The organism is Leptospirales bacterium (assembly GCA_019694655.1).
Taxonomy (GTDB): Bacteria; Spirochaetota; Leptospiria; order Leptospirales; family Leptonemataceae; genus SSF53.
Genome location: JAIBBN010000004.1, coordinates 287638 through 343534 on the forward strand (window position 1 = coordinate 287638; position 55897 = coordinate 343534).

63 protein-coding genes and 5 tRNA genes (2 of these 68 running past the window's edge) are annotated in these 55897 nt (G+C 58.6%); 52 read left to right on the plus strand and 16 right to left on the minus strand.

Features of this window, described 5'->3' with window-relative positions:
• The 8 genes from K1X75_09055 to K1X75_09090 all read left to right on the plus strand — a co-directional run.
• On the plus strand, positions 1-94 hold the 3' portion of the coding sequence (locus K1X75_09055; GenBank protein ID MBX7058203.1) for a hypothetical protein. Its footprint begins 767 nt before the window's first position; only the last 94 of its 861 coding nucleotides appear in the window; the start codon falls outside the window, past its left edge; it ends in the stop codon at positions 92-94.
• A gap of 4 nt (positions 95-98) precedes the next feature.
• Complete coding sequence (locus K1X75_09060; protein ID MBX7058204.1) at positions 99-899, plus strand: DUF1732 domain-containing protein; 801 nt, start codon at positions 99-101, stop codon at positions 897-899.
• A 65-nt stretch (positions 900-964) separates the two neighbouring features.
• Positions 965-1546: a guanylate kinase gene (gene gmk / locus K1X75_09065; GenBank protein MBX7058205.1), complete on the plus strand. Its 582-nt coding sequence runs from the start codon at positions 965-967 to the stop codon at positions 1544-1546.
• Positions 1543-2466, plus strand: coding sequence for a tRNA (adenosine(37)-N6)-dimethylallyltransferase MiaA (miaA, locus tag K1X75_09070; protein ID MBX7058206.1), 924 nt, complete (start codon positions 1543-1545; stop codon positions 2464-2466). Before gmk ends, miaA begins: the two co-directional genes overlap by 4 nt.
• A 125-nt stretch (positions 2467-2591) precedes the next feature.
• Positions 2592-2840 carry an RNA chaperone Hfq gene (gene hfq, locus K1X75_09075; protein MBX7058207.1) on the plus strand — a complete coding sequence of 83 codons (249 nt, stop codon included), beginning with the start codon at positions 2592-2594 and terminating at the stop codon, positions 2838-2840.
• Positions 2837-3826: a hypothetical protein gene (locus tag K1X75_09080; protein ID MBX7058208.1), complete on the plus strand. Its 990-nt coding sequence runs from the start codon at positions 2837-2839 to the stop codon at positions 3824-3826. The genes hfq and K1X75_09080 overlap by 4 nt, the downstream gene beginning before the upstream one ends.
• 40 nt (positions 3827-3866) lie before the next feature.
• Positions 3867-4952, plus strand: coding sequence for a mannose-1-phosphate guanylyltransferase (locus K1X75_09085; GenBank protein MBX7058209.1), 1086 nt, complete (start codon positions 3867-3869; stop codon positions 4950-4952).
• A 195-nt stretch (positions 4953-5147) separates the two neighbouring features.
• A complete protein-coding gene (locus K1X75_09090) occupies positions 5148-5948 on the plus strand; it encodes a GerMN domain-containing protein (protein ID MBX7058210.1) in 801 nt (266 codons plus the stop codon).
• 24 nt (positions 5949-5972) lie between these two features.
• Here K1X75_09090 and K1X75_09095 read toward each other — a convergent pair whose 3' ends face one another.
• From K1X75_09095 to K1X75_09105, 3 genes are read right to left on the minus strand one after another with little or no spacing between them, the layout of a single operon-like run.
• Entirely contained in the window at positions 5973-6884 is a 912-nt protein-coding gene (locus K1X75_09095) for a class I SAM-dependent methyltransferase (GenBank protein ID MBX7058211.1), read from the minus strand.
• On the minus strand, positions 6881-7531 hold the full coding sequence (locus tag K1X75_09100) for a methyltransferase domain-containing protein (protein MBX7058212.1): 651 nt from the start codon (positions 7529-7531) through the stop codon (positions 6881-6883). Before K1X75_09100 ends, K1X75_09095 begins: the two co-directional genes overlap by 4 nt.
• A complete protein-coding gene (locus K1X75_09105) occupies positions 7524-8765 on the minus strand; it encodes a hypothetical protein (GenBank protein MBX7058213.1) in 1242 nt (413 codons plus the stop codon). Before K1X75_09105 ends, K1X75_09100 begins: the two co-directional genes overlap by 8 nt.
• A gap of 91 nt (positions 8766-8856) precedes the next feature.
• Between K1X75_09105 and K1X75_09110 the strand changes: the two genes are divergently transcribed.
• Positions 8857-9726 (plus strand): flagellar hook-basal body protein, encoded by an 870-nt coding sequence (locus K1X75_09110; GenBank protein ID MBX7058214.1) that lies wholly within the window; start codon positions 8857-8859, stop codon positions 9724-9726.
• A gap of 30 nt (positions 9727-9756) precedes the next feature.
• Here the strand turns inward: K1X75_09110 and K1X75_09115 are convergent, their stop codons facing one another.
• Positions 9757-10902 (minus strand): lactonase family protein, encoded by a 1146-nt coding sequence (locus K1X75_09115; GenBank protein MBX7058215.1) that lies wholly within the window; start codon positions 10900-10902, stop codon positions 9757-9759.
• Between the two features lie 208 nt (positions 10903-11110).
• A complete protein-coding gene (gene pyk, locus K1X75_09120; protein MBX7058216.1) occupies positions 11111-12538 on the minus strand; it encodes a pyruvate kinase in 1428 nt (475 codons plus the stop codon).
• A gap of 154 nt (positions 12539-12692) precedes the next feature.
• Here pyk and K1X75_09125 point away from each other — a divergent pair, with 154 nt between their 5' ends.
• The 12 genes from K1X75_09125 (at position 12693) to K1X75_09180 (ending at position 20904) form a co-directional block, all read left to right on the plus strand.
• The gene (locus K1X75_09125; protein MBX7058217.1) at positions 12693-13307 is read left to right on the plus strand and encodes an endonuclease; all 615 of its coding nucleotides are present in this window, start codon (positions 12693-12695) and stop codon (positions 13305-13307) included.
• A 57-nt stretch (positions 13308-13364) separates the two neighbouring features.
• Complete coding sequence (locus tag K1X75_09130; protein MBX7058218.1) at positions 13365-13646, plus strand: hypothetical protein; 282 nt, start codon at positions 13365-13367, stop codon at positions 13644-13646.
• Entirely contained in the window at positions 13633-14250 is a 618-nt protein-coding gene (locus K1X75_09135) for a hypothetical protein (GenBank protein ID MBX7058219.1), read from the plus strand. The genes K1X75_09130 and K1X75_09135 overlap by 14 nt, the downstream gene beginning before the upstream one ends.
• A gap of 84 nt (positions 14251-14334) precedes the next feature.
• Positions 14335-15024 (plus strand): hypothetical protein, encoded by a 690-nt coding sequence (locus K1X75_09140; protein MBX7058220.1) that lies wholly within the window; start codon positions 14335-14337, stop codon positions 15022-15024.
• A 128-nt stretch (positions 15025-15152) separates the two neighbouring features.
• The gene (locus K1X75_09145) at positions 15153-15890 is read left to right on the plus strand and encodes a histidine kinase (protein MBX7058221.1); all 738 of its coding nucleotides are present in this window, start codon (positions 15153-15155) and stop codon (positions 15888-15890) included.
• A gap of 85 nt (positions 15891-15975) precedes the next feature.
• Positions 15976-17058, plus strand: a complete 1083-nt coding sequence (locus tag K1X75_09150) for a membrane dipeptidase (GenBank protein ID MBX7058222.1) — start codon at positions 15976-15978, stop codon at positions 17056-17058.
• Between the two features lie 279 nt (positions 17059-17337).
• Positions 17338-17517 (plus strand): hypothetical protein, encoded by a 180-nt coding sequence (locus K1X75_09155; protein ID MBX7058223.1) that lies wholly within the window; start codon positions 17338-17340, stop codon positions 17515-17517.
• Between the two features lie 250 nt (positions 17518-17767).
• Positions 17768-18607, plus strand: coding sequence for a hypothetical protein (locus K1X75_09160; protein MBX7058224.1), 840 nt, complete (start codon positions 17768-17770; stop codon positions 18605-18607).
• Complete coding sequence (locus tag K1X75_09165; GenBank protein MBX7058225.1) at positions 18604-19236, plus strand: alpha/beta fold hydrolase; 633 nt, start codon at positions 18604-18606, stop codon at positions 19234-19236. The genes K1X75_09160 and K1X75_09165 overlap by 4 nt, the downstream gene beginning before the upstream one ends.
• Before the next feature lie 3 nt (positions 19237-19239).
• Positions 19240-19581, plus strand: a complete 342-nt coding sequence (locus tag K1X75_09170) for a hypothetical protein (protein MBX7058226.1) — start codon at positions 19240-19242, stop codon at positions 19579-19581.
• A 103-nt stretch (positions 19582-19684) separates the two neighbouring features.
• Positions 19685-19876: a hypothetical protein gene (locus tag K1X75_09175; protein ID MBX7058227.1), complete on the plus strand. Its 192-nt coding sequence runs from the start codon at positions 19685-19687 to the stop codon at positions 19874-19876.
• A complete protein-coding gene (locus tag K1X75_09180; GenBank protein ID MBX7058228.1) occupies positions 19873-20904 on the plus strand; it encodes a DUF2804 family protein in 1032 nt (343 codons plus the stop codon). Before K1X75_09175 ends, K1X75_09180 begins: the two co-directional genes overlap by 4 nt.
• 2 nt (positions 20905-20906) lie before the next feature.
• On the opposite strand, the gene K1X75_09185 is transcribed toward K1X75_09180, so the two are convergent.
• Positions 20907-21755: a DUF2797 domain-containing protein gene (locus K1X75_09185; GenBank protein ID MBX7058229.1), complete on the minus strand. Its 849-nt coding sequence runs from the start codon at positions 21753-21755 to the stop codon at positions 20907-20909.
• A gap of 97 nt (positions 21756-21852) precedes the next feature.
• Here K1X75_09185 and K1X75_09190 point away from each other — a divergent pair, with 97 nt between their 5' ends.
• The 3 genes from K1X75_09190 (at position 21853) to K1X75_09200 (ending at position 24008) form a co-directional block, all read left to right on the plus strand.
• Positions 21853-22194 carry an STAS domain-containing protein gene (locus K1X75_09190; protein MBX7058230.1) on the plus strand — a complete coding sequence of 114 codons (342 nt, stop codon included), beginning with the start codon at positions 21853-21855 and terminating at the stop codon, positions 22192-22194.
• A gap of 58 nt (positions 22195-22252) precedes the next feature.
• Positions 22253-23137 carry a hypothetical protein gene (locus tag K1X75_09195; GenBank protein MBX7058231.1) on the plus strand — a complete coding sequence of 295 codons (885 nt, stop codon included), beginning with the start codon at positions 22253-22255 and terminating at the stop codon, positions 23135-23137.
• 64 nt (positions 23138-23201) lie between these two features.
• A complete protein-coding gene (locus K1X75_09200; protein MBX7058232.1) occupies positions 23202-24008 on the plus strand; it encodes a hypothetical protein in 807 nt (268 codons plus the stop codon).
• 23 nt (positions 24009-24031) lie between these two features.
• Here K1X75_09200 and K1X75_09205 read toward each other — a convergent pair whose 3' ends face one another.
• Genes K1X75_09205 through aroE form a run of 4 tightly spaced genes read right to left on the minus strand, consistent with a single transcriptional unit; the run spans position 24032 to position 28517 of the window.
• On the minus strand, positions 24032-25066 hold the full coding sequence (locus K1X75_09205; protein MBX7058233.1) for a prolipoprotein diacylglyceryl transferase: 1035 nt from the start codon (positions 25064-25066) through the stop codon (positions 24032-24034).
• Between the two features lie 60 nt (positions 25067-25126).
• Positions 25127-26443 carry an aminopeptidase P N-terminal domain-containing protein gene (locus tag K1X75_09210; GenBank protein MBX7058234.1) on the minus strand — a complete coding sequence of 439 codons (1317 nt, stop codon included), beginning with the start codon at positions 26441-26443 and terminating at the stop codon, positions 25127-25129.
• On the minus strand, positions 26440-27663 hold the full coding sequence (locus K1X75_09215; GenBank protein ID MBX7058235.1) for a hypothetical protein: 1224 nt from the start codon (positions 27661-27663) through the stop codon (positions 26440-26442). The genes K1X75_09210 and K1X75_09215 overlap by 4 nt, the downstream gene beginning before the upstream one ends.
• Entirely contained in the window at positions 27660-28517 is an 858-nt protein-coding gene (gene aroE, locus K1X75_09220; GenBank protein ID MBX7058236.1) for a shikimate dehydrogenase, read from the minus strand. The genes K1X75_09215 and aroE overlap by 4 nt, the downstream gene beginning before the upstream one ends.
• A gap of 115 nt (positions 28518-28632) precedes the next feature.
• On the opposite strand from aroE, the gene K1X75_09225 reads away from it, so the two are divergent.
• A complete protein-coding gene (locus K1X75_09225; GenBank protein ID MBX7058237.1) occupies positions 28633-28962 on the plus strand; it encodes a hypothetical protein in 330 nt (109 codons plus the stop codon).
• An 11-nt stretch (positions 28963-28973) separates the two neighbouring features.
• On the opposite strand, the gene K1X75_09230 is transcribed toward K1X75_09225, so the two are convergent.
• Positions 28974-29333: a DUF1820 family protein gene (locus K1X75_09230; protein ID MBX7058238.1), complete on the minus strand. Its 360-nt coding sequence runs from the start codon at positions 29331-29333 to the stop codon at positions 28974-28976.
• Positions 29334-29477: 144 nt separating this feature from the next.
• Here K1X75_09230 and fliD point away from each other — a divergent pair, with 144 nt between their 5' ends.
• The 19 genes from fliD (at position 29478) to K1X75_09325 (ending at position 48556) form a co-directional block, all read left to right on the plus strand.
• Entirely contained in the window at positions 29478-31628 is a 2151-nt protein-coding gene (fliD, locus tag K1X75_09235; GenBank protein MBX7058239.1) for a flagellar filament capping protein FliD, read from the plus strand.
• Positions 31629-31656: 28 nt separating this feature from the next.
• Complete coding sequence (locus K1X75_09240) at positions 31657-32679, plus strand: hypothetical protein (protein ID MBX7058240.1); 1023 nt, start codon at positions 31657-31659, stop codon at positions 32677-32679.
• Positions 32680-32697: 18 nt separating this feature from the next.
• Positions 32698-33906 (plus strand): hypothetical protein, encoded by a 1209-nt coding sequence (locus tag K1X75_09245; GenBank protein MBX7058241.1) that lies wholly within the window; start codon positions 32698-32700, stop codon positions 33904-33906.
• Positions 33907-33948: 42 nt separating this feature from the next.
• Positions 33949-35169 (plus strand): hypothetical protein, encoded by a 1221-nt coding sequence (locus tag K1X75_09250; protein MBX7058242.1) that lies wholly within the window; start codon positions 33949-33951, stop codon positions 35167-35169.
• Positions 35170-35300: 131 nt separating this feature from the next.
• Positions 35301-36149, plus strand: a complete 849-nt coding sequence (locus tag K1X75_09255) for a hypothetical protein (protein ID MBX7058243.1) — start codon at positions 35301-35303, stop codon at positions 36147-36149.
• Positions 36150-36223: 74 nt separating this feature from the next.
• On the plus strand, positions 36224-37108 hold the full coding sequence (locus tag K1X75_09260; GenBank protein MBX7058244.1) for a hypothetical protein: 885 nt from the start codon (positions 36224-36226) through the stop codon (positions 37106-37108).
• On the plus strand, positions 37105-37563 hold the full coding sequence (locus K1X75_09265) for a Rieske (2Fe-2S) protein (GenBank protein ID MBX7058245.1): 459 nt from the start codon (positions 37105-37107) through the stop codon (positions 37561-37563). The genes K1X75_09260 and K1X75_09265 overlap by 4 nt, the downstream gene beginning before the upstream one ends.
• A gap of 64 nt (positions 37564-37627) precedes the next feature.
• The gene (locus tag K1X75_09270; protein MBX7058246.1) at positions 37628-40378 is read left to right on the plus strand and encodes a 2-oxoglutarate dehydrogenase E1 component; all 2751 of its coding nucleotides are present in this window, start codon (positions 37628-37630) and stop codon (positions 40376-40378) included.
• A 462-nt stretch (positions 40379-40840) separates the two neighbouring features.
• Positions 40841-41302: a HEAT repeat domain-containing protein gene (locus tag K1X75_09275; GenBank protein MBX7058247.1), complete on the plus strand. Its 462-nt coding sequence runs from the start codon at positions 40841-40843 to the stop codon at positions 41300-41302.
• A 129-nt stretch (positions 41303-41431) separates the two neighbouring features.
• Positions 41432-41638 carry a hypothetical protein gene (locus K1X75_09280; GenBank protein ID MBX7058248.1) on the plus strand — a complete coding sequence of 69 codons (207 nt, stop codon included), beginning with the start codon at positions 41432-41434 and terminating at the stop codon, positions 41636-41638.
• Complete coding sequence (locus tag K1X75_09285) at positions 41639-41875, plus strand: LapA family protein (GenBank protein MBX7058249.1); 237 nt, start codon at positions 41639-41641, stop codon at positions 41873-41875.
• 5 nt (positions 41876-41880) lie between these two features.
• Positions 41881-42567 (plus strand): RsmD family RNA methyltransferase, encoded by a 687-nt coding sequence (locus K1X75_09290; protein MBX7058250.1) that lies wholly within the window; start codon positions 41881-41883, stop codon positions 42565-42567.
• Positions 42568-42663: 96 nt separating this feature from the next.
• Entirely contained in the window at positions 42664-44211 is a 1548-nt protein-coding gene (locus K1X75_09295; protein MBX7058251.1) for a glycosyltransferase family 2 protein, read from the plus strand.
• A 13-nt stretch (positions 44212-44224) separates the two neighbouring features.
• Entirely contained in the window at positions 44225-45175 is a 951-nt protein-coding gene (locus tag K1X75_09300; protein MBX7058252.1) for a hypothetical protein, read from the plus strand.
• A gap of 32 nt (positions 45176-45207) precedes the next feature.
• Entirely contained in the window at positions 45208-45588 is a 381-nt protein-coding gene (locus K1X75_09305) for a PilZ domain-containing protein (GenBank protein MBX7058253.1), read from the plus strand.
• A gap of 95 nt (positions 45589-45683) precedes the next feature.
• Complete coding sequence (locus tag K1X75_09310; GenBank protein MBX7058254.1) at positions 45684-45980, plus strand: hypothetical protein; 297 nt, start codon at positions 45684-45686, stop codon at positions 45978-45980.
• A gap of 1 nt (position 45981) precedes the next feature.
• Positions 45982-47148: a hypothetical protein gene (locus K1X75_09315; protein ID MBX7058255.1), complete on the plus strand. Its 1167-nt coding sequence runs from the start codon at positions 45982-45984 to the stop codon at positions 47146-47148.
• 5 nt (positions 47149-47153) lie between these two features.
• Complete coding sequence (locus K1X75_09320; protein ID MBX7058256.1) at positions 47154-47999, plus strand: hypothetical protein; 846 nt, start codon at positions 47154-47156, stop codon at positions 47997-47999.
• 80 nt (positions 48000-48079) lie between these two features.
• Positions 48080-48556 carry a PTS sugar transporter subunit IIA gene (locus K1X75_09325; GenBank protein MBX7058257.1) on the plus strand — a complete coding sequence of 159 codons (477 nt, stop codon included), beginning with the start codon at positions 48080-48082 and terminating at the stop codon, positions 48554-48556.
• 15 nt (positions 48557-48571) lie between these two features.
• On the opposite strand, the gene K1X75_09330 is transcribed toward K1X75_09325, so the two are convergent.
• The 3 genes from K1X75_09330 to eno all read right to left on the minus strand — a co-directional run bounded on the left by K1X75_09330 (position 48572) and on the right by eno (position 50920).
• Positions 48572-49150, minus strand: a complete 579-nt coding sequence (locus tag K1X75_09330) for an ATP-dependent Clp protease proteolytic subunit (protein MBX7058258.1) — start codon at positions 49148-49150, stop codon at positions 48572-48574.
• A gap of 61 nt (positions 49151-49211) precedes the next feature.
• Positions 49212-49625, minus strand: coding sequence for a hypothetical protein (locus K1X75_09335; GenBank protein ID MBX7058259.1), 414 nt, complete (start codon positions 49623-49625; stop codon positions 49212-49214).
• Positions 49622-50920: a phosphopyruvate hydratase gene (gene eno, locus K1X75_09340; GenBank protein ID MBX7058260.1), complete on the minus strand. Its 1299-nt coding sequence runs from the start codon at positions 50918-50920 to the stop codon at positions 49622-49624. Before eno ends, K1X75_09335 begins: the two co-directional genes overlap by 4 nt.
• A gap of 149 nt (positions 50921-51069) precedes the next feature.
• Here eno and K1X75_09345 point away from each other — a divergent pair, with 149 nt between their 5' ends.
• Positions 51070-51570, plus strand: a complete 501-nt coding sequence (locus tag K1X75_09345) for a hypothetical protein (protein ID MBX7058261.1) — start codon at positions 51070-51072, stop codon at positions 51568-51570.
• A 23-nt stretch (positions 51571-51593) separates the two neighbouring features.
• Here the strand turns inward: K1X75_09345 and K1X75_09350 are convergent, their stop codons facing one another.
• On the minus strand, positions 51594-52640 hold the full coding sequence (locus tag K1X75_09350) for an AI-2E family transporter (GenBank protein MBX7058262.1): 1047 nt from the start codon (positions 52638-52640) through the stop codon (positions 51594-51596).
• A 4-nt stretch (positions 52641-52644) separates the two neighbouring features.
• On the minus strand, positions 52645-53211 hold the full coding sequence (locus K1X75_09355; protein MBX7058263.1) for a cyclic nucleotide-binding domain-containing protein: 567 nt from the start codon (positions 53209-53211) through the stop codon (positions 52645-52647).
• 166 nt (positions 53212-53377) lie between these two features.
• Between K1X75_09355 and K1X75_09360 the strand changes: the two genes are divergently transcribed.
• From K1X75_09360 to clpP, 7 genes are all read left to right on the plus strand, one after another.
• Positions 53378-53449: transfer RNA gene (locus K1X75_09360), tRNA-Pro, on the plus strand.
• A gap of 5 nt (positions 53450-53454) precedes the next feature.
• Positions 53455-53528 (plus strand) — tRNA-Arg (locus tag K1X75_09365).
• An 11-nt stretch (positions 53529-53539) separates the two neighbouring features.
• Positions 53540-53611 (plus strand) — tRNA-His (locus tag K1X75_09370).
• A gap of 147 nt (positions 53612-53758) precedes the next feature.
• A tRNA-Leu gene (locus K1X75_09375) sits at positions 53759-53840 on the plus strand.
• Between the two features lie 10 nt (positions 53841-53850).
• Positions 53851-53922, plus strand: a tRNA-Gly gene (locus K1X75_09380).
• A gap of 47 nt (positions 53923-53969) precedes the next feature.
• The gene (tig, locus tag K1X75_09385; GenBank protein MBX7058264.1) at positions 53970-55319 is read left to right on the plus strand and encodes a trigger factor; all 1350 of its coding nucleotides are present in this window, start codon (positions 53970-53972) and stop codon (positions 55317-55319) included.
• Between the two features lie 142 nt (positions 55320-55461).
• Positions 55462-55897, plus strand: the 5' portion of a protein-coding gene (gene clpP, locus K1X75_09390) for an ATP-dependent Clp endopeptidase proteolytic subunit ClpP (protein ID MBX7058265.1). Its footprint extends 155 nt past the window's final position; only the first 436 of its 591 coding nucleotides appear in the window; it begins with the start codon at positions 55462-55464; its stop codon lies off the right edge, out of view.

Sequence of the window (55897 nt, forward strand, 5' to 3'; positions counted from 1 at the left end):
CCTGTTCAGCATGCGCACTGGTTTTGAGCTTCGCAATCTGGAGCATGGCGTAGCCTATCAGCGTCCAGAAGCCGGAGGCGCCTCTGAGCGCTGAGAGTATGACCGGACAGGGCGGATCCAGCCTGCGCCGCAAGGGCTTGCGGCTCGACATCTGGATTCGATCGCTGAATCATCGCTTCTTCGAATGTTCGATTCGATGTCCGCCGGCGCTGGCCGCGCTCGAGCCCGCCATCCAGGAGCGCTTGCGTGAACTGATACGACGCGGGCGAATTGAAGTCGAAATACAGACCGACGCACCTGGCGCATTTCAGGCAATTCATGTTGATCGACCTCTGGCCCTGCGCTACCAGCAGCTGGCGGAGGAGCTGGGCGCCGGGGGTCCCTTGAGCGCATATGAAATACTGCGACTGCCTGGCGTGGTTAGCATCACGCCGCAACTGCCCGCCCACTTCCCGGAACGCCTGCTGTTTGAGGCGCTGGACCGGGCTGGCCGGGCGCTATTGCGCAACCGGCGCAAGGAAGGGGCCGGTTTAGTACGTGCGTTGCGTGTCCATCTTCAACTGATCGTTTCACAACTGCGTGAAATTGCCGCCCGTCGTCGCAATCTGCAGCGTCGCGACCGCAGGGCATCGATGGCCGCCGGCGAGGAGGGGGCGGAGCCGGAGCGCAGCGAGATTCAAGAGGAAATCGAACGGCTGCAGCTTCATCTGTCAGCATTTCACGAGGTATTGCGCGGCGGACCTGATGCGGGCAAGCGCGCAGATTTTGTCGCCCAGGAGATGCTGCGCGAGGCCAATACCATTGCCGCCAAATCGCGCGATTTCTCGATTCGCAATGCGGTCGTAGAAATCAAGACTGCTCTGGAGAATATCCGCGAACAGGCTCGAAATCTTTGCTGATGGAGCGCTCGCTTGCGCCTGCAAGTGGGTTGCCAAAGGGAGGCGCTCCTTGATTCTGGAGCGCTATGGTTGCGCCGAATCCGCGGGTCCTTGTGATCTCCTCCGTCTCTGGAGGCGGAAAGACAACGCTGGTGCGTGAATTGCTCCGGCTGCATCCGGATTTGCACGTGGCCATTACAGCCACCAGTCGTCCGCCGCGCGGCGATGAGCTCGATGGCAGGGACTACTTCTTTCTTTCCAACGAAGAGTTTCGCCGTCGCGTGGAGTCGGGGGATTTTCTGGAGCACGCCCACGTCCACGGCAATCTCTATGGCATTCCGGCGGGTCCGGTGCAGGCGATGCTCGATCAGGGGCGTTCTGTTGTGCTCAACATTGATTTCCAGGGCATGCGCACCGTTCGGCGGGCGCTTGGCAATCAGGTGAGCACTTTCTTTCTGTTGCCGCCGGATACCGCGACCTGGGAGGAGCGCCTGCGCAATCGTAAGACGGACAGCGAGGAGTCGATTCGCGGTCGGTTGGAGCAGGGTCGCGCCGAATTGAAAACGGCAGCCGAATTCGACTATAAGATCGTAAATGACGACCTTGACAGGGCGACGGCGGAATTCAGCGCTATTCTACACCAGCTTGGCGCCGTTGCGGGAAAATGAATCGCAAGCCAATCTATGCCTTGCTGGGTCCGACCGGCGGCGGCAAGACCGAGCTGGCGCTTCTGCTCGACCCCGATCACAATGAAGTCGTCTCATGCGACTCGCGGCAGGTATACCGCGGCCTGAGGCTCTTGTCCGCCATGCCGTCGGCAGAGGAGCAGCGTCAACTGCGCCACCACCTGATTGATTTTCTGGCGCCGGACCAGAGCCTGGATGCCGCGCGCTATGTTGAACTGGCTGACGCGGCCATTGCCGACATTCAGTCGCGTGGCAAGCGCGCCTGGCTGGTGGGCGGCGCCGGCTTCTATTTTCGCGCCTTGATTGGCGGTCTATTTCAAGCAGAAACGACGGAAGAAGCCCGCCGCAAGACATCTGCCTTGAACCCCGAAGAGCAATTGCAATGGCTCCTGAGGCTGGATCCGCGGGCGCTGGCTGACGAAAACCAATCCGCCGCCGGCGGAAAAATCCATCGCAATGATCAGTATCGAATTGGTCGCGCCTTGAGCCTGGCGTTTTCTGGCGGCGCGCTTTGGTCGGAACTCTGGGAAGAGAAGCGACTGCAGCCACAATCACGTTACGATGTCATCGGCTACTATGTGGACTGGCAGCTTGGGCAGTTAACGCCGCGATTGAGGGAGCGCGCCGCAAGGATGGTTGCCGGGGGTGCGGCTATGGAAGCGCAGCAGGTATTCGAACTGTATGGAGACTGCGCCGCGCTACAGATGATTGGCTGCCCTGAGGCCCTGGCTGCGGCGCGCGGAGAAGTCAATGCAGCACAGCTTGGCCAGGCCCTGGCTCAAGCGCACCGCAAGTACGCAAAGGCGCAGATTACCTGGTTTCGGCGCGAGTCGCGGCTGCGGTCGGCGACCAGAGATCAGCTGGCGGAGCTGCTGCAGATAAGAGGCGGCGATCTTGGTTGATGCGCCTTGCTGCGGCAAGGCATGCAGCCCTACTTGAAAAACTTTCATTGACCGCCGAATCTGATCGTGGCGCCCTGCTTTCGCGTATCAACGGGTCCCCGACCGGCTTGATCGCGGAGTAGCGAATGGCAGCCAGCAAGAACAACATACAGGATCTGGTGCTGAATGGAGCTCGCAAAGAGAAGATGGAGATCACTCTCTATCTAACCAACGGCGTGCCATTGAAAGGCCGCGTGGCCAGCTTTGACAATTTTACTGTAGTCATTGAGAACGACGGGAAGCAGAGTCTGGTTTACAAGCACGCCATCTCAACGATCGTGCTCTCGCGCACCTTGAATCTCGACGAGCTGGCTGCCGAAGATTCGCAGGGATGATTGCCCGCTTCCTGCGCAACTTCTTCTGGAGTTTGCTGGTTGGCGTCCTGCTCACCTGGCTCTACCTTTCCTACGTTCGAGCCGGCGCCCACGAGGCGATCTTAATCGAGGATCGATATACCGGACTGGACCCGAGGGTCTTATTGCCAGGCCAGACCAGAATGGTCTGGCAGATGGCCAATCCCGGTCGCGTTCATCTGCATCGCGTCGATATTGGACCGCGCGTTCTTTCGCTCAACTACCGTCGTCCGCTGGCGCAGAGCGAACTTTTGGGTCTCGATGAAGCCTTCTATGTTCAGGCCGACCTGCGCATTGATTTCAGCCTGGATCCGCAGCGCAGCGACGCTCTTTTCCGTCGACTGGGTCGGCCGGATTGGAGCGAACTGGATGCCTATCTCCGCCTGAGGCTCTCCCTGCTGCTGGACCGCGAGATGGAGCGGATCAACCCCAATGATGCTGCTTTGAACGGCCTGGAGCGACAATTATATGCATATTTCAATGAATCAGCCCTGCTGCAGATGAATGAGGAGCTGGCCGCCGAAGGAGTGCACGTCGATAAACTTTGGCCGGTGCGCCTCTATACTCCGGACCCGGCTCGCTACCAGGCAATGCTGCAAAATGCGCCGCAGATTCTGGCCCAGAAACTGGAACGTATTCGCGTCGTCGATGATGCCCGGGCGAGGCAGGACGCGTCGCGGATCACAGATGAGGCCTACGTGTCGCGGATGCAAAGGATGGGCGAGTTGATGGAGCGCTTCCCGCAATTGCGCAGCTACCTGGCCATTGATCGCCTGGGCAACCAGGTGCAGGTGTATGTAGTGCCATACGAGGGATGGAATGGCGGAGCGCCGCTGACGCCTGGCGATCTGGTTCCGCCTCAAGGCAGACGAAATCAAAGCGCAGCGCCAGGGGCGGGGCCTGCTGCAGCGCCAGCTCCGCCGGCTGGCGCTGGCGGCGGACGCTTTCAGGACTTGACGCCGCCGTAACTTCTGCAGGTGTGGTTGTTTCTTCCGCCGCCTGCTGCCTATGGCAACGCTACAGAAAAAACCACTTGTTCTGATTATGGCCGGCGGCAAGGGCGAGCGTTTCTGGCCACGGTCGCGCAGCGGCCATCCCAAGCAATTGCAGCGGGTTTATTCGGATCGGACCCTGTTGCAGGAAACGATTGCGCGTGCGCGTCTGATTACGGACGCCAATCGCATTTTTGTTGGCTGCAACGAGGAACTCAAGCGCGCCACGCTAAAGACTCATCGCGAATTGAAGCCCGCGCAATTCATAGTCGAGCCGCAAGGACGCAACACTGCGCCAATCATTGCCCTGGCTGCGCTGCACTTTGAAAAAAAGTTCCCCGGCGCCACGCATGTGGTGCTGAGTGCCGACCACTATATTGCTCCGCCGGAGGGTTTTCGGCGGACGATGGAGCAAGCGCTCCAAACCGCTGAGGCCGGCTGGTTGGTAACCCTTGGCGTGCGACCCTCTCGGCCCGAAACCGGCTACGGTTATATTCACAGCGGACCCTCGCTGGAAGATTTGCCGGCGCATCGAATTGAGTCCTTTGTAGAAAAACCAGATATCGATCGCGCCCGTCAGTATCTCAACGGCGGCAAGCATTTCTGGAATTCAGGCATCTTCATCTGGAAGGGCTCTGCTATCCTTGAGCAGTTTGCCCAGTATGCTCCAGAAATTCTAGAACCAATTCAGAACAGCTTTCAAAGCGCGACGCGACTCACGGCAGCCTTTGCACATCTGCCGAGCCAGCCCGTGGACATCGCCATACTGGAAAAATCGAAGCGCATAGCCATGACGCCGGCTGAGTTTATCTGGGACGACGTGGGCGCCTGGACCAGTCTGGAAAGAATTCGCGATCCCGACGAGTCCGGCAATGTCCTGGTATCCAGCGGGCGCAAGCCCTCCGCGGTGGTAGCTCACCACAGCAAGCGCAACATACTGGCCACGGACCGGCCTCTGGTTGCTCTGCTCGGCGTGGAGGATCTGGTGGTTGTAGAGGAGCCGGATGTTTTGTTCATAGCCAGCCGCAAAGAATTGGACCGAATCAAGGAATTGCTGGCCAAAATGCGCGAGAAAGCGCCTTTACAGAAGTACTTAAAATAAGATTCTCGCAAGAGCATCAGAGGACGAAGGGGCATGCCTTCCGGAAAAAAGAGAAAACGCATCAAAATTCGCACGCACAAGCGCAAAAAGAAGCGAAAGTCCAATCGCCATAAGAAGAAACTGCGCTGATCCAGCGCCGCCGCGCCGCAGTTTCTCGCTCCGCCCGCTCTGCAATCCGGCCGAAAATAAGGCCAGATGGCGGCGGCGGGGCCAAAGGAGCAAGGCGGGTCGGCGCCGCTTGATACTCTACATACCAATCGACTGCTGTTGATACTCATTGGCGGGCTGGCGCTGCTATCTTTCATGGACGTCCAGGCCAGACGCCATTCCCAGATTCATGCTTTGCCCCCGGCCAGCGAACGCCTGGATACCGTCCGCCAGAATCTAGAACAGCCATTGCGTCGCAGCGCCAGCGCCATCCTGCAGGGCGTCGATGAAATCGAAGGCGGCGCTCACAACGCCCCTCCTGCGCTGAGCGCCGAAGAACTCAATAGCCCCGAAGCCCCCCAGGAAGCGGATCCTTCCAGCTTTGACAGCATGCGGCTGCGACCGCTGGACGCAGTGCAGAGCAGCCGCAGCGAAATCGAGCTCTACTTTCTCCGTTTTCAGAATGCTCACAGCGAGTTGGTGCGTGTTCGCCGGCCGGCGGCGCCAGGCAGCGTTAGTCTACTGCGCGTCCTGCAAGAGCTGCAGCGCGGCCCGACGAACAGAGAGCGCGGCCTGTTGAATATGTTTGATTCCCAGATTGAAATTCGCGGCCTGCGCCTTGAGGGCGGCGTCGCCATCATCGATCTGAGCGATCGCGTCGGGCGAATGGGCAATCACGTCATAGCCGATCGCCTGGACCAGCTGTGCTATACCTTGACGCAATTCTCTTCGGTTCGCGGGGTGCGCTTGCTTGTCAATGGCGAGGCTGTACGCCAGCTGGGGGCCTCAGCGCTGGAAGTTCCTGAGACTCTTCATCGCGGCGAGCGCAGCATTACAGACTACCGCTAGCCGCCACGGCGCGGCTGCGCTTGTTCAAAGCTTTTGAGCGTATAGAACCATGGACGAAGTCAGCGAAAAATCTCCCCAGGCGAGCTTGCTCTTTAGATGATACCAGCTGATGTGCAGCCAGCGGAAATAGTCCAACGGGCTCTGAAAAGCGCCGCGCGACTTACGCAGTTTTGGAATCAGGCCAAAGTCAACGGGACGATAGACAGCCACAATCTGTAAGCCATGCTGCTCAAGAAGCATTCGCAGATTTTGTAGCGAATAGTATACCACATGGCCAGGAAGGTAGTAGTGATAGTCGATGCCGCCGCGCCTGGCCTGCCAGCCATCAAAGTTTGCAGTTTGAATCAACAACAAACCGCCGCGGCGCAGGGCCGCCGACAGGGAAGCCATCGTCTGTTGCGGATCGGATAGATGCTCGATTACTTCGACAAGCGTAATCACGTCAGCGCTATTGGCTGGCAGCGTCCCGGAACGAAGATCGCCTTGGCGCAGATCGGCGCCGAGCAGTCGTCCCTGTTTTACTGCATACTCTGAAATATCCAGACCGCGAGCGCGGTAGCCTGCCTCACTTGCGGCGCGCACAAAGCTGCCAAATGCGGCGCCGACGTCCAGGAAGTCGGCGGGCGGCGGAACGAATCGGGCTATATTTTTCAGACGCGCGCGTTGCACATGGCGATCAAAGAGCTCGACGCGCCTTTCGTCGCGGTAGCTGTAATCAGCCTTCCCGGTATAGTAGTCTTCTTCGTAGAGCGCAGCCAGATCTAGCGATGGATGAGCCTGTATCTGGAGTCGGCAGCTGCTGCACCGAAGGATGTCCAGCGGCGGTGTGAAGCGTTCAATGCGATACAGCGGCTGGAGAGCGGCGGAGCAGACTGGACAGTTGCCCGACGCTTTGCAAGGCGCGAGCTCGCCGGCTTTGACTGCTGCAACCTTCATCTCCGCGCTCGGAAGGCCCAGTGAGCAATGACCCGATCCAATTCGCCAGTTGGGGTTCGGGTGATGTGAGCCAGCTCGACCGCGGAAAAGTACGGGGTAAGCAGCGACTGTACCTGGCTCTGGTCAAAGAGTTCCAGGCTGGCGCCGCTCAGATCTTCGTTGTGCTGGAAATGTCGGTCCGCTGCCGAACGCAGCGTACCCAGAAAGGCGCCATCAGGCTGAAGCACGCGCTCGATCTCGGAAAGCATTTGCTGACGCCGCGGCGCAGTATTGTAATGCAGGACTCCCCAGGCGATGACCAGTTGCACGCTGCCATCCGGCAGCGGCAGCCGAAATGGATCCTCCTCCGCAGTCAGATAGAGTTGAGCGGCAGGACAGAGAGCGGCGCTCAGCTCCAGCGCCGCAGAGCTGAGGTCCGCGCCATATAGCGGCGCAAATCCGAAATCCTGAAGCAGGCGCAAATGGCGGCCGCTTCCGCAACCCAGATCAAGGGCCGGGCCGCGCGGGATCGAGTGCATCATACGCACCAGATTTTCGTCTGGATAGACCTGTCTGGCCCGATCGCGCTGGTAGTGGCGCTGCCAGGCTTCTCCCGTTTGCTTTGCCGGAGCATCCGCGGCGGTTACGATGAGGGGTATTTCACTCATAGCGCAGCTCCGTATTTCGTGCATATTCGTTCGCTCTTTCAATTAGCGCAGGCATGGCATCGATGGGCCCTTGCATGGCGTAGACGGCAATGCGATCCAAGTTGCCTGAATGAAGCGAGAGCATATCGCCTGCTTGCTTGAGCGATCGTGCGAATATTACAGCAGAGTCCGCCGCAGAATCAGGGGCCAATCGCACCGAGTGAACCTTGCCAGCGCGCTGCGGCAGCGCGAAACGAATGATAATCGCGCGCTCTGGCGGCCGCAAGTATGGAGAAAGATCCGGCGAGTCCCCGGCGCTCAGTCTCACCAGATCCTCGAAGTAATCGTGACCCAGAGCAAACTTGCCAAGCGTCTCTGCCAGGTACTCGCCGCCCGTTTCAGGATTGCATTCGATCAGCAGCAATTCTCGCGAGGGATCGAGCGGATCATCGGGGGCCAGAAATTCGGCAACCAGCGGGCCGTTGCGATAGCCCGAAGCCAGCAGCGTTCGATCCAGAAGATCGCGGATTCGAGCCTTCAGAGAAGGTTCGAGCGACGACGGAAAGCGATGTTCTACTTCGGCAAAGCGCGGCGCACGTTCGGATACCAATTTGTCGCTGACAAAAAGCGGATGGGCCTTGCCCTCGATGGCAAAGGCCAGTACCGTAATTTCGCGGCCCTCCACAAATGGTTCGACCAGCCAGCGACCATCATCATCGGGATGGTCGCGCAGGAAGCTTTCAATTGCGCCGGCGCTTTCCAGCACGAGGATCCCCCGCTTGGCATGTCCGCCAGCCGGACGAGCCAGTACTGGCGCCATTTCCAGTATTGCCTGGCGCTGCGCGTCGTTTGCCCAGCCTAAGATTTGCGGGGAAGGGACTCCTGCTTCCTGCAGTCGCAATTTGGCGCGCCGCTTGTTGCGAAAGAATCGAAGCGAACGCAAATTCTCGCTGTGCAAGCCCAGTCGGCGTGAGACCAGAGCGGCGCTGAGCGTGGCTGCACCGAAGCTTCGCGCAACCACGCCGGCGACGGGACGTTCCAGCTCCTCCAGAGCGGCCCGGGCAATTCGCCGCGGACGCAGAATACTGCTGTGGATTTGCCAGCTGGCATCGGCAAATCCGGGCGCGCGTGGATTCTGGTCCACCGCCGCCACAGGATAGCCCAGGCGTCGGGCGGCCTGGATCACCGGCTGCTGGTGGATACCGGCCCCCAGGGCAATCAAAGCGGGGCGCTCCAGAAATTCGGGGTCTTGCATGCGCGATTGGCTCTCGAATCCTTCCTCTTTTATCGGAGCGGCAGGCGAAAAACAAAGTCAGGTTTCTTTCTTTCCCGCCGAATCTGAAAATATGCTACGCGGATTGTATACGGGCGCGACCGGAATGATGATGAACCAGCGGCGACTGGACGTGATCGCCAACAATCTGGCCAATGTCGACAAAACCGGCTTCAAAACCGATGACGCTTTGTTCAAGGCCTTCCCGCAAATGCTAATCCAGCGCACGCGCGACGATGGCGTTGGCGTCGTCCCGCTGGGCAGCTTCGATATGGCGCCGATCGTTGGCGAGCTCGGTTTGGGCGCCGAATTCAACGAGACCTTCACGCGCTTTGAACAGGGCGCCGCAAAGCGCACCGAAAATCCGTTGGATCTTATGATCGATGACCGCAGTCGCGAGCGACCGGCCTTTTTTGTGGTCCAAACCGATCGCGGCGAACGCCTGACGCGAGGCGGATCTTTTACGATCGATCGCGAGGGTCGCATCGTGACTCAAGATGGCTTTCCCTTGCTTGGCGAAAACGGGCCAATCCAGGTAACGCGGCACAATTTCATGATCCGCGAAAATGGCGAGATATGGATCAATGGCGCCATTGGCAACAACCCACAGGCCGGCGCAAGCCCCGATACCAACGCCTATGAACAGCCGGCCTTGCTGGATCGCATCCGCATGCGCACTGTAGAGTTCCCTCGCGAACTCAAAAAAGAAGGCAACAGCTTCTATATTGTGACGCCTGAATCCGGGCCCATGCGGCCGCTAGAAGAGCTGGGCGATCGCGAAAACCCACAAATCATGCAAGGATTCCTGGAAGCCTCGAATGTAAACATCGTGCGCGAGATGACTAATCTGATTGAGGTGCAGCGAGAATACGAGGCCAACCAGAAGAGCGTGACCACGCAGGACAGTCTGCTCGGCAAACTGATCAACGAGGTCGCTCGATAGGCGCGATGATCGGCGGATAGAAAAGCTGCATCAAAAAACAGCAAGTACGCCGGGCGCTCCGTGCGCCTCGGTTGCAATCAAATTCAGATTTCCGTTGTAAGGGTCGAGAACGTAGAGAGCAATCAAATTGTTTTGTTCTACATAGACAAAGCGGCCGGTATTCTCAACAGCTACATCATATGCGCCAGTTGCCGCCACGGTACTGCGCAACGTCACGCCGCCGGTAACGCCATCGATTGCAAATACAGACACTGTGCCGGAAGTTGCATTGGCCACGTAGAGAAATCGTCCAAAGGGGTCGATGGCAATTCCCTGGGGAATGAGTCCCGTGGAAGCGAGTCCAGCGGAAGTAAGTATGCCAGTTGCTGCATCAATGGAAAACACGGAAAGATTGGCGCCGCCTTCGTTGCTGGCGTAGAGGAAACGGCCGGAGGGGTCCATGGCCAGGTCAAAGGGCTGGGCGCCTGCCGCGACCGTTCCCAGCGAGCTGAGCGCTCCATTGGTTGGATCGATGCTGAACATGGAAATGGAGTTTGCGCCGTCGTTGGCGCTGTAAAGGAAACGTCCGCCAGGAGTAATTGCCAGGCCGATGGGTCCGCCGCCCGTCGCAGCGCTGCCATTGGCAGTTAGAGCGCCGGAACTCTGGTCGATGATATAGCCGCTTACATTTGCGGCGGTGACGCTGCTGGCAAAGGCAAATCGACCGCTAGCCTCGACCGCAATTCCCTGTGGGTTAGCGCCTGCGGCGACTGTGCCTGCTGAACTCAGTACACCCGTACGCTCGCTGATCCGATAGGCATAGACATCAGCGCTGCCATTGTTTACAGCATAGGCAAAGCGCCCGGCGGGATCGATTCCCATGGCAAAGGTTTGCGATCCTGCCGCAATGCTGCCGCCGTAACGCAGCTGCCCGTTGTTGGCGTTGATCGTATACTGATGCACCATTCCGCCCGCAAAGTCCGTGGCAAACAATACCCGCGGCAAACGCTGGTAAAGCAGTAGAAGACTCAGGGCATTGCAGTTGGGATCATTGGCGTGACAGCGACGAGAGCTGCAATTTGTGTCCACGGTCGCGGTCGTTAGAAGTGCAGCAGCAAGCAGGATCGTTGCTGGGAGACGGGAATTTGATACGCGGCCCTTGGTTGCCGCAGATAGTATCGTCTGCCGCTTGTTCATAGTCTGTAGCCATTGTGCTCCCGACAGACTCTATATGTCCAGTAGTTATGAATTTGATTTGCCTCTGCCACCGATGGCGCCTTGGGCAGGTCGCCAGCTGACATTACTCTTGACGGATGCGAGTTGAAGCGTGGCACTGAAACATGAACGTCAAGCTGCAAGCTCGAAACCCGACTCTGCCCTGAACGTTGCGTAGCGCTTTTAGAACCTACCACGCAACTTCCAGCGGTCGTACTTTGTGAAACCGAATGGAATTGGTTTCCTTCCCTTCGCCGGGCGGGAGCGCGCCAGCAACGACAACAGTGTCGCCCGGACTGGCCAATCCATGCTCAATCAGGTAGCGGTCGGCGCTGGCGATCTGCGCATCCATGTCTGAGGCTTCGCGGATGAATACAGGTCCAACGCCGCGCAAAACATTCAGACGCCGTAGCGTAGCCGGACTGGAACTCAAGGCCAGAATAGGAACCCGGGAGCGCCATTTGGAAAGCAATAACGCGGTCAGATTGGAGCCGGCCAGGGCTATGATCGCCTTTGCGTTCAATCGTTCCGCCGCGCTTACTGCGGCGCCAGCAGCGCCGGCCGAAAAAGAAACCATGTCCGCCTCAAAGCGCGGCCGCTCACGGACCTCATGCAGATCTGCCTCGCGCGCAATGCGCACCATAGCTTCGACTACCTTGGCCGGATGCTGGCCCACTGCTGTCTCCTCGGAGAGCATGACAGCATCGGCGCCATCGAGTACCGCATTGACTACGTCTGTGACTTCGGCGCGCGAGGGTCGATTGGCGCGAACCATTGAAGGCAGCATCTCCGTTGCCACGACCGCCCACTTGCCGCGCTCAGCTGCACGTCGGAGAATCTCCTTCTGAATGAAGGGCACCCGTTCAAATTCGATTTCGACGCCAAGGTCGCCGCGAGCAATCATGATGCCATCTGCAGCGCGAAGTATATCCTGAATATTGGCCAAAGCTTCCGGTCGTTCCAGCTTGGCCATCACCGGGATCCGACCGCCGCCCAGACACTCACGGGCCGTGTGCAGATCCTCGGCCCGACGTACAAAGGAAATTGCCACTACATCAACCTCGGCGCCGGCGATGAATGCCAGGTCGCGGCGATCTTTTTCAGTCAGCGTCTCCACACTCAACTGGATCCCCGGTAGGTTCAGTCCCTTGTTGGAAAAGAGCTGTCCGCCGCGAACAACGATGGCGTCTACACGATCTTCGCTCACACCGCGCACGCTGAGTTCGATGCTGCCATCGGCCAGCAGGATCCGTGCGCCAGCTTTTACATCGCGAGTCAGAAGGGAGTAGGGCGTGTGCACGATTGTTGCGTCGCCCTCAATTTCACGCGTCGAAATAGCAAAGCGGCTGCCTTCCGTTAGCAGCACGCCCTCCGGCGGCAATCGGCCAATGCGCAGTTTGGGACCCTGGATATCAGCCAGGATTGCCGGTCGCGCCCCTTCGATCTCTGCAACTTTTCGGATTCGATCAATTATCGGTTGCATTGCCGCGCCGTCGGCGTGCGAAAAGTTCAGTCGAAAACAATCGGCGCCGGCGCGGATCAGAGCGCGGATGCCATCTTCTTCGGATGATGCGGGGCCTAAGGTAGCAATAATCTTGGTGAATTTATACTGCGCCATGGACGCCGATCGGGAATCCCGGCCCGCGCGCCGTCGAGAACAAAAGCGGCCGCAGCCTTCAGTCTGCGCCGCGCTGTTGCTTGCGTTGTGCGCCTGCAGCAGCGGCCTGTATCCTTCATCGGAGCGTCCTCCGCAACGAAGCGAAGATCTCCAGTTGCGCTGGAGCAGTTTCGAGAATAGCAAGCGTCGTTTGCAGCAGGTCTTTGCCGCTCCGCTGGCCAGCGACTACTATTGCCTCTGTGAATTTGATTCACAATCAAACGAAACTATTGCCGATCGTTGTCCCTACCGTCCGGAGCGACCGAATCTTCGCTCACGACGCATTGAATGGGAGCATGTTGTTCCTGTGGCCTGGTTTGGGCGGAATCGTTCCTGCTGGCATATTGCCCTCCCCGGATGCGCCACGAAGGGGCGCGCCTGTTGCCACAAGACCGACCTCGAGTTTCGTCGAATGGAAGGGGACCCAGCAAATCTGGCGCCGGTAATTGGCGACCTGAACCAGGCGCGCTCAGCGCTTGCCTATGGACTTGCCGTATCAGGCCGAGAGTACGAGCGCTGCGATTTTCGTGTTACGCAGACCGACGTACAGCCGCCAGCAGCGCGCCGCGGCGATCTGGCGCGGATGAGTCTCTCCTTTTTGCAACGCTACCCGCATCAGGTTGAAGCCCCGCCGGGCTACGCTGCCTTACTGGCCAGGTGGAGCGCCGAGGATCCCATCGACGATTTTGAAGCGCTGCATGCACAGCGGCTACGGCAGTACTTTCAATAGGGCTGGACCCGGGCCCGCAGCGGCCTTAGTACGGGCATAAGTTAAAGGAGAATTGTAATGAATCGGAAATCCCTGGAACGAACCGCCACCAGCATAGCAGTATTCTCTCTCGGATTGATGTCGCTCGGATCCGTACTGGCCATCGCTGATGGCATTTTCAAATTGGATATCTTGCCTGATACTATGGAGAGGTTTGCTTACCTACTGCTGGGCGTACTCTTTGTGACCATCGTATCATCGGTCATGGTCAGCATTATGCTGAATGTAAGCATTATGGCTAGCGGCGTAGATCTGGCATCGAAACACCTCCGTGGAGTTGGGAGCAATGAGCAACCTTGATTTTGATGAGGATCGACTGCGCATCCCGTGGCGGGCTGGCGCAGTGTTGGCGGCAACCGTAATTGCAGTTCTTGCTATCGGCGTTGCTGTGGATCGTATTCGCCGCCATAACATCGAGATGCGGCAGACGAAGGCAATACTGGAGGAATTGAGTCGGCTGCCGCCGCTTCCAGTCTCAGCGCAACAATCAAGAGAACTATGCCAATCGAAGGCGTTGCTTGATCTTCTTGCCCGGCACGTAAGAAAAATCGAAGCCAGCATCGGCAATGCAAATGTTGCACTGCTTTGCCCGATGGGCGAAGCAAGTTATCGGCTGGCGGGATTGCAGCCGCTCGGCTCTCCCGCGGAGAGTTTCATTCTCAAGCTTAGCGCCGAGGAGGATCAGTACTTTCTGGACCTTGCAAATGAAGGGAACATCCAGTCAGCCTCGGGGTGGTTCGCTACTATTGGAGAAGAGAGCCTCTGGCCAAAGCTTCGACGGTGGAACAGAATTGGCTCAGAGAACCGGGTCTACTACGTTCCTCTTCGGCTGGCTGGATTGCAGCCGCCCTATGCCGTGCTGATCGTCTATTGGATGGCTTACTCCGCGTTCGATACCGATTGACCAGCCGCATCGAGATTTCCGCGCTTCGGCCAAAAAATTGCGCAAGTCGAAGCGACGGTCCCTGTTGTAGAATTGGGAAAATCGATGTCATTGTTTGGTCGAAGCATGCGCATGATCGAGCGCGATCTTGACTCTGGCCAGAGCATTGAGCTGCGCGCCTGCCTCTCTTCCCGGGCAAGCGTCCGTAAGCTGGAACGGGTGCTGACCCTGGTTCTGGGGCGCTATAGACGCCCTGAGCTTGAGACCTGTCTGCACTATTGTACGACGGAGCTGCTCAATAACGCCATTCGCGCCAATATGAAGCATATCTTCCTCCTGGACTACGACAATGATCTGTCGAAAGAGGGCGGATACAGAACAGCGCTTCGCGAATTCAAGGCCAGCCGAAGACGTGCTGATTGGCTGGCCTACTTTCGTCGCCGGGCCCGTCAGGAGGGTCTTTGCGTCCGCCTGACCATTCGCCATGAGGCGCACGGGCTGCGCATTTATGTGCGAAACAATGCCCCGCTTCTGGTTCGGGACGAGCAGCGCCTTCGCCAGAAGTTTGCGGCAGCCATGCGCGACAGCGATATCCTCGAATTCCACCGCTGTCACGGCGATGATCAAGAAGGCGAGGGCCTTGGCGTCGCACTCAATATTCAATTTCTGCGTTCCGAGAACCTGGATCCCGCCCTGCTGCGTATTGGCCGCCACGGCGGAGAAACCGTGGCGCGTCTGGAGATTCCCTTACATCCGGACTTTGTCAGCGAGCGTTCGAGCCGGGTCGTTGCTTGAGCAATCGATTGCTGCACTCTGTGGGCTCCCGGCGTAGCGACCTTCAGCGGGCGCCGGTGTCGCTCCTGAGGGCTGAAAATGCTGGACTTCCGTGGCGCCGGAGGCCATTTTTCAACCGGGCATAGGCGATGGGCGCTCTCCAGGAAGATCTAAGTGTTGGCGACTTTGAATCTAAGTTTGCCGTAGTGCGCGACCGGGAATCGATCCTGGCGCAGGTCAATGCGGGCCGACCGCTTACCCTTTTGACCAGCGATTTGAGCGATGACTTAGAGCATCAGCTGGACTTTCTGGTGGCGGCGCTGCTCAAGCGCTATAGGCGGGAGGGCTTGCAGGCGGCGCTGTATACGGCCCTGAAGGAGATCGTCATCAACGCGACAAAGGCCAACGCCAAGCTGGCCTGGTTTCGAGAGCAGGGCCTGGACATTCAGGACGAAGGACAATACCGTCTGGGTATCCAGCGGCTGGCAGGCCATTACGACGAGCGCTGGATTGTCCGCTACGGCGAACTGGCGCGAAAAATGGACCTGCAGGTGCAGATCCAGGTGCATCATTGCGCCGACGGCTTACGCGTGGAAGTCAGCAACGCCCCGCTCAGTCGCTTCGAGGAACGGCGGGTCCGTGAGAAGTTCCGCGAGGGAATGCGCTACGAGGACCTCGTTTCCTTTTATATGGCCAATGCCGATCAGCAGGAAGGCGAGGGCATCGGCCTGGCGCTGATCGTCCTGTTGCTCAAGGCGGAGGGCGTAAATCCCCATCTCTTCCGGGTGGGGGTCAACGGCGGCGCCACCGTCGCTCGACTGGAAATTCCTCTGTCGCCGGCATTTGAGAGCGTGCGCGGGCGCAACCCCGCAGGCCACGCCGCCTGAAGAGGCCCCGCGAATGCGGAAACAGGCGTCTGAACGCTGCTTGATGCGCTTCGGAAGCGGCCTGTGGATCGCGTCTTCAGTCGCAGTGGCAGTGATCGGCTGCGGCTTCAGCAGCTCAGATCCGGAAGCCATAGTTGATCGATTGCGACAGACGGCGCTGGTCGATCTGCACAACGATCGATCTTTCTTTCTTACTGCTCGCGAGGTTCCCTGGAGTTCTTGCCAGAATACCAGTCTTTGTGCGGCCACTCTGAGGCAGGGGCAGTATTTTTTCGCCGTTTTCAGACCGCCGGGGCCTCTGCGGCCGGGCGCTCCCTGGCATCTTGGACGACAAGCAGTGCAGCGTTTGAATTCGGAATCTAACTTTTCGTACGTGGAGCGGGCGGCGGCCGATTTACAGCAGATTCCATTGTTTCCGGTAAGCTCTCGTCTCCAGGAGCTAGGAGGCGCGCAGAATCGGGCCTTTCTTGCGCTGGAGGGCGCCTTCTTGCTGGATTCGCGCATTGAATCGATTGGAACGTCGAAGCCTGGCCAATTGAGCAGGATGCTTGATCGGCTAAAGGCGCTTCAATTCAGTATGGTTGGCCTCACCTGGAGCAACCTGAATGGTTTTGCGGGCGTCGCCGGAGATCCGGGCGGGCTTACCGAGGAGGGAAAGTGGCTGGTGCGAGCTTTGATCCAGCGCGGATTCATTGTCGATCTGAGTCACGCCTCGGACCAAACTGTTCGGGATGTCTATCAGCTGACGCGTGGTCAGTATCCGCTGATCTTCTCGCATTCGTCAGCGCGGGCAATTTGTTCCCATCCGCGCAACCTGAGTGACGAATTGATACGCCTTGTCGCCACAAGTGGCGGCCTGATTGGAGTGAATTTCCACGCCGACTATGTCCGTTGCAGCGCCAGAGCCGAGCGACGCGACGTTCTGGAGCATCTAGAACACATTCGACAGGTGGGAAACGCCTCGATTGTTGCGCTGGGCGGCGATCTGGATGGTTTGATTCGCGTTCCGCGCGGTCTGGAACGTCCCGATGACTCACGCGAACTTGCAATCGAACTGATTGGCAGGGGTTGGACCGAAACCGAAGCGCTTGGTTTGCTCCACGCAAACGCACTGAGAGCCCTGACGCGCGCACAAAGTGCAAATCCCTTCGCGGTAGAAGTGCAATGAGTGCATGGCAGGCGCCAGAATTCGAGCGGATGGTACACGAAGCTCTCACTGCAAAGGCAGCTCGATTCATTTTGACCGCGATTGACAGGGCCTGAAAAAAAAGTACAAATTTTTCTTGTAAAAAAAAAGGGCAGTTAGGAACATTATGTCTAGTTGCCGCTTCGCTGATAGCCTATGCGAGGAAATCAGCGCAGCGACAATGTTCCAGCTCTTCGGAGCCGGAAATTAAGGACTCTGCTGCTCCTTCTGGACCGGCAGGGTCCGCTAAAGGTGTAAAGGATGGCTAAGAAAAAAGCTAAGAAAAAGGCCACTAAGAAGAAGGCCAAAAAGAAAGCCTCGAAAAAAAAGGCTAAGAAAAAAGCCAAAAAAAAGGCCAAAAAGAAAGCGAAGAAAAAAGCGACCAGAAAAAAAGCCGCCAGACCTAAGGCTGAAACCAGCCTGCCGGGTTTCTCTCTGTAACCCGCAGACTGGCGGAATAGTGTTGAAGGGGCGTTGTTCTGGCGGCTTTGGCTTCCAGCGACGCCCTTTATTTATTGCTCTCGCTATGCAACTGCCGCGTGCTTTGAGCCGGCTGCCTCTGTTGCCGGCGCTTTGTTGCCTTGCCCTCTGCTCCCGCGCGGGCGCCCTCGATCAACTAGATGCCGATCCCTTTAGGGTAGATCTGGCCGGCTATCATCAGTCCGGGCGAGGCTTCGCCTCAGCTTCCTGGATGGCCCTCACTGATTCAGGCGAGCAGAGACTGCGCGTTTTTCTCTATGAGCAAAGTCGGGGACGATCCGGAAATACCTGGCAGGCTGAAGAGCGTTGGTTGATCAGCGGCCCCGACGGAGCGATGGCTGCTGGAGGCGCGCTGCTAGAAAATGAGGAACGCCGCCTTGAGCGCGCCCTGAGCGAGGGAAGATTTCGCTGCAACGGCGATTTGTTCCGTGGCGGCCGACTGTTTGATGCAGAGGAGCATATCGACCTGCGCTTTGGCCCGCTTGCCGAGGCCAGTGCCATCGAAGCTGGGCTTGCCTGGCGCAAACTTGGCGCTGGCGTTGCGCAGATGGCATCGCCGGGCATACAGGGGCCAGTTCAGCTGGTGGCCGAGGAGCTATTCATTCCCATCGCCAATCCCTTCGCGGCGGGGGCCAACGACCTGTTTCTACAATCGGAAACTCTGGTCTTGCTTCTGCCCGGCGACCTGATGCTTTTGTATGAGGGGCCGCCAGCGGGCATCATGAAACGCCTCTATTCTTCGTCTTCCGCCAGGCTGCTTTCTTCCTCCGGTCAGTTGAGTCCGGCAACCTTCCAGTGGGAAGCGTCGTCAGCAGCGGATGCTACGCTGGCGCCGGCGGGTGTCGCTGCAGTAGCGGAGTGGCTCAGCGCTGTGCTGACCAGCGGCGATTCGCGCTGCCAGCTGGCCTTGCGTCGAACGCGTCTTGTCGACTTCTACTCTCTTTCACGGGGTTCGAGCAGTATTGCTTTGCTCGACGGTCAGGCCTACTGCCAGTCGAATCGCTTTGCAGTGCGGGGTCTGCTCAGACGCTGGCCGGCGGAGGCGCCATGAACTGTATCTATTTGCACGGTTTTTGTTCCAGTCCGGATTCAGCAAAGGGCCGCTTTTTTCGGCAGCGCTTTGAGGAGATGGGCGCCGTGCTTGCCGTTCCAGACCTCAATGAGGGCGGCTTTGAGGGACTCACTATCAGCAGAATGCTACAGCAGGTGGAGCGCACCGCCGAGCGCTTCTCCGGAGAACTTACGCTCTTTGGCTCCTCCCTGGGAGGCTATGTTGCAGTCCTTTATGCTCTGCAGGCGCGCCGGGTGACGAGATTGGTGCTGCTTGCGCCGGCCATGGACTTTATTCAACGCGAGCGGCAGCGTCAACCGCCGGAATACTTCGAGGAATGGCGCGCCAGGGGCCAGCGAAACTTCTTCCACCACGGTCTGGAACGGGATGCGGCTCTGGCTTACACTTTTGTTGAAGACGCTGAACGATACACAAGCGTCAATCTGGGCGCTGACATACCGGCCCTGGTCGTCCAGGGCTTGCATGACGACGTGGTGCCCATGGCCACGGCTCTGGACTATATGAAAAAAAACCGCGAAGCGCAGTTGCTGGCCTTGCATTCCGATCACCAATTGCGCGAGTGCACTGACTCCATCTGGCGTCATGTACGCGCCTTTCTGGGAGATTGATCATTGGACCAGGAGCAGCCGCCGCTTGATCTAAATCGCCGCCGGCTAGCGCGGGAGCTGGAAGGCGAGCTGGGCGGGCTCTTTGGCATAGAGGCCCGCGATATTGAAGCCGCCATTGAACGACTCTGGCAGGCCATCGACTCCGGGGAATTTCAGCAACGCTATGCTACTGCGCGGATCCCGCCCTGGATGCAGCGGACGATTGTGGCCCTCGATAGCGTTTACGCAATGGCAGAACAGGCAGCGACCGACGGCGAGGTGGAACTGCTGGAGCAGATTCGACAGGTCGTGGCCAGCTATCAGCAGCGTCTGGGGCGATTGACAGCGGGACAGGCTCCGGAGTAGCAGTCGAAGGCCGAAGCGGATAGCGGCAATCGCAGCAAGATTTCCTGTTTTTTAGTAGCGTCAGCTCGCTCCTGCAATCAGGCTGATACCGTCGGAGTGCTTTATGCCATATATGGCCGTTGGTTCGCGACAGATTCTTTTCTCGGATTCGCCGGCGCCTGCCGCTCCGCGCGATGACGCGCGCGAAATCAACAATCTTTCCGATAATACGGCGGCCGAGGCGCGCACGCCCGCCGCGCAGCCGGCATCCACGCTGCCAGATGAGCCTGGCTCTCGATTTGAAGCGCAGGCATGAGCGAGGATCAGCTGCGCGAGCACTTGCGGCCGGTCTCCGTACTTGATGCCGGCGGCGACCTCTTGCAAGACGCCTGCGGCTACAGCCGTGGAATGCAGCACCGGGTCCCAGACCTGGCCGTATCCTTTCGCCGTCGCCAGGGCATTCGCCGCTGGACCTTTTTTCAGGAGTCGCAGATCGCGTGGCTTGGCGTTCAATTTACGGGATGGCTGGCGCGCGCCGAATGGGGATTGTGCGACCTTGCTTCAGGCGAGCGGCAGGAGCAGGCTCGCGTCTTCCCGCTGGAACGCGGCCTGGAGACGGCAATCGACCCGGAAGGCGGCGTCGCGTTGCATCATTCCGATCTGGGCCTTTCCTTTCACCGCGAGGGCGGCTTTTACCGCTTGCGTAGCGATCTGCCGCTGCGCGCCGCCCAGCGCATGCGCGTCGACCTGACGGTCCGGCCTGAGGCGGAACTACGCGGCGACTATGTGGCCAGGCTTACAGACAATCGCTTTATCTGGCAATATCTGCGACCGGCATTCCCGGTGCAGGGCCAGTGCATCAGCGGCAAACGAAACTGGTTGCTCACCGCCCAACAGGCGCGCGCCGTCGAAGAATCCTACGTGGCCCGACTGCCGCGGGCGTCGAGGCTGTTCAGCTTTAGCGCCCTGTCAGCGCAGGCGCAGCAGCCATCCTACTTTGGTCACTGGCTACGTCTGCCAGACGGAACAGTCCAATGCTGTTGCTGGATGAAGCACAACAAGAAGCTGGCGTATCTTTCCGATGAGCTGGTCTGGAACATTCAGTGGGATAATCTGTTGCTTCCCTGGGAGCTAGAAATCCGCGGCAGGGAAAGGGTCATGCTTCAGTTTCAACCGCTGTCGGCCGGCAAACGCAATCCGGGCCAGCACTGGTTCTTTACTGATCAGTTGCGCAGCTTTGGCAATTTTGAGGTTCGAATAGGGACCGGGGCGCGCCCGCGTCGCATGCAATTGCGAGGTTGGGCGGATCTCTACGATTCGCCGTCTCTATATCGACCGGGCTGAGCTCAATCCAGGGTCAGTTCGACGACGTAGCCGCCGTGACGCCGCATGTTGAATACATCGCCATTCTCCAGGACCAGATACTGACCACGAATCCCGGCCAGGCGACCGCAAAATTCCTGTTCTTTATCGAAGGTAATCGCCCGCGGCTTCGCTGGCGAGGAAGCCATGGGATAGCGTAGCCTGAGCGGAGCGATGCCGTCCTCGCTGATCAAGTAGCGCTCGAATTCGGCGGGGCAGAGCTGCACGGCGCGACGGCGTTCGCTGAGTAGCAGCTCTTCGTTGGCCTCCACGCCGCGCAGCATCTTTCGCCAATCGGTGCGATCGGCAAAATCTGCCATCAAAGCGCTCTCCAGACTACCCGCCAGGAAGCGATTCGGCATCTGCGCAAGTGGAACGGCAAGGGATGCGCCTTGATCGATCCAGCGCGTATGCGCCTGGCTGGCTCGCGTTACTCCCACTTTGATTCCGCTGGACTGGGCCAGATAAACGATGTGGTCAACCAGGCAACGATTCCTGGCCCATTCTTCATTCCGAAATTGACCGAGGTGCGCTCGACAGGCGTCCGGGCGCAGACTGCAGGGCTCGCATTCTGGAACCGTCTGGAAGCACCGAAAACAATAGCCTTGCTGGTACGATTTGTTGGTCATTTTCCCGCAGGCCAGGCATTCGATGCGACCGCTGAATCGCAGCGCGATTTCACGACCGCAAGGCGAATCGATCGGCGTAAGCTGATCTCCAACATGAAGCGAGTAACGAACGGGATCGGCTTCAAAGCTCTGCATTTTGCGTATCTGACCTTGAAGCTGCACGGACTCATTCTCTTTGCGGCGGAGTCGCCGTCGAGCGGACAATGCGCCAGCGCAGCACAAAAAAGAGATTGCCCGAGGACGATCTTGGCCAAACTGTGCGGCCGTCGGCGGCGCCTTCCGCAAGTCGGCGCTACATCTCATGGGAGAGCCCTGTCAGGTCCATCTGGTCTATGAAGGCGGACAGCCGGTCATGCGCTTGAAGGGCGAGATTACTTCGGAGGCCGAAGACTTGCTTTTTCAACGCTACTCCGAAATACCTGAGGACAAGCGTATACGGGTCATCATTGACTTTGGCGATACGGGTTATATCAATTCATCCGGGATCGCGCTCTTAATTCAGCTGATTACACGGGCAGGCGACGGTCGCGGCAAGATTGAATTTGCCGCCCTCCGGCCCCAATTTCGCAAGGTCATGGATATCGTAGGTCTGACTGAATTCGTTCAGGTGCACGCTACCTTGCAAGAAGCCCTGAACAGCTAAGCGTCGCAGCCGACATGCGGGCTCATGCAAATTTGAAACCCGCCCGATGATCTAAGGGATGAGCCCCAGGCCACGCACGCGACTGACGGCCGCTGTCCTGGCGCTGTTGATTGCTTTTGCCGCCCCCGGCGCTGCCGCCGCGCAAACGGCGCTGACACGCGGCTTGCCCGACCCCTATTATCCACAACGGCCGCAAGGCGAACTGCGCCTGAACTACTACTACGATCGCAGCGGGCGCTGGGTCAAGTTTTCAGATTGGATTCCGTTTCGCCAGCGCAAGTACGAGCCGATGCATCTTGAGGACTTCTACGAACTCTATGGCCTGCCGCACCACTACAACGTCAGCGAAATAAAGGAAAGCATCTACTGGCTGGTGCAAGCCATGACGCACCGCTTTCGACATCCGCGTCAGGCGCTGTGCCAGATAGAAACCGAGGAGCAGTACCACAAGTACCGCCTGCTGATGTTCATGCAAATCAATATGCTGGTGATGCGCATGTACCTCCGACTGGGTTCGATGTACGACAAACGTCACCTCTATTTTCATGATCTGGATATGGCCGACGATTTGGAGGTGTCCTTCCTGGCGGCGCGGACTTACTATCGCGAGGCGATACCCTACTGGCGCCTGGCCAAACGTTATGCTCAAGAATCGGAGCAATACCGCTTTGACAGCTGCATGGCAAACCTCGAGGACCTGCGCTTCCAGATTGGCAGCGGACGGCTGAACTTTGACCGTATCATCGAGCGTCACATCTACCAGGTAGAGGCCAAGCTGGGGATCGCCTCTGAATTCCTGGACATTGAGGGGCGGCCCCGGCCGGTCCGACAGCAGATGCAACGCGACATCGAAGGCATGTACGATGATCGATTTCGACCGGCGCCCCTTGGACCGCCGCAGCTTGAACCTTTGCGCAATGAACAGCCGCTTTTCGCAGAGTAGCGGCGGCCTCCGACGCCGCGTTCTCATATCGGGGCTGACGTTGGCGCTCGCGTTTGTATCTTCAGTGGCGGCAGCCCCTGTCGTACAACTGCAGCAGGATCTGCTATCCAACTATTTGCTCTGGTTCGCTCAGCTGCAAAGCAACACTGGCGAAGGTCAGCAGCGCATTGAGGAAGCCGAGCGCAGCTGGGCAATGATTGATCGCGTCCCACCCGTCGTTCCCGAGGGTCAGGGAATTCCAGGCGGCGACCTGCGCTGGAACGAGGCGCTCTACCGCCGCGCCGTCAGCGAATTCGAACGCGCTCTGCAATCGATCGAGGACTTTCGCCAGCAGCTGCAGCAAATTGATACAGCGCGCCAGACTTTGCGCGACCCAACCTGGTGGAAAGCGCTTGATGAAATGGCCCGTCTCGATCGTCGACAGACAGCGACCACTCTGGAATTTCACCGGCAACAGACCTACTGGTGGTCGCGAACCCTGGCTACGCTTGGTCGCATGGATCGGCCGGCGCTGCACTCGCAATCGCGCGTTGTCGACTTGCGAAAACGAGCGCTGCGACTTTATGCCGTAAATGAAATTGCCCTCGGTTACTACGCACCGGCCTTGCGGTTGCTTGAGGAATATGCCGAATTTCCCGAGGTCGAAACGGAATGGCCCTTGCACTACTATCTGAGTCGCTGCTATGGCGGAGAGCTGCGTCGCGCCCGTCAGGATCGCGGAATAGGCGAAGCGGAATTGCGCGAGCTGCGACGTCGCCGCAATCTCCACTTTTTGCGCGCCGTTGAGTTGAAATTTGGCCGACCTTCCCCCGAATGGGATGAGACAATGCGCCGAACCATACTCGACGAACTTGGTACGCCGCGCCGCTGACGCGGCGGGCATGTTTCAAAAATTCAGGCGGCGGTCGGCGTTTCCCGGCGATAAAGTTTTCGCCAGAAAATCCAGATCAATCCCACAGCAATCAGCAAGACGCCAACAATCTGGGCCTGCGTGAATCCCCACCAGTGGTAGTTTTCAAAGTAGGATGCCGGCGGCATGGCTGTGGTCCCGCCTCCCAGAACAGAAACCAGGGCGCCAGAGCGGTCTACATATTGCGGCGCTTCGAATAGCGGAATCACCGCGTCGGTCAGTCGTAGAAATTCCACCAGAAAACGCGCCAGACCATTGTAGATAAAGAAGAGAGCGACCAGCATGCCTGGCTTATAATTTTGTTTTCTGGCCCAGAGTTGCAGAAAGGCAAACAGCGCCAGCGAGGCAAGGGCTTCCATTACCGGCGTATTCCAGACGCGAACGCCATCGGTGCAAAGATAGGGCAGCCACCAGGCGGAGGGGTCTGGCGTACAGTTGCCGCCGGAGGGGCCGTAGACCCAGGTCAAGAAGGGCACATTGATGCCGGAGGCGAAGCCAAAGCAACCATCGCCGCTGACAAAGCAACCCAGCCGACCGATGGCGTAAGCAAGCGCAAAGGAGGGCATATAGGAATCGCCGTACTTCCAGATATCGTATTTGTTGTAGCGCAGATAAGCATAAAGCATGCTGAAGGCTACAATGAAGCCGCCATAGAACACCAGGCCCTCGCGGCTGAAAAGCGTTGGCCACAGACCGACCAGTTGTCCGCGAGGTCCGGCGGCGCCCGGATTAGCCATTCCATTCTTGGTGAAGAAAACATTGGCAAAGGTATCCCAGAAGCCGGTGTCCACATACCAGATGCGGTGCCACTGTTCCACGGCAAAGAACAGCTTGGAACCAACAATGGCGCCCACAACGGCAATCAGTAACGAATAGTCGGCGACCTCCGGATTGAGCCCGCGCCGCTTCAGCTCCCGCGGGGCTAGAAAGGAGGCGGAGAGAAAGGCAAGCATCAGCAGCAAGCTGAACGTTGACACCGGGCCGATCAGCGGAATATCAAAGGGAAGACTTCGTATCATGGTTCTCCTGCAAGTCCAGAGGGCGCGTTTTATTTTGAGCCAAAGCGTCGCCGCAGACACTCATCGCAATGCGGCCGTGGCCGTCAGGCGTATTCTTTCAATTTCGGCGACATCCTTGGGTATGGCTGCGGTCAGTACCAGCGGTTTTCCGACGCCGACCAGTACGTCATCTTCGATGCGCACGCCAATTCCGCGCAGGGATGGCGGCGAGGCCGGCTCATCTGGCGAAAAATAGAGGCCGGGTTCCACTGTGCAAACCATGCCAGCAGCCAGGGGGCGCGGCTTGCCGCGCAGATGGTAAAGACCGGCGTCATGGACATCGCTGCCCAACCAGTGTCCGGTGCGATGCATGTAAAAGCTGCGGTAGCTTTTCTTTTCCAGAGCCTCATCCAGCGAACCCTGCAGTGCGCCCATGTCCAGCAAACCCCGGCACAAGATTCGCACTGCACAGTCGTGAACGCTATCAATCGTTGCACCTACCTGCGTGGCGACAATTGCCGCTTCTTGCGCCGCCAGCGTCAATTCGTAGACGTCGCGTTGCTCAGGCGTGAAGCGCTCGCTGCTGGGCCAGGTGCGCGTCACATCGGCAGTAAGGAAATTGCGTTCAGCGCCGGCGTCGACCAAAACCAGCTCGTTGTTCTGCAATTGACGATCGTTGCGGATGTGGTGCAGGATACAGGCATTGGGGCCGGAGGCAACAATAGACGGATATCCTTCCTCGGCCTGCTGACGCCGAAACTCATAAAGCAGGATCGCTTCCAATTCGTATTCATACATGCCCGGCCGCGCCCTTTGCATCAGCGCCAGGTGACCGGCGGCGGTAATTGCTGCGGCCTCCTGTAAGAGTTGCACCTCTGCAGCCTCTTTGACCAGACGCATCTCGTGCAAAATGAGATCCGGCGTTGCAATCGTGCCTGGACCGCTATCGCCGCCGCGAGCTCGCTGCAACAGTGCGCGCGCTGCTGCAAATACTCGTCCGTCGCGCTTTTCATCAAGGCCAAAGGCATAGATCAACTGGCTTCGGTTCTTGAGCAGCTCGGGAAATTCTTTCCAGAATTCGTTGATATCGCGCGTCTCGCCCAGTCCCAGCTGGCTTTGCGCTTCTTCCAGGCCCATACGCCGCCCTTCCCAGATCTCACGATTGCGTTCGCGCGGACGCAGATAGAAGCGTTGCAGTCCTGGACCGAGCGCCAGCGCCGCTTCTTCCTCGGCGAAGCCGCTCAGATAATAGAAGTCGGAATCTTGACGATAGCGATAGTGAACATCGCTGTTACGCGTCTGCTGCGGCGCAGAAAAGAAGACGGCAACGCTGTCCTCGGGCATCGACTCAACAAAGCGCATTCGGCGCGACGCAAAACACTGCGCATCAGGTTTCATGTTTCAAGTTCCTTGCCTGCGATTTCGGCAAATGTTTGGCGGCATTTCAAATAATAATCATAAAGTCGATGAGAGCCCAGAAATGCAAGCGAGTCAAAGGGGCGCTGCCGGTAGCTGGCGCGCAAGCTGGCTGTCAGCGATTCCGCATCTACGCCGCGGAGAGCGGCGGGGGCCAGCGCCAGCCCCCGGCCCTGCAATACCAGCAGCCGGCGGAAGCCAGCCTGTTCCAGCGGCGTCTGCAGCGCATCAATGCTGCGGTCGGCGAGGGCCATCAATACAACCAGCGTATCATCGCCAGGTTTCATTCCCATCGCAATCAAATCGGGCAGGCAACGTTCCAGCGCCGGCCGGTTATGAGCGACATCAAAAAAGAACCTACAGCTTCTAGCGCCTGCTGATTCGCTGTGCAGCTCCAGGCGGCCAGGCAACTCCGGTCGCAGCAATCTGGTTGACCAGGACAATTCGCCAAGCAGCCACCGGACAAAACGCTCATTCTCTGCAATATAGCTTGCGCCAGAATTCGCCGGATTCTCTGGCCAGAGCAGGCAGCGCGCCTGCGGCGCGGCCTGGCGCGCAAGCGCCAGCAATTGCTCGTCGGCAATTCCTGGCGACGACATCAGCGCTATGGTCATAGTGTCCGGGCCGGCGATGGCCAGCTTCTCGCGCGCGATTTGGACGAGGCTGTCGCCCAGAATGGCCCCGTGTTCCAGGACAACGCGCGTCAATACCACGGTCTGCGCCGCCGCAATGCGTGTCGCGTCCAGCCGTCCGCCCAAGCCTGCTTCAAATACGCAAAGTTCGCAGGGAGCGCTGGAAAACAAATGTACTGCAAGCAAAGTCAGCGCTTCAAAGTAGCTGCACTGCTCAAAGTCCTCAAATTGCGCCTTCAGAATTTCAAGCGAACGCCACGCGCTGTCGGCGGCTACGGGCTGGAGATTCAAGCGAATCCGTTCTAGCGGATGACTCAAATGCGGCGAGGTATAAAGCCCAATGGCGCCGGCGACATTGGCGAGGCCGGCCAGCAAAAAGGAGGTCGAACCCTTGCCGTTGGAGCCGACCACTGCGATGCGTTCGCCTTGCAGGCGAAGCGTGCTGCTGCCGGCCATTTCCTGCAGGCGGCGCATCCTGCTTTGCCATTGTTGCGGACTGAAGCGGCGGCTTTGTTCGGGATTCTCCAATCGGCGTAGAAAATCCAGCAGAGCCGACTCTGCTGCGTTCACAGTTTCCGGCGCAGCGCGCTGAGCAACTCGCGCTCCATCAAATTCTCCGGCGCCGCTTCCCCCGTAAATAGTTCAAACTGCAAGGCCGCCTGGTAGAGCAACATATAGTATCCGTAAACTACTGTACAGCGACGCTCCGCTGCCTGGGCAATCAAGGGCGTACGCATCGGAGTATAGACGATATCAAATACCGTATGAGCTGGCGCCAGCAGCGCGGAGGGCAAGGGCATACCTTGATCCTTGCCCTCCATGCCAAGCGGAGTGGTATTGATTACTACATCAAAATCTTCCGCCCTGAGTTCCGGCGCTTCAACATATTCAACAACGGTCCGTTTTGTTCCCGCTTGCACGCGCTGGGCAAAAGCGCGGCCTTTGCGGCGATTTCTGCCGCTGATCAGAATAGCGCCAGGCGACGAGACCTGAGCCAGGGCAAAAGCAATGGCCGCCGCCGCGCCGCCGTAGCCCAGCAACAGATGGCGCTTTCCGCGCAACTCTGGGATGGCCGTCTGCAAAGCCCGGATAGCGCCAGGGCCATCGGTATTGTAGGCGTGGTATTCATCCTCGCGCAAAATCCAGGTGTTAGCGGCTTCGCAAGCCTGACTGAGATCATCGGCGGCGTCGCAAAAACGAAAGGCCCAACTCTTGTGAGGAATGGTAATGGAGAGTCCAGATACATTCAGTTTCAATAAGGCGCGCTTCAAAGAGGCATCGGCCTCGGCAACATTGAATGCGGCGTAAAGAGCGTTGATCGACTTACTTTCAAAGGCAGTGTTGTGCAGCAGCGGAGATAGGGAGTGAGCGACCGGATGGCCGAGTATGCCAAAGAGCCTGGCGCTTCCGTCGATTCTGGCCATGATGCTGCACGGAAAATCCCAAAGGGGGGCAGGGACGGCAATCCCTTTCGTTTATCTACTTGTCCGAATCGACCGATTCCTGAAATTGGACGCAGATCAGCGCGGCCGGATTGCAATGCTTAAGAAGATCCTTGAGATAGTTGTAGATGTAGCGGTCTTTGCCGCCGTCAGCGGCGCAGCTGCCTGGTACTACTACATTTACCGTCGTCGAGACTTGATAGGCGGTTTCTGGGCTGCGGCGGCGGTAGCCTTCATTGGCGGCGTTGTGATCAGCGTGCTGGCAGGCATCAACAGCTGGTTCATCCACCTGGTTGATTGGTTGATGCTGCCCAAGTTCGAAGAGATTTTTCTTTTTCGCGTAAACCTGATTACGGCCGCTGCCGGCGCTTTCCTGTTTGTCTACGTGCTCAACCGCATCAACCACGATCGCGAACGGCGCCGCTAGCGCGGCGCACTTCAGTTTTCTGCGCCTGGACCTGGCGTGTAGATGGGCGTCAGTCGACTTTCGCCCGACGCTTTCTCTGAAGCAGGCAGCGGGACGATCCGACTTCGCGCCAGCGCGTCACGTTCCACTTCATCGATTCGGATGACGGCATGCAACGGCACAAAGATCCGCCGCGTATTTTCGAATTCTTTGCGTAAATGGTCCTCATTTGGATCGACCAGCAGCTGGGACTTCTCGCCAAAGACCAGCTCCTCTATTTCAATGAAGCCGAAGATGCCGCCCTGGCCAACGCTGCGGGCATAAAGCTCATAGACTCGACCCTGGTTCTGGAATAGAACACGGTAAAGTCGACGCTCCGAGCTCCTGGCCATCGGGGCAGGCCGCCGGGCATCGGTCTGGAAGTCAACTGCAGCGGTCCGGCGATGCGGAAGCTTCCATTAGCCGGACCCGGCGATCGGGGCTCAACCTTTGGCGGGGAATCCCGATGTACTGGATCAGAAGAGGTAACTACGCCCATGCCCGCGCCCCCCATGATGGATCTCGGATCCGGCATCAATACCCGCGATACGATCAACAAATTGCTGGAAGTCGAACGCGCTCCCATTGCCCGCATCCAGGCGGACAACCAGATGAACGAAGTCCGTATCATGGCCTGGGATGAGGTGCGCAATCGCGCTCGCAGCCTGGCGGACAAGAGCCGCTTGATCTATTCCTTTGCTGGCGCCTTCGCAACCCGCGGCGTCGTATCCAGCGATCCTGGCGCGATTACAGGCGAGGCGGCGCCCAATGTAGAGCTCGGGCGTACGGACATCGAAGTCGTTCAACTGGCGAGCAACCACCAGGTGCGCAGCAATGCCGTCTCCCTCGAAGACACCCTGCCTGCCGGCCGATTCGTAATCAAGGTAGCCGATCGCGAAATTGCCATTCAATTTGGCGGCGGACACATCAGCGATCTCTACCGACAACTGCGCAGCCAGGGCGCCGACCTCTTTGATGCCAGTTCGCTGAACCCGGAGAGCGGCAAGCAGGTAATCAGCCTGCGCTCTCGAATCAGCGGCGAACGCGGACGCTTCCAGTTTACTGACCCCGATGGAGTTCTGCAGCGCGTTGGCCTGGTCGGGGCCGCCGTGGAAGGTGCGCGGACTCCAGTACAGAAGTCGCTTTCGTTTGAAGGCGCATCGCCCTACACTCGACCTGGCGGAACTCAGGCGGCGCCCATTGCCTCGACCATCGAGGAGGGCGGCGCGGCCTTGCGCCTCGAAGGTTCAGGCGCGGTGGCGATAGGCGCTACGCTGCCGGAGAAGGCGCAGCTGCGTCTGCGCATCACGCGCCTCGATCAGTCGCCGACCAGCGCGCCAGAGGGCGCCGCGCCGGCCAATTCTGCGGCCCCGGCGTCTTCGCCGCCGGCCGCCGCCGCAGGCGAGCGCATTGCGACCGGGCCCGATCTGAGCGTTCAGGTTGGCGATGTGCAGTTGCATGGCTACCAGATTGAACGGGAGCGCAGCCAGATTCCGCAGCCGGCCGCCGCATCCAATCCGGCGGCTGGCCAGCCGCCTGTTGTGGCGCCAGCGCCGGGAGCGGCTCGTTTTGGCGTAGGTATCGAGTACCGTGAAAATGGCGAGCTGAGAACTCGCGAAGAAATTCGCGAACTCCACGCCAGCGGAGAAAGTCAGGAGATCCAGATGGATCTGGTCGCGCCCGGTCCTGTGGAGCGAATCTATTTTTTCAACGAGAGCGGCGCTGCGCGCTTTCAGGCGGCTACGATTAGCGGCGAGACGCCTGCGCAGGCAACAGCCGTCAATGAAACCCAGGCGGCGCGCGATGCGATTTTGAAAATCAACGGCGTTGAAGTGCGCCGTTCGGAAAACCAGAAACTGACCGACGTGATGCAGGGCGTAAGCCTCAATCTTAACCGCGTGACAAACGGACCCGTCGAAGTGCAAATCATGGTCAACGCCGAAGAGATCATGAAACAGATCGTGGAGTGGGTCAAAGCCTACAATGAACTGGTGGTTTTTTGCCGCGATAACTCACAGGCCGGCGATTCGCAGTTTACTCCGCCTTCGCAGCAGGATCAGCGGCAGCAGCAACAGCAGCAAAACTCGCAGGAAAGCCATCAGCGCGGTCTTTTTGCATCGGATGCCACGGTCCGCCAACTGGTCTCCGGGGTGCGTCTGACAGTTTCCTCCTCCTACCCCAGCGTCGAACGCAATGGCTACCGGGTATTGTCCGACATTGGCCTGTCGACGGGCGAGGTCGGTCAGACCTGGTCAGGCGGGGATATCCGCGATGAAGTCAAGTATGGATTGCTGGTCATCAATGAGGAGCGGCTGCAAGGCGCTTTGACCGCCAACCCCGATTCGGTTCGCCAGCTTTTTGCCTCCGACACCAACGAGGATAATCTTCCGGACAATGGCGTGGCCATTGCCATGGAGCGACTGCTGCAACCCTATGTCCGGCCGACTGGCGGAGTGATCAGCGCCAGGGTAGATCTGCTCAAGGAACAGATCCGCGCCAACAAGCGTGAAATCGACCGACGCGAACTGGCCGCTCAGAATATGGAGCAAAATCTGCGCGAGCGCTTCGGCAGGATGGAGCGAGCAGTGCAGGAAAACCGGTCGATGGGCGAATACCTGCGCAGAAATTCTCCTGGCGGCGGGAACTGATCGGCCGATAAGAACACAGGGCGGTGCAGTGGCCGCCGGGCAGGAGCTTCGTATGCAGATCTATGTGAATGACCAGGAATTGGACGCTGAATTGACCGGCGAGCAAACCCTGGAAGAGGTTTACCACGCTGTTAGCGATTGGATTGCCGGAAACAAACGATACATCCTGGGATTGCGCGTCGATGGCGCGGATGCTTCGCTCAGCGCCCTGCCGGCAGTTCCCGCCGCCACCGTAGGCCGCGTCGACTTCTATGTAGGCGACGAATTGGATATGGTGCTGACCACCGTCTCGGAACTGGATCACTATGTCGATCAAGTAGGCGTCACGCTGTTTGAGCGTCAGGAACTCAGCGCCCAGGATATCCGCAATCTGGAGGATGGCCTGCGCTGGATTCGCCAGATTCTGAATTCGCTATCTGGTCTGGTCAAATTGGACCTGGCCCAGATGAACGTGCTGGCCCCTGGCGTACGCGGCGCCGAATCCATAGATCGCGTTGTGGATCGGCTGGAGAAAAGGGCTGCGCGCTTTGCGGAGGAAAACGGTCGCGAAGCAATTGAGGATTTCCTGGGAGATTTGCGCAGCTTCAAATTCTTTGTGATGAAGCTGTTCTTGCAATTGCGCACAATGAATGCGCGTCTGGATGAACTGGCCGACCACCTTTCGCAATTTGAGCGTCGAATTCCGGAGATAGTTCGCGAGATTGTCTCGATCAACGAGGGTTTTAATGCCGGAAAAGATTTTACGGCGCTGGAAACCCTCGACCGCATCACCGGCGAATTGAACGAGTATGTTGCGTCGCTCTATGCGCTGGATTTTCATTTGCGCAAGTCGCATGGCGAAAGCATTCAGAACATCGCCGTTGGGAATGTTAGCTTCCAGTCCGCTGCAGCAGAAATTACGAACATGCTGCGCGATCTGTCCAATGCGCTGGAAGAAAACGATATCGTCGCCGCGGGCGATATCCTGGAATATGAACTGGCCCAGAAGCTTGGCGACTTCCAACCGTATCTGGCAGAAATCCGGCAATTCGTGCTTGCCCGCGAGGCCTGATCGACGGCGCGCTGCGTCGTGGCGCTCTACCAGCGGCTGCTGCGCACATTCTATCGTACGGGTTTGCCGTACCTTGCCATAGCTCAGTCGCCCGCAGCGCCGGGCGATGAATTGCAGATCCAGGCCTTCCTGTCCCGTATTCTGCTGGATCGATTGATGACTGACCTGGAGCGTTCCCGGCAGAGCGTGGATCGCGTTCCTGCGGAGTTATTGGTCGAAGCGCCCCTGGCTGATGAACTGCTCCCGACAGTGCGCAAGGCTGGCGGGATGCCAGTGCTAAACGAGAGCGGGGATCAGATTGCCCTGTGGGATGAGCGCCAGCTGCTGCAGGCTGTAGCCAGTCTACGCCGTTCAGACCCCCCGTCGACGCCTGCTACTGCTGAAGCAGACGCTGCGGTCAGCAACGCTCCGCCTCCGCAGAAGTGGCTGGCTGAAATGGTGCTGCAAGCCCTGCCCATGGCTATGTTCGCCACAGATCTTGGCGGCCGCGCCCTGTTCTACAATGAGCGATTTGAGCGCATTATACTCAGCAAGGATCGATTGCGACGCTCGCTGCGGCTCGCCGAAGAATATTTTCTGGAACTGAATCGCAACCTGCTGGCGCGTTCCTTTGAGCGCGATCCCGAGCGCAAATACTCGCATAGTTTGCACGCTGCACTTCCGGAACTTTCCGTGCTGGCGCGTATCTTCAACCTGGAGCAGGATGGCCGCGTCCAGGGCTACCTCTATCTGTTTCAGGACGCGAGTGATGGCGGCGTGCGCGAAGAACTGCTCTCCCGGCTGGAGGGCGGCGATGGCCTCGAAGCTGTAATAGATGATCTGGAAGCCGTAGCCATCCAGTCCGCTCTCGAAAATCATGGGCACAACATATCCCATGCCGCCGCCGCTTTGCAGATCAAACGTTCTACCCTGCAAAACAAGATGAAGCGCTTACGACTTCTCGATCGATTTGGACCGCGCCATAGCGGACCCATCCGCCGAATCCGACGCGGCGCAGGAAACCAGGGGAACATTGATCCGGCCTCCGGGGGCGGAACTCCGCCGGCCGAGAGCCTGGCCCCGTTGGCAGGCCCGGAGATAGCCGGCGCGGCTGCAGGCCGGAAGAGGTCGGCCAGAGTGCGTAAGCCCGCCCCTGAGGCAGGCCGCAAAAAGAAAATTACGACGCGCAAAGCGACGAAGCCTTCCAAAAAGAAGGTCGCTGCACGCCGCCGCCTCAAAAGCCGCTGATTTCCACTTGTCAGCAAAAGCGCGGCATCAAGTCCTCGGCGCATGCAAAATCGAAAGCTGCTCCTTGCCATCGGCGGCGCCCTCGCGGTGGTATTGTTGGTTGTGCTCTTTTTTATGATTCGCAATGCGGATCGAAGCGAAAGCGAGGACGGAAGGATGATGGGCGAACGGACTGCGCCCGACGGTTCCGGCGGATCCGCCGATGAAGCCCTTGGCATCGAGGCCAATGATCCGCAGGAGCGACTCGATCGTTATGTGCGCTGGGCAAAGTACCCGCCTTTCACGCGCCCGCTTTCGCAAGGTCAGGTCGATCTGCTGGATCCTTACAATGCTGAGCGTCCGGCGGTCAATGTCGTGCTGCGTCCGGCGCGCAACTGCAGCCAGGGTGCGGACGGTATTCCCAATTGCGAAGAGCAGGCTCAGTTCAGCGATATCCAATGCAGCTTCAGTCCGGAACGCAGCATTTCTGTGGGACGCAATGATTTTCACCTTTTTCTAAGCTGTCAGAACCAGAAAGGCGAGAAGCTTCCCATTGATTCGTTGCAAACGCAGGTCTTCCGGACGCTGCACAATAAGACTTATCCCAGCCTCCCCGTGGTTTCGGCGGCAGATGATGGCGCCAACGGCGATGAAAAGGCCGGCGATCGCATTTACACCATCACCGTGCGGCCGACACTGCAGGACTGGGGCGACATGTACGTCGAAGCGAAGATGCGCGTAGGCGGCCAGGATCATGCCCAACGCGCTGCCTGGTTCAGCACGCCTCAGCCAGGGGCGGAATTCCAGCAGGGCATCCGCGATCAGGTGCGCAATGGCGACCTGGTGTTTACGATTCCGGTGCGAGTCAGCAAACCGGGATACTATGAGGTCGAGGCAAATCTACAGGAATCGGGCGGCGAAGGGCGCCTGCTGGCCAGCGCCTACTGGGAGGGCGAACTCAGTGCTGGAACCCAGAATGTAGAATTGGTATTTTTTGGAAAAGTTCTGCGCGACCAGGATGCCCAGGGACCGTTTGTCCTGCGCGAGCTACGTGGTAAGCGCAACAATTCGCCGGTTACGCCAGCGCAAATCAGGCAATCGCGAATCGATGGGCGCTCGATTTCAGGCGAGCACCGCGAGCCAATCTGGGAATACCTGCTGCCGTGGCCCGGCCCGACAACCACACAGTCCTACAGCGCAGACCAATTTCACAATCGTGAATGGGACTCAGAGGAAAAACGCGAGCATATTCGTCTTCTAGAAGAACATTTGCAGGACGGATAATTGACGAAGGGTCCCGGGGCGAGTTTTCGGTCCGGGACTGCCGCCTACCGCTCTCAAAAAAGCGGTTGCAGATCGGCAGGCAAGGGCCGAAAGTTGACCTATAAAAAAAAATCGCAATACAGGAGTGTAAAATGCGTAAGCTTCTATTGAGCGCCGTAATCAGCGGCTTCTTTCTCATGGGTGCATCGGCTGTTCAAGCCGCCACCTATAACCTGTTTCTCCATGGACGTTCTGGCGATAACCACTGCCAGGCTTTGACCAGCACCGCCAGCGGACAGACCGACTACAAAAACTACTGGGGCGGCGTGGTCAGCGGAATATCAAATATCCGCTACATCGGTTTTGATGGTACGCAGAATGGCGGCGCATACAGCTGGCAAAGCTGCGGCGCTCAGAAGCAGCTCAACGACGCGCTGAATGTTTTCTGCCGCAATGGCAACAGCTGCAAAATTTTCACCCACTCCACAGGCGGTCTGGTGATGGCATACTATCTGTATGCAGCCGGTTCGTCCGGACTGAGCATCCTTGACATTCGCCTGATGGCCAGCGCCGCAGGCGGATCGGAGCTTGCCGACTTCTCCACCAGCTACCTGGCCTGGCTTGGATTTGATACGCTGGGCGGTCAATTGGACCAGAGTGTGAGCACCGGCGGCGCGCGCAGCTGGGACCATAACCGTACGGGCGGCCAGGCCCTGGACACCACCAGCGGCGAGGGATCTGACTACCTGAATGTTACCAGCCCGCTGCTGCCCGGCCGCGACGATGGCGTTCTGGCTAACCATAGCCTCTGCAGTGTAAATCAGGTGAATACCGTGGATCGTTCCTGCCCGCTGGGCGGCGGAACCTTCAAAGAGAGTTACTCCTGTGGTTTTCTCTGGCTGTCTACCTGCACGCGCACCCACTACCGCTGGAGCAACTACTACACCGTGCTGATGCGCGCCAGCGATAGCCACGGCGCTTCCAAGCGGCATTACTATTGATTTCTACTGCAGTCTTGCAGTAAATGGAAAGACCGGCGATCGTCGCCGGTCTTTTTTTGTCCTGGAGTCAAACGATGAGGCGAGGCTACCGCTCGGCGCTTATGATACTCGCAGTCAGCTTTTCTGTCGGGGCCTGTAAGTCGCTATTTTACGCGCCCGGCGAAAGCTGGCTGCCAATCTCCTGGCTTGGACCGCAACGCGCACTTGAAGCGCGGCTGGCATTTGAAAGCCGCATGTCCTGGAATCCCTTGAATCAGAATCAAATAACGCGCAACGTCTCGACTGAGCTCCTGATTCATGAGCTTCGCGGCGATCAGCTAGTCTCCTCGCGTCGGTTGACGCGATTTGATGGTTGGATCCTTTCCGGTTCGATCTATGCTGCTGGCCATGAAGCTGTCATGGTGGCCGGCGAAGGCAATGATATCGGCGCGGGCGCAAACGCGGCGTTGCTGGTCGCCACGGACAACGGCGCAACGCGGCGGCTGCCAGTGGCGGGCGGCGAAGTTCTTGCAGCCTTTCCTGATCTCGACAGCAAGCGGCTTGCTGTGGCCGTGCTGGTCGCCGGCGCTCCTCTGGCGCTGGAAATTCGCTTCTTTTCACTGGCTGGCCTGCGGCCAGAGGCGACCGCTCGCATTGAGCTGCCCTCCGCAATCGGTCCCCCAGAAGTGGGTTGGTCCGCGGATTCCCGCACGCTTTATCTGCGAGTCGTTGAGGGGGTGCTGGCCATCAACGCGGAAAGCGGATCGGTAAGCGCCGCAGTGCAATTCCCACGATGCTTCCGGCCAGCCCCCGCGGGCGGCGAACTCAATGATGGCGGCTGGACGATACTGCGTCGTCAGCAGAATCCCGGAACGCCGGGCGCCGACAGTGAGTTGCGGCTGGAACGCGTTGCCGAGGCAATGCGCGACGACCAGGCGATGACCGGTCGGTTGGAAGAAATTGGACAGGGATGCCGTTGAGCGAGTGGCAGGCGGAAGGAGCGCTTCGCACCAGCAGCGGCTGGCGAAATCAATTTGGCGATCAGCATCGCTACGATCCCGAACTGGTCTTTGAAGCCGCTGGCCTGATCGCTGGTTCCGAGCTGGCGCTGTTGTTGCCGCTGCCGGATCCGCCCAACGGCGACAGGGAAGACGAAGCCTTCTTCTATCGCCTCGATGAGCGGCGCGTGGTTGGCTACTTCAATCGCTGCACTCATATTCAGGCGCCAATGGACTTTGGCGATGGCCGTTTTCTCGATCCGGCCGGCTTCATTCTCTGCCGCCTGCATGGGGCTCGCTATGAACTGGCAAACGGCGAGGCCTGCGCCGGCCCGGCGCGAGGAAATCTGGCGCGCGTCCTTTGCCAGTTGCAGGGCACACAGCTCATTGTGAGCGGCTGGCAAAAGATCCGCAGCGATAGGAATTCCGGCTTGTGATCCTGAATTGAACGGAGTCCCCTCTTCATTGCTGGCAGACTTTGCATCTGCAGGCGGTGGCACGGTGGACATTGGCCGGGAAAACCTAGCAATTGCCGAAGAGCTGTATCGAAAATACTGCGATGATCCAGATTCGGTGGGTCCACAATGGCTCGCCTACTTTCGCAGCCTGGAGAGCGACGGCGCAGCGAACGCCGGTCGACTGAGCTCCGATCCCGGAGCAGACCGCTCTGTTGAACTTTCTGGTGCGGTCCGTGAGCTGGTGCAGGCCTACCGTCGATTTGGCCACCTGGCGGCCGACCTTGATCCGCTTGGGCTTCGGCTGCCAGATCGAAGCGCACTGGAACTGAGGCTCTACGGCCTCCAGCAGGCCGATCTGGAACGCAAGTTTGAGCGCGCGCTATATGGACTGGAGCGGGCCACGCTGGCCCAGATTCTGCAGAAGCTGGAGCGCACCTACAGCGCGCGCATTGGCGTCGAGTATGAGCATATTCGCAGCAATGAGGAGCGACTGTGGCTCGCTGAACGCATGGAAGTTACTGAAAACAGTCAGGCGCTGCCGTTGGCCGTTCGACTGCGCCTCTACGAGAAGCTTTTTCAGGCGGAGCACTTTGAAAAGTTTCTGGCGATGAAATTTGTCGGAAAGAAGCGATTCTCTCTGGAGGGCGCAGAAAGCCTGATTCCGGCCCTGGACGCCTGCATTGAAGATGCCGGCGCTCACGACGTAGAAGGGCTGGTAATTGGCATGGCCCACCGCGGCCGACTCAATGTGCTGGTAAATATTCTGGAAAAACCGGCCGGCGTGATCTTTGCAGAGTTTAAGGAAAGCTACAATCCAGATCAGATCGATTACGCCGACGTAAAGTACCACCTTGGCTATTCATTCACGCGCACCACTTTGGCTGGCAAGGAAGTGCACCTCAGTCTGGCCTTCAATCCAAGCCACCTTGAGGCAGTCGACCCTGTCGTGCTCGGCTCAGTGCGCGCCCGTCAAACTTTTCTGGGAGATCTGGAGCGATCGCGCATCGTGCCCTTGATGATCCATGGCGACGCCTCCTTTATCGGCCAGGGGGTTGTCGCCGAGTGCTTGAACCTGTGGCGCCTGCCCGGTTACTCGGTGGGCGGGACCATTCACCTGGTTGTAAACAATCAAATTGGATTTACGACAGCCCCATCCGATTCAAGGTCCACGGAGTACTGTACGGACCTTGCCCGCGGTTTTCAGATTCCCGTATTCCACGTCAATGGCGACGATCCCGAAGCAGTCTATCGCGCTGTGACATTAGCCTGCGAGTTTCGGCATCGATTCCATCGCGATGTAATCATTGATCTCTTCTGTTACCGGCGTCTTGGCCACAATGAGAATGACGAACCAGCTTTCACTCAGCCGCTGATGTACGACCAGATTCGCCAACGCCCGACGACGGTGCAGATCTATCGCAGCAAATTGGCTGGCGATGACGATGTTGCTGCGGAAGATCTGGAATTCATTGAAAACGGCAGCCGCAGCGGTTTGGAAGCCTCCTTCCAGAGGGCGCAAGACAAAGGCGTGCGGATGCAGGTCGATACGATGGGCGGGCGCTGGGCGGAATTTGCCACGGAGCCGCTCGATTCTGAGCCGCAGACGCGATTGCTGGCCGAGCAGATGGAGCGCAGCGTGCGCGCCCTGGTCCAGTTACCGCCCGGATTTCAGCCGCATCCCAAGATAGCTCGACTGCTGGAGACCCGCGCCGCTATGTCTCGTGGCGAGTCGCCGATCGATTGGGGTTTTGCTGAACTTCTGGCTTTTGGTTCTATTCTGGAAAACGGATATGCCATTCGCCTCGCTGGACAGGACGCGCGTCGCGGAACCTTTTCGCATCGTCACGCTACTCTGGTCGATATTCACAGCGGACAGCAGTACACCCCCCTGCAGCACATCTCCGCTCATCAGGGGGCTTTTGAGGTTCTCAATTCGCCGCTTTCCGAGTATGCCTGCCTGGGCTTTGAGTACGGCTATTCGCTTGCTGACCCGCGAACCCTGGTATTGTGGGAGGCGCAATTCGGCGATTTTGTGAATGGCGCGCAGATCATGCTCGATCAGTTCATTGCAAGCTCGGAGGTTAAGTGGCGTCGAATGAGCGGCATCGTACTGCTCTTACCTCATGGCTATGAAGGCCAGGGACCTGAACACTCCAGCGCTCGACCGGAGCGCCTGCTGCAGATGTGTTCCCGCGAAAATATGCAGGTGTGTAACTGTACGACGCCCGCGCAGTACTTTCATCTTCTCCGCCGTCAAATGCTGCGGCGGCATCGCAAGCCATTGATCCTGCTTTCGCCGAAGAGCCTGTTACGCCTGCCAGCGGCCAGTTCGACTCTCCAGGACCTGGCCCTGGGTGTCTTTCGCGAGGTATTGCACGATCGGCCAATGGTTGGACGCGGCAGCCTTCGCCGCTTGATCTTCTGCAGCGGAAAGGTATACTACGATCTGCTTTCTGAGCGCCAGCGGCTTGGCGTTGACGACGTTGCCCTGGTGCGACTCGAGCAGCTTTATCCTTATCCCTATGACGAGATGACCGAGGCGCTGCGTGCGCATTCTCCCACCAGGGAGTACATGTGGCTGCAGGAAGAACCGCTGAATCAAGGCGCCTGGTTTTTCATTCGCGACCGGTTGTCGGCGCAATTGCCGGCAGGCGCAGAGCTGCTTGCGGTTGCCCGGGACGCCAATCCAAGTCCGGCGGCCGGATTGCATAAGATCCACGAGCTGGAACTTGCTGCGATTCTGAAGCGGGCTTTTGCACCTGCGACGGCGGGGCAAGCTGGCCGTCATGAATAAGCAGGACTCCAAGACGCGCGCCGTAGAGCATGCAGACCGCGCCAGCCAGAAGCAGCAGATAGAGCAGGGCGCTCAGCCAGGGGTTGCTCGGTGACGCCTTCCAGCGGAGCATTGCCGTGACTCCGGCGGCAATGGCAATCACCAGAGTCCACTGACCAACTTCGCGATGCCGGGCCAGAGCCTGTAGTCCAGGCTGCGGATCGTAGAGCGCTGCATCGCGGTCCCCGGCAGCCATGGCGGCATACAGCAAGATGATCTGTAAGACACAGAGGAGCGCCAGCAGACGTCGCCCGGTAAGCTCGGGGATCGCTGCGTTGAGACGAAGCCAGACGGCCGCCGCCGGCAGCAAGACTCCAAGCGTCAGCGGCGCGTGCAACATGGCGGGATGCCAGGCTTCAAACACCGCTCAGGCTCCTGATTTTTGCGTTTGACGGCATCGTGTACAGCCGCTATGGACGGCCCATGAAACTTTTGCGTCCGGTTCTCGTGCTCAGCTGCGCCATCCTGCTCAGCAGCCCACTTTTCGCCGAAAAGTCGGCGGACGACTATATCAGCGATCTCAGCGCCGCTGATCCAATGACTCAGATGGAAGCATGCCGGCAGCTTGGCGCCCGCGGCGAGAAGAAAGCGGTCCCAACTTTGATTCAGTTGCTGCAATCCGCGGGCGACGCCCGTGTCGCTGCCCACGCCGCCGCTGCGCTTGGCGCCATTGGAGAGAAGGGACCCTCCGCTCAGGCCCTGCTCAGCTCCTCCAGCAGCCCCCAGGCAGCAGTACGTTATGCAAGCATTCTGGCCCTTGCGGCAATTGGCGATCGTGATCAGCGCGAGGCCGCCGTCTCTATGGCGACTCAATTGGCCGAGGGCGACCAGGATGAGCTGGTCCGCGACATTGCGACGCGTCTGAAGCCGACTCTTGAGAAGTAGTCCCTCCCTGGTCGCAATAGAAGGGCGCCGCTGTCGAACGCCGTCTTTTTTTATTGCCCGCACCGCTCCTGATTTTTTTTCAGGCCTCGGTGCGGCCGTGAGCTGCACGGATGGGGAGGCAATGCTTGCATGCTAGTGTTCGGCGATGATCTCGACGATGAACTCGATGAGGATGAGCTTGAGGGTTGGGAAGAGGATGAAAATGAGGACCTCGAGGGAGTCAGCTATGTCTGCGAGGACTGCGACTATCGCTGGGAAGAGTCCGGCCTCGACGACTCCGGCGAGGGTTCCATGGTCTGTCCGATGTGCGGTAGCATCAACGTTACCCAGCTGTAATTGGCCGCGTTAACAGTGATTCCCGTTCGCCTGACTTTGTTGCTTCTGTCCGTTGTGACATTGCTGCTGATAATCCTCGGAAACCCGGAGCCAGTGGCGGTTCATTTCTTGTTCTGGACTGAGACCTTCGAGTTATACAAGGTCATCATCGCCTCGGCCGCCTTTGGCGTCGCAGTTGCGCTGCTCTATACAAGCCAGGCGCGCAGCTTGCGTCGCCTGCGATCCCGCTGGAAGTAGATGTAGTGCAGCGCCTGCGCGTCCTACGCGGCAAGTTTCGCGGCCGAAGCATCCCTGCGCCGCCCGCTGCGCACGGCAATAGCCACCTGACCCTGGGTCTGGTCAAGGAGGCCCTGTTTCAGATTCTGGAACAAAGACTTGGGAGCGAATTGCCGGAAACCTCCTTTTTCGATCTCTGCGCTGGCAGCGGTCAAATGGCAGTCGAAGCCTCCAGCGTCGGATTTGCGTCTGTCCATCTTTGCGAGGTCGATAGCGGCCGCCTGCGGCATCTGGCGGAAATGGTTCAAAAGGGAGGATTTCCCATCGAAGTTCACCGCCGTGATTTCCGTCGCATGGCCGGCCCGATGTTGCGCGCGCGTCGGATTGTTGCTTTCCTGGACCCGCCCTATTCCTTCTGGGATCGTGAAGGCCGATCCGAGGCGGTAGACCGATTGGTCTATAACCTGCTGCATGCGGCGGAAAGCAGCGCGGAGTGGCTGTGGTTCATTGTCCATGGGCCTGCGCCCTATCGGCCCCCGCTACTGTCCGGTCCGACGCTGTCTATTCGATCACAGGAAACGCGCTCCTATAGAAAGCAACAACTGACCTTTCTTTGGCTGACGCCCGCGGACATGGCCAGCCGAAGTGTTCCACTTCCCGAAGTCGCCCAGCGCTCAGCGACGCCTGCGTCCGACGACCTTGCAGAAACTTGACTCCTGGGGCGCCGCAAAAAAACCTGCCCCACCCGACGGCCGGCGCCCTTGCAGTGCGCATCCGGCGGAACAAATAGACACTGGCGGCGGAAGAGTATGGAAGTTCTCAGCATTCTCCTCTTTGTTCTCTACGGCCTTGATATCGCACTTCTCTTCTTCTTCGGAGTGCATACCTATGTCATGGTTTTGCTGTATCGCCGCAACAGCAAGTACTGCGATTCGGGCGCCGAACGGCCGCCCATCGATCTATCCAGCGTCACGGCGCGCAAACTGCCGATGGTAACCCTGCAGCTGCCGATCTACAATGAGTACTACGTTGTTGATCGTCTGTTGGAGTCCGCAGTGCGCCTGCAGTGGCCGCGCGAAAAGCTGGAGATCCAGGTCCTCGACGATTCCACCGATGAAACAGCGGACAAGGTCGCCCGCCTCGTCCAGGGCTATCGCGACCTGGGCTACAATATGGTGCATATCCATCGCACCAATCGCCAGGGTCACAAAGCTGGTGCGCTAAAGCATGGCCTTGAGCTGGCGGCCGGCGACTACATCGCCATCTTCGATGCTGACTTCATTCCAAATCCTGAATTTCTGATTCGCACGATGCCCTACTTCGAGGAGCAGGGAATTGGAATGGTGCAGACCCGCTGGGGCCACATCAATGCCGACTACTCGATTCTAACCAAAGCGCAATCGATGGGCATTGATGGTCACTTCATGATCGAGCAGGTGGCTCGCAATGGCAACCATCTGTGGATGAACTTCAATGGCACTGGCGGCATCTGGAAGCGGGAGTGTATTCTTGAGGCCGGCAACTGGCAGGGCGACACTCTGACCGAGGACTTTGATCTATCTTACCGGGCTGAACTGGCTGGCTGGCGTTTTCGCTACTTCAAAGATATCGTTAATCCAGCTGAATTGCCGGCGACCATTGCTGCGTTCAAATCGCAGCAGTTTCGCTGGTGCAAAGGTTCCATCCAGACTGCGCTGAAATTGATTCCGCGAATTCTGCGCTCCGATGTGAATTGGAAGATCAAAGCGGAGGCAGTGACGCACCTGGTAAATTACTCCGTACACCCGCTGATGATATTCAATATGCTGATGACCCTCCCGTTGCTTCTGCTGGATGGCTGGAGCGTCTATCATATGCGGGACTTTTCGGTTGTATCGCTGTTTGCGGTGGCAGCATGCATGAGCGTTGGTACGCTGGGGCCGATGGTGTTCTACGTTTACTCGCAGCGCGAGCTGCACAAGGACTGGCTGCAGCGAATCGTTTGGCTGCCGGTGTTGATGATGATTGGCACAGGTATTGCCGTCAAATTGACTCGCGCCTGGTTTGAGGCAATTCTGGGCGTGCAGAGCTCGTTCAAACGTACGCCCAAGCTTCGCCTGGAGAGCCGCGCCGACCGCGTTCTGGAGCGGCAGCGCTATCGACTTCCGCTAGATCATCTGGTCTGGTTGGAATTGGCCATGGGCCTCTATTGCGCAACGTGCGCCTGGCTTTCCTACTCATTTGATCTCTGGATGCTGACTCCCTTCATGGCGATCTATGCTTCAGGCTTTTTCTATGCCGGTCTGGGGTCGATCGTCGAGGCCTTCCAGCAACTGCGTCAGTCGCGCGAAAGCGAGAGCATCGCACGGGCGGCGTGACGCGTCGCTTGCTTTGCCCTCGCTAGACTGGGAAAGTTGGCCGCTCTGGCTGGATAGTCCGGCCAGAAGCATTCTGGTGGATGGCGGGCTGGCCCTCAATATTCGCCCGCAGCGCAGCCTTCCCGATTTAAGCGCTGAGCTTGAGCGGCTGGACGCTGAGTTTGCCGCCGGCCGACAGGGCGCCGGCCAATTCGTAGAGCTGGCGCGCGGAGTCTGGCCGCCGGAAACGGAGCAGGAGCTACGTTTGCGTCTCGATGGACGCGGTCTGCGCTACTTGAGTAACCAGACAGGCGGCCCCAGTCCGGAATGGGTCTCTTTTCAGGATGGCCAGGAACTGCTGGGGCTTTCACCAGTGCTGCGTTTGTCCCCTGAGACATCCCTGCCGACTTTGACTGCCAGAGTAAGCAGCAACACTGCTTTCATTTACTGCAATCCGGGAGGCGAGCCGCCACTGCCGCAGGCAAAGCGGCAGGCTGAACGCTGTGCGCAACTGCTTGAGTCGCGCTTTGATGTCCAGCTATGTATGCGCTCGCTATCGGAGCATGAATTCTATGAGCGGCTACTGGCTTCACGCCTGGCGCTCTATTTTGGCCACGGCATGTCGGTGCAAGGCGCCGTAGCCATCGCAACGCCTCAGGGTTTTGCACCTTTGATTCCCGCAGCCTGGCTGGGGCAGGGCGGACCTGAAGCCTTCCTGTTTGGCGGTTGCTTGCCTGGAGGCCTGCAGCGTATCGCTCCTGCGGATTGTTGGTTCTTGCACCCCGCCTGTCGCCTCGCGGACCGCCTGGACCCCTATTTTGAAGCCTTTGTCAGCTCCATTGCCCGGGGCGAAACGCCCGACCAGGCTCTGGCGGCTGGCATTCTGGCCGACCGGCAGGTCGGGGACTGCCGTCGCTTTGCCTACCGTTTGAGAGCCCCGCGCAACTCCGGCCGAAGCTCGCCGGCGAAGCTGCAGGCGGATTGACAGGCCCGTGGGCGACCTGCAGTTTCGTGCCAATGGCCGCCGAACGATCGATGTTTAATGACTCGCTGAAGATGCGCGATTCAGCCCAGCAAAAGCGAAAGAAAGCGCGAATGACAGTCAATCTGGCCGGCGAGTACCGACTGGAATCTCAATCCGAATACTATCCCTGTCAGCTGAGCGACCTTGGCGCCGGGGGCCTTTCGCTGCTGAGCAAAGGAACGGTATACTCCGGAGATCAATTGCGCATACGCTTTCGTATGGACCAGCGGACCGTTGAAATCCGAGGCGTTGTGGTTCGCGTGAATGGCAAGGCCGTAGGCGTGCAGTACGTAGACGTAAGCGAGGAGGAGATTGCCTCGATTCAGGACTACATTCACCAGACCTTCTTCGAGAAAGACAAAAAAAAACCTTGAGCCTCGCCTGGGGGACAGAATCCTGCCAATTTTCGAGCCCGGGAGGCGCAGCGATAGCCTGCACCTAGTGATTGTCGGGCGCTGAGGAGTTCGGGATGGCGGCGGGAGAAAAGGTCTATTGCGCAAATTGTGCGCAGTGCATTGTTGTGCGGCAGTATGAAGCCGAACACGACAAGTACATTTTGCGTGTTCGCTGCAACAAGAAGAAATGGTCCAAGCGCTCCGGCGAAGAAAAGCTATACAAGTACTTTACAGTAGCTCGTCGCATGCAGCCAAACTGCGAAGACTACCAGGAAATGGGCGACCTGTTGCCCTATATCAAGAATCTGAAAAAAGAACTTCCGATCAAGGATGAGATCTACGGCGTGAAGAAGCCGGCTCGCACAGCTTGATGTGATCGCTGCCTGGGCCGGCGTCCTGCGCGGCGCCAGTTATCCACTTGGTTTCCCTTCAGCGGCGCGATTTGGCGCCGCGGCGGTCCCAATTCCGGGACGTCTGCAGATTCAGTTTGGCGCCAGGTTCACAGGCTTTCACTTCGCGCCGGTGGGCGAATACCCGCGGCGCGTCAGCCCCGGCGATGCACTGGCCGCTGCTCAAGACTTTCCGCTCTTAAGTCCCCTGCCGGGCGTGGTTCAATGCGATCGAGAGAGCGAGCAGTTTGTCTTGAGCGTAGAGGGTCAGCTGCTTTCTTCAACGGCGACCCTGCCGCCGTTGGAAAACATGGGCGCCCCGGAATTCCTGGCGGCGCTGGACAGCGCCGGTCTGCCCGCGCTCTACTACCGTGGGCTGCAGCTATCCACACTGCTGCGCGATGTTTGCGCAAACGGAGGCGTTGCGCTTCTCGCGCTCTATGATGCGTCCGCCAGCCTTGACTGGAAACAAATCTGGAGTCTCCGCGCGCCGCAGGTTCTCAGTCTTGTCGAGCAACTGCGGCGCATTTTTCCGGAAATTCAATTCGTCAAGGACGGCTCGAAACTCTGGCCGACAGGAGCTGGCAATCTCGCCGCCTACTCCCGCAGACTTCCGGAGGCGGCGCTGCGTCGCCATCGCGCCGCTGCCTACCTTGGACCCGCGACAATTCTGGCGATGCTGGACTACTTTTTCGAGGGTCGACCTTTCTACTCGCGACAGTGCGGAGTCTTCTCGCAGAATGGTCGATCCTTCGCAGCGCGGCTGCCAAACGGTCTGGAACTGTCCTCGCTGGCTGCGCCCTCGGGCAGCATTCCAATGCAATGCGACCCGCTGCGCGGCGAAATGCGAGGAACGGACGTTTGGCCCTCCCTTTCAATCTATTGTGAAGACGGCATCTATGATTCGCGATTCGTTGCCTCTGCGATGCCTGCGGCCATTGCCTGCAGCGGATGCGATTGTTGCGAGACGCTCTGTCCGGCGCAGTGCCATCCGATTGGACTGATCGATCCGCTAGGGCCGAGTTTTGATGCGGGGTCCTGCGAGGAATGCTCGCTCTGTTCCTACGTCTGCGAGAGTGCAATTCCGCTGGGTCGGCTGGCAGCAGAGGCGCGAAAGAAAGCCGAGCTCAGCCCACGGCGCTGGTGGTGATGGCTATGCGAAGCCGGCGCCGCTTGACTGTCCTGCGCTACTTGCTGCAACTACTGGCGCCGCCTGGAGCCCTGTTTTTGGTCAGCTTTGACGCCGCGGGCAGCAGCGGGTTTGATTGGATTTTGAGCCTGGCTATTGGCCTTGCTGCCGGCGGAATTGCTATAGTACCAAGGCTCCTTGGCCGCAGCTCAGGTCCGCTCAGACAACAGAGTCGACCCCGTCTTCTTGGTCTGGCGATTGCTGGGCTGTCGGGCGTTTTCTGGCTGCGCCTCCTGTTGCCGCTTCATCCATCGGTCGGCCAATGGTGGGCGCTTGCTGCAGCTCCGGTATTCGGCGCGTTTACTATCAGCCGTAGTCGCTATTCGCCATCGCCGGTCGGCGTCCTGGCATTGGCCTTGCTGGCGATTTCTCTAAGCGGTTGCGAAAACTTGCCAATGCCTCATCTCTCTGTCATCGGCGCCGCCGGGCCATTTGCTCTGGTCCTCACTGGCGTCTTTGTACTGCTTCATACTCCCGGCGCTCGCACCGCAGCGCTGGGAGGGCTTGCGCTTGTGGCCGCTTTCAGTTCTGCTTTCGGCGATCGTGCACAGGCACTGAGCATTGCTTCAATGGCCTGTCTTGCTCTCTATTGGCCGGGGATGGCTCGCAGGTCGGCGCTCGGCGCCTTGATTATGCTGCTGATCACTATCGCCAGCGTGTTGCTACCGCTTGCTCTTGCCGGCTACGCAACCTTCCAGGGCGAAACGCCGGAGGAATTTGCCAGCTTTGCTGCGGCCGCGATATGGATTGCCCTGGCCGTTGCCGGTTGGAGCCATGCGGCATTGCAAGGGCTTTCTCAACCCCGGTCCTGAGGACTGGATTTCTTGCTTGTCGCAATGCCAGCAACGCTCACAATGACCCAGGTCTCCGCGCGCCTGAAGCTGCCACACCGATGGATCTGAGCGAAGTTATCACTCCCGAACGAATCGCCATTCTTGAAGAGCGCTTTGAGAACAAACAGGAGCTGCTGGAGCGCCTGTTCAATCGCTGCTGTGGAGAGGAAGACTTTGGCGGTAAACGCGCGGAAGTCTGGCGATCGTTGCTTGAGCGCGAGAAATCGATGTCTACGGGCATTGGCCTTGGCGTTGCTATTCCACATTGCTCCTCTGACTATGTGCCGGATGTGCTCGCCTACGCGGCGGTGCTGCGACAGGGCGTGGAATTTCAGGCAGTTGATGAAGCGCCGGTACAGATCATAGTACTCTTGTTGATGCCCAAGAAGAAGTTCGAAAGGCATATCAAGATACTGGCGGCCATCGCTCGCCAATTCAATGACGAAGGCATCCGCCGCCGCGTCCTTCAAGCAGCTGACGCGGCGGAGGCCTACGGTGTAATCGCTGAGAGCGCGGCCTCGCCGCGCGGCAGCTGAATCAGGCGATCGCCTTCAGACTCTCTCTGTTACGCCGTCTACGATTCCGTACTCCAGCGCTTCGCGAGCATTCAGATAGTAGTCGCGGTCCGTATCCATTTCCACCTGTTCTAGATTACGGCCCGTTGCAGCGGCAATGATGCGATTGAGTTCCTCGCGTATTTTGCGGATTTCCTCAGCCTGGATCTTGATATCAACGGCCGGTGCAATGATCTGTCCAGAAATCAATGGCTGATGGATCATGATGCGGGCATGGGGCCAAGCGTAGCGCTTGCCCTTCTTGCCGCCACACAATAGCAGGGCGCCCATACTTGCAGCCAGCCCCATGCAAACTGTAGAGACATCGGAGGATATCATTTGCATCGTATCGTAAATTGCCATACCCGATGTAATTACGCCGCCCGGGCTGTTGATATAGAGCGTGATGTCTTTGCCAGGATCGCGAGCCTCAAGGTAGAGCAGGCGTTCAACGATATGACGCGCAGAGTCGTCATCTACCTGGCCCCAGAGATATACCTTGCGCTGCTCCAGTAATGTCTGGTCGATGCGCATGGCCACCGACTGAAAGGGTTGCGGGGTTTCCGTTTGGCTCATTGCGGTAGGATAGGCGGGCAGCGGCCCGGCGTCAAGAGCAGTCGCTGCAGGCGCGGCCTTTTCAAATCACGCCGGGATTGTCGCGGCCGCTGTCCAGTCGGCGCAGCAGGTAGTAGCCGAATATGATCAGGCAGAACATCCCGGTTAGATAGAGCGCCCTGGCCTCAGTCAGGCTCAGTCCCTGATTCTGCGCTTGCCGATTCTGGGAGGCTGCGGATTCAAATTTCAATATAACGGCTCGCGATGGCTGCGCTGCGTTGCGCGATTCATCCGGCGTGCGCTCCTGAAAAGAAGCCAAGCGCTCGTTGAGCGCTGCATTCTCGCGTTTCAGAGAATCAATCTGGCCTTCCACCGCCGCCAGATCCTGGTGCAGGTCGCGTTGCACCAGGAGTCCGGCATCGCCGAAGGCAAGGGCATAGCCCGCCACGCTCAGCCCGATTGTAAGTGAGAGGTAAACGCGGCGGAGGCTTCTCATTGCAAATTGTAAAAGGCGGAGCGGCCCGGAAAGCGAGCCTCAGGGCCTAGATCCTCTTCAATCCGCAGCAGCTCATTGTATTTTGCAACGCGGTCCGTTCTGGAGAGCGAACCGGTCTTAATCTGGCCTGCGTTCGTTGCCACGGCGATATGGGAAATTGTAGCATCCTCGGTTTCCCCCGATCGATGGCTGATCACCGCCGTGTAGCGAGCCTGTTGGGCCATCTGCACCGCTTCTAAAGTTTCGGTCAAACTCCCGATTTGATTGACCTTTACCAGGATAGAATTGGCAATCCCGCGCTCGATGGCCTGAGAGAGCCGCTTGGTGTTGGTGACCAGCAGGTCGTCCCCGACCAGTTGAACCTTTCCAGTAAGGCGTTCGGTCAAGAGCTTCCAGCCATCCCAGTCGTTCTCGTCGAGGCCGTCTTCGATACTCAAAATCGGGTACTTTTTGATCAGGCCGGCGTAAAAGTCGATCATGCCGGCTGCATCTCGTTCCACCCCGTCAGCGGCCAGTTTGTAAACTTTGCGCCCCTTATCGTAAAACTCAGAACTGGCAACATCCATTCCCAGCATGATCTGTTCCCCGGGTCGATAGCCGGCCTTTTCAATTGCTTGAAGAATTACATCGAGCGCCTCTTCGTTTGACTTCAGATTGGGTGCAAAGCCGCCTTCGTCGCCCACAGAGGTGACCATGCCGCGATCGTGGAGGATCGCCTTAAGAGCGTGAAAGACCTCTACGCCTGCGCGCAGCGCCTCGCGAAAGGTATCGAAGCCTGTTGGCAGGATCATCGACTCTTGAAAGTCCACATTGTTGTCGGCATGGGCGCCGCCATTGATGATGTTCATCATTGGAACGGGAAGGCGGTAAGCGTTGGCGCCTCCCAGATAGCGGTAAAGCGGCAGCCCGGAAGCAAGCGCAGCCGCTTTTGCCATCGCCAGACTGACGCCGAGGACGGCATTGGCGCCAAGCCGGCCCTTGTTGGGCGTCCCATCCATGGCGATCATGTACAGGTCGTTTTCGCGCTGGCGCAGAGCGTTCTTGCCAGTCAATGCAGGGGCGATGGTTTTCTGGATGTTCTCAACCGCTTTGCGCACTCCTTTGCCCAGGTAGCGCGATTTGTCGCCGTCGCGCATTTCCAGGGCCTCATGTTCGCCGGTGGAGGCGCCGGACGGCACCGCAGCCCGGCCAAGAAAGCCATCCTCGACAATGACATCGACTTCGACGGTGGGGTTGCCTCGCGAATCGAGAATCTCGCGGGCACGAATTTCGGTGATGAGCGCTTCTTCTGGCATGGGTTTCCTCTTCGGCGATTGCCATCGATGGTCGGCCGCCGGGAGCAAGAGACTGAAAGCCAGGCGGACGCGGTAAAGTAAAATCCGGTCGACTGCCTGGACGGCCGGCGACTTAGCTGACCACATTCGCCTTTCCCGGGCCAGCTCCAATGGCGGCAAGTGTAGAACAGCTTAACACCGTAGAAACCAGCGTTGATGGTTGGCGCGCTTTCATTGAAGAAAGCATGCAATCGGACTTCTATCGTCTGGCCCGCGAGCGGACTGGCAGCGCCGACCAGGCGGCGGCGCTCACACTTCTACGGAATTATTTGAGTACATTTTCGCCGCAGGAACAGCGAAAGCTGGAGACAAACGTCGAGGAGTTTTACAGGTACGCGCAGGGCTTTATCAACGAACTGGCACCCTATCGCTACAGCAATAGCGGCTATGATCAGCGCGTGCGGTCCTTGTTCATCGGAAAGATACGTATTTTGCTGGCCGAACAAAAAGACTCCGAGGGTCAATTGGTCTCCCCGGAGCGTTACGCTTTTGTTCGCACGCTGGTACGGTTCTGCTCCTCGCTACAGTTTATCGTGCAGGTTCACGACGACTACAAGCAGTTTCTCTTTCGCGAATTGCCACAGCTTCGAACGCGCGGCGGCGCCTTCTAGGCGCTGCGCACCAGGGGTCGAATTCAAAGAGCGCCAAAGGCTTTTAGCTGTCGGTAGATGATCTGTATAGACGCTACCAGAATGCTGGCCAGCGGAATGGCCACGACCATACCGGCCATCCCAAACCACTGCTGCATGGTAATCACGGCCAGAATGGCAATGATTGGATGCACCTGAACGGAGCCGGCCAGCACCACTGGTTGGGTGAAGACATTGTCGACGAGTTGCGCTACTCCAACTACAGCGAGCGCCGGCAGGATTAGATGTCCGCCTGGCTCCATCAACGCAACGGCCAGCGCGGTGGCCGCGCCCATGCCAGGGCCTATGTAAGGAACAATATTGGTGGTGGCTACCAGCACGCCGACCAGCGGACCATACGGCAATCCAACAAACATGAATCCAGGCGCTGCAATGGAAGCCATGATCAACCATTGGATGCCAAGGCCTTTGATGTAGGCGACAATCTGGCGGCGAATGTTATTCACCAGCAACAGGGTCATTTCAAAATAGCGATTGGGGGCCAGAGAGAGCAGGCTGCGATAGATGACCTGGCCTTGCAGGAGCAGAATGAAGGCAATCATTGGCGTAATGATGATGTAAGTTACGGCTTCGCCAAGAAAGGAAAGATCAGCGGGTCGCATATCGCCGAGGGCCGACTCGATGCGCTCCAGATTTTTCTGCGGGTCGAGGTGTTCCTGAACGACGCTGGCCGGCAGGGTGTCCGCGAGCGCGGAACGCAGATTGCTCAGTCCAAGCAGCGTTCGTTGCTGCAGCTGTTCTTTGTTGGCGCTCAACTCCTGGATCTGATCCACCAGGGCGCCGCCGCCCAGGTAAACAGCTACGCCTGTGACCAGCAGAAATGCGAGGAAGACGACGGTGGCAGAGACCATCCTGGGCAGACCGGCGCCTTCCAGAAAGTCGACCGCCGGGTTCAGGGCCAGCGCCGCCAGGAAAGCGATGGCAATGGGCAGCGCCAGCGCCGCAGCGCCAGCAGCCATGACTGCAGCGAAGGCGGCGACCAACGCCAGAAAACCAATCTGGACCGGCAGATGACTGCTTTCACTGCGCATTAATTCAATCCGGATCCAGGCCGCCGCCGTAGGGATCGTGTTCTGCCTCGTCCAGTCCGGCTGTGCGCAGTCGTATCTGCATCTCTTCCAATTCCTGATTGGTATGGATCAGTCGTCGGGCGGTCAGTCGTGCAATGTTGAGCGTAAGCGCTGCGCCCATACGCGGTTTGCGCGTTACCAGACTCAATAAGTCAGGGCGAAAAAACCCGAGCAAGCGTGTATAGCCCAGGCAACGGGCGGAGGCAGTACGCGGCGATTCCTCCAGCAAGCCCAGCTCGCCAAAAAAGTCGCCTGGCTGCAGAAGGCCAAAGGTTCTGCGGAATTCGCCTTCCAGGCGATAGATTTCGACTTCCCCTTCCAGAACGATGTACATGCCAACGGCCGGTTCGCCGCGCCGAAAAACATGTTCATCCTGCTTGTAGTGGCGCACGTGACAGAGATCACGGACGACGCGCAGGGCGCGATCGGGGAGTTCCTCGAAGGCCGGACAGGCGCCAAGACGATCAAGCATTTCGCGCTCTGCGTCCGATTGTCTGGGCCGCAGGCTTTCCCAGAGAGCAGAGCGAGCCATACATTTGTTATCGGCGCCAGGGCGCCTTCTGATCCATGCCCGCTGCGGCATTTTTGCTGGACTCCAAGCCGCTTTACCGGATATCGACTGGCAAGGCGTTTGCGCCGGCTCGACCAGCGGAGGTCACGTGGTACAACGCGTCCGGTGGGCGCCGGCAAGGCGTTTACGGGATGTAGCGCAGGGGTAGCGCATCTGCTTTGGGAGCAGAGGGTCGTTGGTTCAAATCCAATCATCCCGAAGGTTGTGCCAGTAGCTCAGTTGGATAGAGCAGCTGCCTTCTAAGCAGCGGGTCGGGGGTTCGACTCCCTCCTGGCGCACGCAGGTTTCGGCGGGCGTAGCTCAGTGGTAGAGCGCCAGATTGTGGCTCTGGATGTCGTGGGTTCAATCCCCATCGCTCGCCCAGTTAGCGCGGCGAGGTTGCTGCAAGCGACCTCGTCGCCGCTGGCAGGCGCAGGATTGCGAACGGTGCGGCATCGGTCCGGATTGCGATTGACGCAATGGCCGCTCTCAAAAACCAGTACTGCCTGTCTGGCGGAACAAGAGCCACGCGAGCGTGGTGGAATTGGTAGACACGCCAGATTTAGGTTCTGGTGCCGAAAGGTGTGGGGGTTCAAGTCCCTTCGCTCGCACAGACAAATTGCGGGAATAGCTCAGTGGTAGAGCACCTCCTTGCCAAGGAGGGGGTCGCGGGTTCAAGTCCCGTTTCCCGCTCATCTCTCTCCTGCGCGTCCGCGCGCAGTTGCTGTAAAAGAACCTGAATGGACTTTAAAACCAAAAAGCTCAGCGACGTCTCGGTTGAGCTCTCCATCAAGAATACTCCGGCCGAGGTTCAGGAAGCATTTCGCTCCGCCTATCGCAAGGCCCAGGCAAAGATGAAACTGCCCGGCTTTCGCGCTGGCAAGGCGCCGCTGGAAATGGTCGAACGTCAGCTGGGCGACTCAGTGGCCGAGGAGGCGGCGCGTGAGCTGATTGCCGGCGCTTTTCAACAGGTATTTGAAAAACTTGATCCGGCGCCAATCAGCGTACCGCGCTTTGAGCTGGAGAGTTTTGATCGGCAGAAGGGCGCGGCTTATCGTGGCGCCTATGATTGCATGCCAAAGATCAAGCTCGGCAAGTACAAGAAATTGAAAGTCGTCGAGGATCAGGCAGAGGCCCAGGACAGCGACGTCGCCGAAGAGCTGGAGCGCTTGCGTCAGGAGCGCGGCGCGCTGGTTAGCTTCGAGGGCGAAGCGCGGCTTGAGGATTTCGCAACGATCAGCATCGATGTTAGCCATGGCGGCAAGACTCTCTACCAGAACAAGGAGCTGCATGCCCGACTGGGCGGCGCCAATACGCTGCCGGGAGTGGATGAGGGGATTCTGGGAATGAAGGCTGGCGAAGAGCGCCAGTTCGAAATCTCCATCGAGGAGGGCTTTGCCGACGAGCGCTTTGCCGGTCGTCTTCTACAGGTTAGCGTCAGTCTAAACGCCCTGCAGCAAATCGAACTCCCGGAACTGAACGACGATTTAGCACGCGACATTGGCGAATTCAATGATCTGAGCGAATTGCGCGCCAGGCTGCGGGAAAGCCTTACTGCCGAAGCACGGGAAGCCCTCAAGCAGCGCAGCATGCAAGCAATGCTGGATCAGGTGGTGGAGAATACAAAGTTCCCCCTGCCGCCGACTTTGATTGAGCAGGAGCTTGACCACCGTCTGGATCAGATCCGCGACCGGCTGGGCAATAAGGACCTGAGTTCTGCCGAAATTGCCCGTCTGGCTGGCCAGGAGGAGTCCCCCTTTGTCGAGGATCTTCGCAAGTCGGCGGAAAAGACGGTGCGCGAGCGTCTGGCCCTTCGTGAGCTAACCCGCGAGGAATCCATTGAGGTCGCCCAGGACGACGTTGACCGGGAAATTCGGGACCGCTACGGCGCCTTCCTCCCCGAAGGCCAGCTGCCGCAGTTGCTTCAAAATGAAAAACTTCGTGAAGAAGTGCAAGGAAGGCTCCTCTTCTGGCGCGCTATGAACTGGCTCTATGACAATGGCGAGGTCAAGAAGGGCGCCTCTGTCAGTTTGAGCGCCCTGCGCGAGCAGGGCCTATTGCGCGCTCGTTCTCAGAGCAGCAGCCGCTGACCTACTCGGTCCCGCCGCTTTCCGGCCGCGCGCCAGGCTTGGTTGACAGAGTCCCGGAGTTCTGTTTTCCTGGAATAGCGACCCAGGCTTTCCGGTCCCCGGACCGGATATCCAGGCGCACCCGGTAGCCGGAGAAACTCGAATGCCAATTATGCCTGTTGTTCACGAGCAAACTGCCCGCGGCGAGCGCCAGTATGACGTCTATTCTCGCTTGCTGAAAGATCGGATTATTTTTCTGGGCTATCCGATTGATGACGTATACGCTAATTTGATTATCGCCCAATTGCTATTCCTGGAAGCAGAGGATCCCGAGAAGGATATCTACCTCTACATCAATAGTCCTGGCGGCTATATCACCGATGGTCTGGCTATCTATGATACCATTCAGTACATTCGTCCCGACGTGCGAACGATCTGCATCGGTCAGGCGGCCAGTCTCGCGTCCGTATTGCTGGCTGCCGGCGCGCGCGGCAAACGCTCAGCGCTGCCCAATGCGCGTGTGATGCTGCATCAGCCAATTGGCGGTGTGCAAGGTCAATCGCGAGACATCGAGATCCAGGCGCGCGAAATTCTAAAGA

Bases quoted from the DNA above. Each gene is read 5' to 3' on its own strand.
- K1X75_09060 (MBX7058204.1), top strand. From the start codon at position 99: ATGACCGGACAGGGCGGATCCAGCCTGCGCCGCAAGGGCTTGCGGCTC.
- gmk (MBX7058205.1), top strand. From the start codon at position 965: ATGGTTGCGCCGAATCCGCGGGTCCTTGTGATCTCCTCCGTCTCTGGA.
- miaA (MBX7058206.1), top strand. From the start codon at position 1,543: ATGAATCGCAAGCCAATCTATGCCTTGCTGGGTCCGACCGGCGGCGGC.
- hfq (MBX7058207.1), top strand. From the start codon at position 2,592: ATGGCAGCCAGCAAGAACAACATACAGGATCTGGTGCTGAATGGAGCT.
- K1X75_09080 (MBX7058208.1), top strand. From the start codon at position 2,837: ATGATTGCCCGCTTCCTGCGCAACTTCTTCTGGAGTTTGCTGGTTGGC.
- K1X75_09085 (MBX7058209.1), top strand. From the start codon at position 3,867: ATGGCAACGCTACAGAAAAAACCACTTGTTCTGATTATGGCCGGCGGC.
- K1X75_09090 (MBX7058210.1), top strand. From the start codon at position 5,148: ATGGCGGCGGCGGGGCCAAAGGAGCAAGGCGGGTCGGCGCCGCTTGAT.
- K1X75_09095 (MBX7058211.1), bottom strand. From the start codon at position 6,884: ATGAAGGTTGCAGCAGTCAAAGCCGGCGAGCTCGCGCCTTGCAAAGCG.
- K1X75_09100 (MBX7058212.1), bottom strand. From the start codon at position 7,531: ATGAGTGAAATACCCCTCATCGTAACCGCCGCGGATGCTCCGGCAAAG.
- K1X75_09105 (MBX7058213.1), bottom strand. From the start codon at position 8,765: ATGCAAGACCCCGAATTTCTGGAGCGCCCCGCTTTGATTGCCCTGGGG.
- K1X75_09110 (MBX7058214.1), top strand. From the start codon at position 8,857: ATGCTACGCGGATTGTATACGGGCGCGACCGGAATGATGATGAACCAG.
- K1X75_09115 (MBX7058215.1), bottom strand. From the start codon at position 10,902: ATGAACAAGCGGCAGACGATACTATCTGCGGCAACCAAGGGCCGCGTA.
- pyk (MBX7058216.1), bottom strand. From the start codon at position 12,538: ATGGCGCAGTATAAATTCACCAAGATTATTGCTACCTTAGGCCCCGCA.
- K1X75_09130 (MBX7058218.1), top strand. From the start codon at position 13,365: ATGAATCGGAAATCCCTGGAACGAACCGCCACCAGCATAGCAGTATTC.
- K1X75_09135 (MBX7058219.1), top strand. From the start codon at position 13,633: ATGAGCAACCTTGATTTTGATGAGGATCGACTGCGCATCCCGTGGCGG.
- K1X75_09140 (MBX7058220.1), top strand. From the start codon at position 14,335: ATGTCATTGTTTGGTCGAAGCATGCGCATGATCGAGCGCGATCTTGAC.
- K1X75_09145 (MBX7058221.1), top strand. From the start codon at position 15,153: ATGGGCGCTCTCCAGGAAGATCTAAGTGTTGGCGACTTTGAATCTAAG.
- K1X75_09155 (MBX7058223.1), top strand. From the start codon at position 17,338: ATGGCTAAGAAAAAAGCTAAGAAAAAGGCCACTAAGAAGAAGGCCAAA.
- K1X75_09160 (MBX7058224.1), top strand. From the start codon at position 17,768: ATGGCCCTCACTGATTCAGGCGAGCAGAGACTGCGCGTTTTTCTCTAT.
- K1X75_09165 (MBX7058225.1), top strand. From the start codon at position 18,604: ATGAACTGTATCTATTTGCACGGTTTTTGTTCCAGTCCGGATTCAGCA.
- K1X75_09175 (MBX7058227.1), top strand. From the start codon at position 19,685: ATGCCATATATGGCCGTTGGTTCGCGACAGATTCTTTTCTCGGATTCG.
- K1X75_09180 (MBX7058228.1), top strand. From the start codon at position 19,873: ATGAGCGAGGATCAGCTGCGCGAGCACTTGCGGCCGGTCTCCGTACTT.
- K1X75_09190 (MBX7058230.1), top strand. From the start codon at position 21,853: ATGGGAGAGCCCTGTCAGGTCCATCTGGTCTATGAAGGCGGACAGCCG.
- K1X75_09195 (MBX7058231.1), top strand. From the start codon at position 22,253: ATGAGCCCCAGGCCACGCACGCGACTGACGGCCGCTGTCCTGGCGCTG.
- K1X75_09205 (MBX7058233.1), bottom strand. From the start codon at position 25,066: ATGATACGAAGTCTTCCCTTTGATATTCCGCTGATCGGCCCGGTGTCA.
- K1X75_09210 (MBX7058234.1), bottom strand. From the start codon at position 26,443: ATGAAACCTGATGCGCAGTGTTTTGCGTCGCGCCGAATGCGCTTTGTT.
- aroE (MBX7058236.1), bottom strand. From the start codon at position 28,517: ATGGCCAGAATCGACGGAAGCGCCAGGCTCTTTGGCATACTCGGCCAT.
- K1X75_09225 (MBX7058237.1), top strand. From the start codon at position 28,633: ATGCTTAAGAAGATCCTTGAGATAGTTGTAGATGTAGCGGTCTTTGCC.
- K1X75_09230 (MBX7058238.1), bottom strand. From the start codon at position 29,333: ATGGCCAGGAGCTCGGAGCGTCGACTTTACCGTGTTCTATTCCAGAAC.
- fliD (MBX7058239.1), top strand. From the start codon at position 29,478: ATGCCCGCGCCCCCCATGATGGATCTCGGATCCGGCATCAATACCCGC.
- K1X75_09250 (MBX7058242.1), top strand. From the start codon at position 33,949: ATGCAAAATCGAAAGCTGCTCCTTGCCATCGGCGGCGCCCTCGCGGTG.
- K1X75_09255 (MBX7058243.1), top strand. From the start codon at position 35,301: ATGCGTAAGCTTCTATTGAGCGCCGTAATCAGCGGCTTCTTTCTCATG.
- K1X75_09260 (MBX7058244.1), top strand. From the start codon at position 36,224: ATGAGGCGAGGCTACCGCTCGGCGCTTATGATACTCGCAGTCAGCTTT.
- K1X75_09275 (MBX7058247.1), top strand. From the start codon at position 40,841: ATGAAACTTTTGCGTCCGGTTCTCGTGCTCAGCTGCGCCATCCTGCTC.
- K1X75_09280 (MBX7058248.1), top strand. From the start codon at position 41,432: ATGCTAGTGTTCGGCGATGATCTCGACGATGAACTCGATGAGGATGAG.
- K1X75_09295 (MBX7058251.1), top strand. From the start codon at position 42,664: ATGGAAGTTCTCAGCATTCTCCTCTTTGTTCTCTACGGCCTTGATATC.
- K1X75_09305 (MBX7058253.1), top strand. From the start codon at position 45,208: ATGGCCGCCGAACGATCGATGTTTAATGACTCGCTGAAGATGCGCGAT.
- K1X75_09310 (MBX7058254.1), top strand. From the start codon at position 45,684: ATGGCGGCGGGAGAAAAGGTCTATTGCGCAAATTGTGCGCAGTGCATT.
- K1X75_09320 (MBX7058256.1), top strand. From the start codon at position 47,154: ATGCGAAGCCGGCGCCGCTTGACTGTCCTGCGCTACTTGCTGCAACTA.
- K1X75_09325 (MBX7058257.1), top strand. From the start codon at position 48,080: ATGGATCTGAGCGAAGTTATCACTCCCGAACGAATCGCCATTCTTGAA.
- K1X75_09330 (MBX7058258.1), bottom strand. From the start codon at position 49,150: ATGAGCCAAACGGAAACCCCGCAACCCTTTCAGTCGGTGGCCATGCGC.
- K1X75_09335 (MBX7058259.1), bottom strand. From the start codon at position 49,625: ATGAGAAGCCTCCGCCGCGTTTACCTCTCACTTACAATCGGGCTGAGC.
- eno (MBX7058260.1), bottom strand. From the start codon at position 50,920: ATGCCAGAAGAAGCGCTCATCACCGAAATTCGTGCCCGCGAGATTCTC.
- K1X75_09345 (MBX7058261.1), top strand. From the start codon at position 51,070: ATGGCGGCAAGTGTAGAACAGCTTAACACCGTAGAAACCAGCGTTGAT.
- K1X75_09350 (MBX7058262.1), bottom strand. From the start codon at position 52,640: ATGCGCAGTGAAAGCAGTCATCTGCCGGTCCAGATTGGTTTTCTGGCG.
- K1X75_09355 (MBX7058263.1), bottom strand. From the start codon at position 53,211: ATGGCTCGCTCTGCTCTCTGGGAAAGCCTGCGGCCCAGACAATCGGAC.
- tig (MBX7058264.1), top strand. From the start codon at position 53,970: ATGGACTTTAAAACCAAAAAGCTCAGCGACGTCTCGGTTGAGCTCTCC.